Consider the following 56765-nt stretch of genomic DNA (forward strand, 5'->3'; position numbering starts at 1 on the left):
GGCCGTCGTCGGGCGCGATCGTGACCGTACGCGGCGCGGTCGCCGCCATCACCACGGCGGCCAGGCCGGCGGCCAGCACCGCCCCGGCGGCGCCGCGACGGCGCCGGATGCGCCGCACCCGCCGGTCGACGTCGGCCAGGGTGACGCCTGCGCCTCCCCCCGTGGACGCGTCCCGGGCGAGCAGATCGCGCAGCTCGTTGTCGGTCATCGTCATGTCAGCCCTCCAGGCTCATCGCGGAGCGGGCGGCGGAATCGACGCGCAGCCTGGCCAGGGCCCTGCTCGCCTGGCTCCGCACGGTGGCGACCGAGCAGCCGAGGATCTCCGCGATCTGCGCGTCGCCCAGGTCGGCGAAGTACCGCAGCACGATCACGGCGCGCTGTTTCTGCGGCAGGCAGGTGAGGGCCTGCCGTACGGCGTCGCGGGCGCCGAGCAGGTCGGCGGGGTCGCCGACGGCCGGTTCCGGCAGCACATCGGTCGGCCGCTCGCCCCGCCAGCGCCTGCGCCACCAGGAGGCGTGGGTGTTGGCCAGGATGCGGTAGACGTACGGGTCGGGGTTCTCGCCGACCCTGCGCCAGGCCAGCCACGCCTTGGCCAGCGCCGTCTGCAGCAGGTCCTCGGCGGTGGCCCAGTCGCGGCAGAGCAGGTAGGCCGTCCGCAGCAGTCGGTCCGAGCGCTGCTCGACGTAGCGCTCGAAGTCGGCCCGGTCGCGCATGTGCGGCCCCCAGGTTCTCGGTGATCCCTTGGTGAACGGTCACCGATGACTACGCCCTGGGAGCGCCCCTCCGTTGCCTCGTACGGCCCGCCTGTTCGGGCGAGCCGGATCAGTGCAGGCCGCGGTGGCGGCGGTCGGGGACCTCGTATCCGCCGTAGCCCGGGCGCTGACGGCGCTCCTGCCACCACTCGCTCCAGGCAAACCAGCCGCGCTTGATCGGCTCGGCCCGGGAGTCACCGATGATCTTCACGTCGCCCATCAGCACGTAGGCCGTGACCTTGACGACGGGGGCGAACTGGCCGCGGGGCGCCTCGACCACCTGGACCTTCTTGTCCCCCATGATCGTGACGCCGGAGAGCTCGACGTCGACGCCGTCCGGCACGATGATCTTCACATCGCCCATCACGCACGTGGCGACGATGTCCACCTCACGCCCGCGTACCTCGGCCTGGCGCAGGTCGAGGACCACGTCGCCCATCACGCAGACCGCGCCGATGCCGTCGTCGATCCGCCAGGTGCCGGTCCTCTTGGCGTCGCCCATCACCGCCACGACCCACTTGCGCATCCTGCCCTGTGGGGTGGCCGGCACGGCAGGCGCGGGAGCGGGAGCGCCGCCCGGCAGGTCGGCGGTGATCTGCGCGAGCTCGCCGTGGGTCTGCGCCAGATAGGCGGCCTCGGTGCGCTCGGTCAGCTCCGCGAGGGTCAGCCGCCCCTCCGCGGACGCCACGCGCAGCCGTTCCACCACGGACTCGCGTTCGGCGTCGGACGCCCGCATACCACCCGGATCGTTCACGCCCTTCACCGTATCCTGCGCGGCCTCGCTCTCCCTCCTCCCTGGGAACGATCCTGCGAGCGATCCGGGGAGACGATCCCGGGAGACGATCCCTGCGGACGAGGCCCGGTAGAGGCTGTGTGAGCATGGAATCGTGACCCGCAGCAGGTTGCTGGAGGCGATAGCGGGAGGGGACGTCGCGCGGGTGGCGGCGATGCTGCACCCGGACACCGCCGTGAACCCCGCTCAGGGGACGACGCCGCTCTACCGGGCGGCCGTCGGCGGTCACCACGACATCGTCAGGCTGCTCCTGGAGTACGGCGCCGACCCGGACCAGCCGAGCGGGGGGCACGAAGAGGGCCTTCCGCTCTGCGCGGCGGCGTGCTGGGACCACGCCGAGACCGTGCAGGCGCTGCTCGACGGCGGCGCCGACCCCGACGCGGCGGAGGAGGGCGGCTGGACGGCCCTGCTGTGGGCCGCGGCCAACGGCAACCTGGAGTCGGCCGACATCCTGCTCGACGCCGGGGCCGATCCCGGCCGGGCCGACGACGACGGCGACACCCCGCTGACGCTGGCCGCGATCTTCGGGGCGTACGGGATCGTCTGGTCCCTGCTGGAACACGGCGCCGACCCGTCCGCGCCCGGCTGGGACGGCGCGGTCCCGCTGGAGATCGCCGCGCGGCTGGCGACGGTGGATCTCGAAGCCGTGTTGCGCGAGGAGGTCTCCGCGAGGGTGGAGGGCGACCACACGGTGCTGGTGGTCCACGCCTCCGCTCCGGACGGCACCCGGCGGGTCACGGTCGAGGCGCGCGGCGCCGACGGCGGCTACTCGATCACGCGCCAGCACGGGCACGCCGCCGTCGCGACGATCCTGGAGGCGGCTCTCGGCCTGCGGCCGCCCGCGGACGTGCTGCTCAGGCGCGCGCTGCCCTACCGCGACCTGGACGAGGACGACGAGACGTGGTGGGCGGCCGTCCACGCGCTCCAGGCCCGCCACGACGAGGAGACGTTCCTGGCGTTAGCTCGGCTGTGCGAGAGCGACGACCCGGTGGAGCGGGAGTTCGGCGTCGACGTGCTCGCCGAATTCGGCCAGGAGCCGGGCTTCGGCAAGGAGACGGGGGCCGGCGAGCCGGGGTTCGGCCGGAGCGCGGGGCACGACCCCTACCGGGACCGCACCCTGGAGATCCTGCGCGACATGGCCCGGCACGAGACCGAGCCCGCGGTCGTCGAGGCGCTGCTCCACGCGTTCGGCCACCAGGCCGACGAACGGGCGCTCCCCGAGGTGCTGCAGATCGTCAACAGCCCGGGCCGGGAGCCCACGGTCCACGACCCCATCGCGCTCGCCGCGGTCCTGCCCCCCGACGACGAGGACGGGCTGACCACGCTGATCCGGCTGAGCCGGTGCGCCGACGACGAGGTGCGCGACTGGGCCACGATGGGCATCGCGGGGCTGCCCGCCGACACCGCCCTCATCAGGGACGCCCTGGCCACCCGGCTGACCGACCGCGATCTGACGACGGTGGCCGAGGCCGCGCGGGGCCTGGCCGGGCGCGGGGACCGGCGCGCGATCGAGGGCGTCCACCGGGTGCTGTGCGAGGCGGGCGCCGACCAGGACTACGCCCGCGACCTCGCCCTGGAGGCGGCCCAGGAGCTCGGCCTGGAGATCTCCGGCGCCTGACCGTTCGCCGCCCGGTGTTTGTCCCGGCCCTTCGAGGTGTTGAGATGGAGTCCCGGCATGTTGGACGTCCCGGTAGGGACGAGTCCCGGCATCGACCACAGGAGGACCCAGTGACCCACGACGTGACCAACCAGGTGCCCCCGCTGACCGGCCACGACGTCTCGGCCGACCCGGCGCTGCTGGAGGGGCTCGCCAGGGAGGGGGCGGACTGGGCGACCGGGGAACTGCGCCAGCTCGGCCTGCTGGCCGGTTCGGCGAAGGCGCAGGAGTGGGGGCGGCTGGCCAACGAGCACCCGCCCGTCCTGCGCACCCACGATCGGTACGGCAACAGGATCGACGAGGTCGAGTTCCACCCGGCCTGGCACGAGCTGATGACGGTCGCGGTCGAGAGCGGCGCGCACGCCGCGCCCTGGACGTCGGCCAGGCCGGGTGCGCACGTCGCCAGGGCCGCCAAGTTCTTCACCTGGTCGCAGGTCGAGGCCGGGCACGGCTGCCCGATCTCCATGACGTACGCCGCCGTGGCCGCGCTGCGGCACTCGCCGGCGCTGCGGGCGGAGTGGGAGCCGCTGCTGGCCTCCCGCACGTACGACTTCGGGCTGCGCCCGCCGCGGGACAAGCGCGGCGTGCTGGCCGGGATGGCCATGACCGAGAAGCAGGGCGGCTCCGACGTGCGGGCCAACACCACCAGGGCCGAGCCGCTGAGCGACGGAAGCTTCGCGCTGACCGGCCACAAGTGGTTCAACTCCGCCCCGATGTGCGACGTGTTCCTGGTGCTCGCCCAGGCTCCGGGCGGGCTGTCGTGCTTCCTGCTCCCCCGCGTGCTGCCCGACGGCACCCGCAACGCGATGCGCCTGATGCGGCTGAAGGACAAGCTCGGCAACCGGTCGAACGCCTCGGCCGAGGTCGAGTACGAGGGTGCCGTCGCCTACCTCGTCGGCGAGGAGGGCCGGGGCGTCCGGACGATCATCGAGATGGTGAACATGACCAGGCTCGACTGCGTGATCGGCTCGGCCGCCGGCATGCGGTACGGCCTGACGCAGGCGCTCCACCACACCCGTCACCGCAAGGCGTTCGGCCGGACGCTCGCCGAGCAGCCGCTGATGCGCTCGGTGCTCGCCGACCTGGCGCTGGAGTCGGAGGCGGCGACCACGCTCATGATGCGCCTGGCCGGGGCGACCGACCGGGCCATCGAGGGCGACGCGGCCGAGGGCCTGTTCCGGCGGGCCGCCCTCGCCGCCGGCAAATACTGGGTGTGCAAGCGGGCGCCGGTCCACGCGGCCGAGGCGCTGGAGTGCCTCGGCGGCAACGGGTACGTCGAGGAGTCGCAGATGCCCCGGCTGTTCCGGGAGTCGCCGCTGAACGGCATCTGGGAGGGCTCGGGCAACGTGGCCGCCCTCGATCTGATGCGCGTGATGGCCAGGGAGCCCGAGGCGGTCGAGGCGTTCTTCGCCGAGGTGGCGCTGGCCCAGGACAGGAGGGTCGCCGACGCGGCCGAGCGGGTGCTGAAGAGGCTCGCCTCGGCGGGAGAGGCCGACGCGCGCCGGGTGGCCGAGGAGATGACGCTGGTCCTGCAGGCGTCCCTGCTCGTACGGCACGCCCCCGCCGCGGTGGCCGACGCGTTCTGCGCCTCGCGCCTGTCCGGCGACTGGGGGCGCGCCTTCGGCACGCTGCCCTCCGGCCTCGATCTCGAGGCGATCCTGGACCGGGCGGCGCCGGCGTGAGCCGGCCGGCCATGCCGGTGAGTCCATCGCGTCGGCGGCGGCGTTAAGGTCGCTGCTGACGGATTAAGACTCGCTAGTGAAGGGAAGTCGCCATGGCGACCACTCGTACCGCGACGACGCAGTGGAAGGGCGCGCTGCTCGACGGTTCGGGCACCGTTTCGCTCGACTCCTCCGGGGTCGGCACCTTCGACGTCTCCTGGCCCTCGCGGGCTGAGGAGGCCAACGGCAAGACGAGCCCGGAGGAGCTGATCGCCGCCGCCCACTCCTCGTGCTTCTCGATGGCCCTGTCCAACGGCCTGGCCAAGGCGGGCACGCCGCCGCAGTCGCTGGAGACCCGGGCGGACGTGACCTTCCAGCCAGGTGAGGGCATCACCGGCATCGTGATCTCCGTCCGCGGGCAGGTGCCCGGCATCTCGGCCGAGGACTTCCAGCAGGCCGCCGAGACGGCCAAGGCGAACTGCCCGGTGAGCAAGGCGCTCGCCGGCACGACGATCACCCTGAACGCCGAACTCGTCGGCTGAGCACCAGCGGGAGCCCCCGCCGGACCCGATCCGGCGGGGGCTCCCGCGTTCCCGTGCGAGAGCAGGGGTCGTCACGGGTGCACGATTCGCCCGGGCAGTGGAGAATGAGGTTACATGCGCGAGGTTTGGCCTGGAGAGCCCTACCCGCTCGGCGCCACCTGGGATGGTGTGGGCACCAACTTCTCGGTGTTCTCGGAGGCGGCCGAGCGGGTCGAGCTGTGCCTGTACGACGACAGGGGCGGAGAGACCCGCGTCGACCTGCCCGAGGTCGACGGGTTCGTCTGGCACGGCTACGTGCCGGGAATCATGCCCGGCCAGCGGTACGGCTTCCGGGTGCACGGGCCTTACCGGCCCGACCACGGGCACCGGTGCAACCCGTCCAAGCTGCTGCTCGACCCGTACGCCAAGGCGATCGAGGGCTCGGTGCGGTGGAACGAGTCGCTGTTCTCCTACCACTTCTCCGACCCCGCGCGGCTCAACACCGAGGACTCCGCGCCGTACATGCCGAAGAACGTGGTCGTGAACCCGTTCTTCGAGTGGGGCAACGACCGGCCGCCCCGCACGCCCTACCACGAGACGGTGATCTACGAGGCGCACGTGCGCGGCCTGACCATGCGCCATCCCGCCGTCCCCGAGGAGCAGCGGGGCACCTACGCGGGGCTCTCGCACCCGGCCGTGCTCGACCACCTCCAGTCGATCGGCGTGACGGCGGTCGAGCTCATGCCCGTCCACCAGTTCGTGCCGGAGCACTTCCTGGTCGCCCGGGGGCTGACCAACTACTGGGGCTACAACACGATCGCCTACATGGCGCCGCACAACACGTACGCCAGCTCGGGGCAGCGCGGCGAGCAGGTCCAGGAGTTCAAGGCGATGGTGCGCGCCCTGCACGAGGCGGGCATCGAGGTGATCCTCGACGTGGTCTACAACCACACCGCCGAGGGCGACCACATGGGCCCCACGCTGGGCTTCAGGGGCATCGACAACGTCGCCTACTACCGTCTGCGCGAGGAGGACCGCCGCTACTACCTCGACTACACCGGGTGCGGCAACTCGCTGAACGTCCGCTCGCCCCACGCGCTTCAGCTGATCATGGACTCGCTGCGCTACTGGGTCCTCGACATGCACGTGGACGGCTTCCGCTTCGACCTCGCCGCCGCGCTGGCGCGGGAGCTGCACGACGTCGACCGGCTGAGCGCGTTCTTCGACCTCATCCAGCAGGACCCGGTGATCTCGCAGGTCAAGCTGATCGCCGAGCCGTGGGACGTCGGCCCCGGCGGCTACCAGGTCGGGAACTTCCCGCCGTTGTGGACCGAGTGGAACGGCAAGTACCGCGACTCCGTGCGGGACTTCTGGCGCGGGGCCTCCCAGACGCTGCCCGAGTTCGCCTCGCGCCTGGCCGGGTCGAGCGACCTGTACGCCAGCAGCGGCCGCCGCCCTGTCGCCTCGATCAACTTCGTGACCGCCCACGACGGGTTCACCCTCACCGATCTCGTGTCGTACGACCACAAGCACAACGAGGCCAACGGCGAGGGCAACCGCGACGGCACGGACGACAACCGCTCCTGGAACTGCGGCGCCGAGGGCCCGGTGGAGGATCCCGGCATCGTACGGTTGCGCCACCGGCAGCGGCGCAACCTCCTCACCACGCTGTTCGTGTCCCAGGGCGTGCCGATGCTGCTGGCGGGCGACGAGTTCGGCCGCACCCAGCACGGCAACAACAACGCCTACTGCCAGGACAACGACACCTCCTGGATCGACTGGTCGCTGGTCCGGCAGGAGGGCGACCTGCTCGACTTCGTCCGCCGCCTGGCCGCGTTACGGCGGGCGCATCCCGTCTTCCGGCGGCGCCGGTTCTTCCAGGGCCGCACGGTCGGGGACGGCAGCAGGGACATCATCTGGCTCACGCCGTCCGGCACCGAGATGACCGACGGCGACTGGCACACCGGCTACGCGAAGTCGCTGGCGGTGTACGTCAACGGCGACGCGATCAGCGAGCCCGGCCCGCGCGGCGAGCGGATCAGCGACGAGACGTTCCTGCTGCTGATCAACGCGCACCACGAGAACCTGACGTTCGCCCTCCCCGGCCCGGAGCTGGGGGCCGCCTGGCGTCCCGTCCTCGACACCGCCGACGAGGACGTCCGCGACGACCCGTACGCCGAGAAGACCCTGCCCGCCGGGGCCAAGGTCTGCCTCGCCGACCGGTCCATGCGGGTCCTGGTCTCCGCCGACGGCTGAGCGTCCCCGCTGCCGCCCCCGGGCCCGCCGGGAGGCCGGGTCGCGGCCGGGCGGGCCTGCTTTTCACAGGGATCGGTGGCGAGAACTGTCGATCTCGCCGCGCGGCGTGGCCGCTTACCCCCATAGGGGACATACCTGCACACTTCGTTACTCTCGGGCGGGTGACCACGACACCAGTGCAGGCCGGCCTGCCGCCGAAGCCCCGGGCGGCGGTCGTGCGGGACGCCCTCGGGGTCGGCACGGCCGTCGGCCTGTCGGGCTTCGCGTTCGGCGTCACCTCGGCGGGTGCGGGGATGACCATCGTCCAGACCTGCGTGCTGTCGCTGTTCGTCTTCACCGGGGCGTCCCAGTTCGCGCTGGTGGGCGCGCTCGGCACCGGCGGGAACCCGCTCGCCGCCGCGGCCGGGGCGCTGCTGCTCGGCGTCCGGAACGCCTTCTACGGGCTGCGGCTTTCGCAGTTGCTCGGCCTCCCCAAAACGGTCCGCCCACTGGCCGCGCAGTGGGTGATCGACGAGACCTCCGCCGTGGCCCTGGCTCAGCCCGACCGGCGCCTCGCCCGGCTCGGGTTCACGGTCACCGGGGTCAGCCTGTACGCCGGATGGAACATCACCACGTTCCTGGGCGCGCTGGGCGCATCCGCACTCGGCGACCCGGCGGCCTGGGGGCTCGACGCCGCCGGCCCGGCCGTCTTCCTCGCGCTGCTCCTCCCCATGCTCCGGGCCCGTTCCTCCTCCGCGCCTGACACCGCTCCCCCTGCCGCTCCTGCCGCTCCTGCCGCTCCTGCCGCTCCTGCGGCTTCTGCGGCTTCTGCGGAACCGGCCGACGACGCGTCCGGCCCGCAGGCGGCGCCGCCCGGCACACCGCCGGCCCGGGCCCCGCTCGTCCGGGCGCACGTCCGGGCGCTCATCCGGCGCGAGGAGGCGGCGGTCGCGCTGCTGGCCGTCGTGCTCGCCCTCGCCTGCGTGCCGTTCGTGCCCGCGGGCGTGCCGGTGCTGGTGGCCGTGCTCGCCGCGCCCGCCGTGCTGGCCGCCTCACGGCTCCTGTCCCGCCGCGCGCCCCGAGGAGTACGCCGATGATCTGGGTCGCGATCGTCGTCACGGCGGCCGGGTGCTACGCCGTGAAACTGCTCGGCCTTTCCGTGCCGGCGGCGGTTCTGGAGCGGCCGCTCGTCCGCAGGCTGGCCGCCCTGGTGCCGATCGCGGCGCTGGCCGCGCTGATCGCCCTGCAGACCTTCGCCGACGGCCGCACGCTCGTCGTCGACGCCCGGGCCGCGGGGCTCGCCGCGGCGGCCGTCGCGCTGCTGCTGCGCGCGCCGTTCCTGGTGATCGTCGCGGTCGCGGTCGTCGTCACCGCCGCCGTCCGCGCGCTGGCCGGCTGACGATCTGGCCGGCTGACGGTCGGGCCGGTCAGCGGGCGAGGATCTTGTCGAGGTCGTAGCTCACCGGACGTTCGAGCTGTTCGTAGGTGCAGGACTCCGGGGTGCGGTCCGGGCGCCAGCGGCGGAACTGGGCGGTGTGGCGGAACCGGTCGCCCTCCATGTGGTCGTAGGCCACCTCGATCACCCGCTCCGGCCGCAGCGGGATGAACGACAGGTCCTTCTTGGCGTTCCACCGCGACACGGCGCCGGGCAGGCGCTGGCCCTCGGCGCCGCCCGCCGCGACCTCGGCCCAGTGTCCCCACGGATGCTCGCTCAGGTCCTCCACCCGGTAGGGCGCGAGCTCCTCGACGAGTTCCTCACGCCGCTTCATCGGGAACGACGCCGCGACGCCCACGTGGTGCAGGCGGCCGTCCGGCGAGTAGAGCCCGAGCAGCAGCGAGCCGACGACCGGCCCCGACTTGTGCTCGCGGTAGCCCGCCACCACGCAGTCGGCCGTCCGCTCGTGCTTGACCTTGAACATCACCCGCCTGTCCGGCGTGTACGGCTGGTCGCCCGGCTTGACGACGATGCCGTCCAGACCGGCGCCCTCGAACGCGTCGAACCACTCGGCGGCCCGGCCCTCGTCCTGGGTGACCGGCGTGAGCCGTACGGACCGGCCCGCGCCCGCCAGCATCTCCTCCAGCCGGGCCCTCCGCTCCGAGAACGGCGCCTCCATGAGGTCCTCCGTCCCGGTGGCGAGCAGGTCGAATGCGACGAACGACGCGGGCGTGTTCTCGGCCAGCAGCCGCACCCGGGACTGCGCCGGATGGATGCGCTGCTGCAGCGCGTCGAAGTCGAGCGACTGTCCCCTGATCAGCACGATCTCGCCGTCCACGACGCACTTGGGCGGCAGCTCCCGCCTGACGGCCTCGACCAGCTCGGGGAAGTAGCGCGTGAAGGGCCGCTCGTTCCTGCTGCCCAGGAAGACCTCGTCGCCGTCGCGGAAGACGATGCAGCGGAAGCCGTCCCACTTCGGCTCGTAGTAGAGCGTGCCGTCCTGCTTCGGGAGCCCCTTGACCGCCTTGGCGAGCATCGGCGCGACCGGCGGCACGACCGGCAGGTCCAGGTCGGGGATCTGCGGCTCAACCGGAAGCTTCATCCTGCGCCTCCCTGATGTATCGGCAGAAGAGGAAGCCGTCCTCTTCGAGCACCTGGGCGAGGGTCAGCGGCGTGTGCGACGCGACGCCGTCCAGTATGCGCGCCGCGTCGCCGCCGGCCAGCAGCGGGCTCACGGTCAGCGCCAGCTCGTCGACCAGGCCGGCGGCGGCCAGCTGCGCGTTCACCCGGGGACCGCCCTCGCACAGGACGCGGCCGAGCCCCCGGTCGCGCAGCTCGCTCACGGCCGTCGCGAGATCGACCCGCTCGTCGCCCGCGACGATCAGGTCGGCCCTCGCGGCCGCCTCCTCGCGGCGGTCCTTCGGCGCCGACTCCGTGGTGATCACGATCGTCCTGGCGTACGGCTCCGCCTCGGTGAACAGCGAACTACCGAGGTCGAGGTCGAGGCGGCGGGTGACGACGGCGATGGGCGGCGCCGGGGGCCTGCCCTCCCGCAGGGCCCGCCACGACTCGCGCGGGCGGGCCGGGCGGTATCCCTCGGTGCGGACGGTGGCGGCCCCGGCCAGCACCACGTCGGCCAGGCCGCGCAGCAGTCCGAAGATCCGCTTGTCGGCCCGGCCTGACAGGCCCTCCGAGTGGCCCTCGACCCAGGCCGCGCCGTCGGCGCTGGCCACCATGTTGAGGCGCAGCCAGTGGTCGCGCGGGTAGGCGTAGGCGGCGGGGATGTCCGGCTCGTCCTCGGCGTAGGGGTGGATGCGGCGCACGGTTCCTACAGTGGCACACCGCACCGACAACGCCGCCGCGACGCCCCCGCGGCGTCTTCACGGCGTCCCGGTACCGCCGCCACTGCTCTCCGCCGCCACGGCCACGCCGGACCGCCTCATGGCCGACACGGCGCCAAATCCAGCCCCCGGCGGCTTCGCCGTTCTAATCTTTCCGCCGGTCGGAACAGGCCACGGAATCCGGTGACATTCGGGGGGCGGATATATGCGCGGGCCGAGCAGGCGGGAACTGCTGGCATCGGCGGTGTGGGGCACGGCGGCGATCGCGTTCGGGGTGCGCGGGACGGCGGCGCACGCGGACCCGGCCCGGCCGCCGGCCCGCAGGCGGGTCGGCGACATGACCAAGGAGCAGTGGGAGGCGTTCGTCCGGGCGGTGCGCGCGCTGAAGGCACGAGGAACCTACGACGCGCTGGTCAAGACCTACGCGGACGACTTCGCGGCCACCCACGCCAACGGCTTCTTCCTGCCGTGGCAGCGCAGGTATCTCCTGCACTTCGAGCGGGAGCTCCAGCGCGTCGATCCGGCCGTGTCCGTGCCGTACTGGGACTGGCCCCTCGACAGCCGGGCGCCGGAACGCTCGACGGTGCTGTCTAAGGCGTATTTCGGGGGAAACGGCAGCGCGAAGCACGATCAGGCCGTGCTCGACGGCGCGTTCGCCGGGTGGACCGCCAAAGTCCCACGGGTTCATCCGCTCCGGCGTTCGTACGCCGACGGCGGGAAGATCCCCGCGTGGGCCTCGTCCGATCTCATCGCCAACATGCTGAAAAATCCGGACTTCCAGGTGTTCAACATGCAGCTGGAAATCCACATCGGCGCGGTGCAGATGGGCATCGGAGGGGACCTGTCCCAGCCCGCCGCCCCGAACGACCCCCTGTACTGGGTCGTCGCCTGCTTCGGCGACCTGCTGTGGCACATGTGGCGATCCCGCCACCCCGACGCTCCGGTCCGGTCGGCCTACGGGGACGTCACCGAGGAGAGCCGCCTGCCCCGGTACGGCGACCCGGTCACGAATGTCCTGGACGTCGAGAAGCTGGGCTACCGCTACGACGGCGTGTGGCCGCGTACGCGCTGACACCGGGCCCGTGGCCTACGGGCCGGGGATGAGGGTCCAGTACTCGTCGGGCAGCTGAACGGTCACATCGAAGAACTCCTTGGTCGTGACGGCCTCGCGCAGCGTGGCGAACACGGCGGCGGCGTGCTCCCTCGCCTGGTCGACGGGGACGCCCTCACGCTCCGCCACCCGGCGCAGGAACTCCTCCAGCGGCATCCGCTTGGCCGTACCGGTACGGTCGGCCGCACCCCGCCTCAGCGGCGGGTGCAGCCGGACCGGCAGTTCGCGGATGAGGTCTCGCACCTCTCCTGCGGCGATGCGCTCGGCCAGCGTCTCCAGCACGGCCTCGGTGGCGCGTGCGGCGCCCCCGGCGTCGAGCCCGGTCCGCCGCGCGACCCTGGTCAGGAACTCCGAAGCCGGCATGACCCGCACCTGCCGCCGCTGCGCCTCCGCCACCAGAGGATCGAAGTCCTCCGGCAGGTCGGCCGCGAGGTCTGCCACCTCCTTGGCGTCCAGGGCGGCGCCCAGGGCCCAGAAGACGGCTCGTGCGTGCCGTTCCGCCTCCTCGATGTCCTCCACCTGTTCCCGCTCGGCCACGCGCCGAAGGAACTCGTCGACGTCGAAGGCCTCGGAGCCCGCCTCCGTGTAGATCCACGGCTTCAGCTCAGCGGGCAACTGCCGGAGGAGATCGCGCCTCTCGCCCTTCGACAACCGTCGAGCGAGCGTCTCCAGCGTCGCCCGGATGGCGCGCTGGGCGCCCTCGGCGTCCAGGCCCGTCTGCCGGCTCACGATTTCGAGGAACTCTTCGTATTCCACGGGCGCGCTCCTCGCGTCGACACCGCATGCTTTCGCCTCTCGTGGTCAGCTACCCGTCAACCGGGCCGGCCATCCGTCGCCGGCGGCGGCTCCTGTCCCTGCTCAGCGGGCGCCCGGCCAGCCGCCGACAGAGGTTTTCCCAAAAATGGGCCTTCCGTAGCCGTGGACTGCTTGGCGGGGGTAGGAACCGCAGTCGGCCGAGCCGGTTGCGGGAGGACCTCATGACCACGCACGCACGCAGAGCATCGGTGCCGCGGCACATACCCGCCGGGGCCTCCGTGAGCGGAGACGGCATCGTCGTGGGCGCGGGCCCGGTGACGATCGACGTCTACGTCGATTTCCTGTGCCCGTTCTGCCGGCGGTTCGAGGAGACCGCGGGACCGACGCTGCACGCCATGGTGGACGACGGGCTCGCCACCGTCGTCTACCACCCGATGGCCTTCCTCGACGAACTGTCGGCCAACGCCTACTCCTCGCGCGCGTCCGCTTCGTCCGGCTGCGCCTCGGACGGAGGGATGTTCGTGGAGTACGCCGAGGCGTTGTTCGCCAACCAGCCGCCGGAGGGCGGGCCGGGCTTGACGGACGACGAGCTCACCGAGATCGGCCGGCTGGTGGGGCTCGACGGCCCCGCCTTCGGCGGGTGCGTGCACGCCCACACCTACCTCGACTGGGCCGCGTACGTCACGGCGATGGCGATGGAGCGGGGGGTCAGCGGCACGCCGACCGTCCTCGTCGAGAACGTCCCGGTGCCGGCGAACCTCCGGACCATCACCGCCGCCGTGGCCGCCGCGGCGCGCTGACCTCGTCCGGGGCGGCCGGCGAGCAGGCGGCGCGCTCAGTCCCCGTCACGGTGGAGCAGGTCGCTCTCCACGGCCTCGATCACCTGCTGAAGGTGCAGGCCGCGGGCCGCGTCCAGCTCGTGCCGCCGGCGGTGCTCGGCGGTGTCCGTGAACTCGCGGTACATGGTGTCGACGGCCTCCCGGCCAACGGCGGCCACGCCGTCGACGTCCGCCACGCCGCCGGAACCGAACACCTCGATCTCGGCGCGCTCCCTGACGGGCTCGGGCGAGGTGTACATGGAGACCTCGCTGTAGGTCCCACCCTCGTGCTCGAACATCATCCCGAACCAGCCGGTCGGCCGGCCGTGCGCGTGAACGCCGATCACACGGCCGAGCGCGGCGTCGAGGAGATCCAGGAGATCGGGGCCGAGGTCCCCGCGCAGCACGCTCAATCCTCTGCGCCATGGGCGCGGGTCGGGCGGGGCGGTCGTGACGACCAGACCGCTGGCCCCCTTCGGAAAGGTCTTCGGCACCGCGCCGGTCAGGAAGCGGCGGACTGTCGCCGAGTAACGCCAGAGCAGCGCGAGCTGCGAGACCGTGCGTTCGGCGGCCTCGGCCAGACGCTCCGCGCCGGCCAGATCGCCCGCGACGGGCCGTTCCAGGAGCAGTGCCTTGTCCTGGCGCGCCGCGACCTCCGCCAGGCCGGGCTGGATGGGAGGCGGCACGGCGAACACCACCGCCTCGCAGTGGTCGAGCAGGTCCTCGAAGCGGCCGGACGCCGGCACGCCGTACCGCGCCGCGAGGGCCTGCGTGGCGCCCGGTGATCGCGCCCACACGCCCGCGAAGCGCGCTTCTGGACACGCCGCGATGGCCGGTGCGTGCACCTCCGCTGCCCGGCGGCCCGCACCGGCGAGGCCGATGGCGATGGCCATACCGTCCACTCTAGGCGCCGCCTCCCGGCCCGGGGTGCGTAGGCTGGCTGGTAGTCGGCCTGGGAGGTCGCCGTGCGTACGACCAAGCTTCCGTCCGGCGAGGAGGTCCCGGTCCTCGGCCAGGGAACCTGGCGGATGGCCGAGGACCGGTCGCTGCGGGAAACGGAGATCAGGGCGTTACGGCTGGGCGTGGAGCTCGGCATGACGCTGATCGACACCGCCGAGATGTACGCCGACGGCCGGGCGGAACGCCTGGTCGGCGAGGCGATCGCCGGCCACCGCGACGAGGTGTTCCTGGTCGGCAAGGTCCTGCCGCAGAACGCGACCCGCACGGGCGCCGTCGCCGCCTGCGAGGGCAGCCTGCGCCGTCTCGGGACCGACCGGCTGGATCTCTACCTGCTCCACTGGCGGGGCCCGGTCCCGCTGGAGGAGACCCTCGCCGCCTTCGAGCACCTTGTCGCCGCGGGGCTGGTCAGGCACTGGGGAGTCAGCAACTTCGACGTCTCCGACATGGAGGAGGTCGTCGCGCTCCCCGGAGGCGCGGCCGTGCAGACCGACCAGATCCTGTACAACCTCGTGAGGCGCGGACCCGAGTACGAGCTGATCCCCTGGTGCCGCGAGCGGGGCCTGCCGATCATGGCGTACTCGCCGATCGAGCAGGGCCGGATGCTGGACCATCCGGCGCTCTTCGACGTGGCCGACCGGCACGAGGCCACCCCGGCGCAGGTCGCCCTGGCATGGGTGCTCAGGAACGACGGCGTGATCGCGATACCGAAGGCGGGCGACCCCGCCCACGTCCGGCACAATGCGGCGGCCCTGGGCGTCCACCTGACCCACGACGATCTCCTGCTGCTCGACGCGGCATTCCCGCCGCCGCTCTCGCGGCGGCCGCTCGAAACGCTCTGAGCCTCGCCGCGCGTACGGACCGAGGCGCGCGGGAACGGCAGATCGGGGGACCCGCCATGGCGGTGAAGCTGAACCAGCGGGCGTTCGACCACGCCAAGAGCCTGATCAGGCAGAAGCGGGTCGCGCTGGACTCGATGGACGACTGGAGCGAGCACCAGCCCTCCGCGGCCCGGGAGAACGCGTTCATCAAGCAGCACGGATTCGGCGAGTACGGGAAGTGGTATCTGGGTGTGGACGACGACCAGGACGAGGACAACAAGGGGCACTACAAGTTCCCCTTCGGGGACTTCGAGAAGGTGCACCGATGCGGCGTCATCGCGGCGGAAGTACGGGCCGCGCGGTTGAAGTACACCGACATCGAGGTCGCTGCGGCCCACCTGCACGGGATGCTGGACGAGCTGATGTGACGGCCGCCGAGTCGCTCGGGGTTGACGGGACGAGGCGTGCGGAGCACACCGAAAGGGAAGGGTCAGGGGAAGCCAAGCGGAAGACGGAGGTGGAGCCCCGTGAGCGTTCCGATGCGACGCGAGTCCAGGAGCATGGTTCCCGATCTGTTCGACCTGCTGGAGGCGCCGTTCGCCGCGCTCCGGCCGATGGCCGGGCCACAGATCCGGTTCGAGGACTACATCAAGGACGGCAGGTACGTACTGCGCGCCGAACTGCCCGGGATCGACCCGGAGAAGGACGTGGAGATCACGGTCTCGAACGGCATCCTCACCATTCGTGCCGAGCGGCGACAGGAAGAACGGGAGGGGCAGCGCACCGAGTTCCGGTACGGCACGTTCGTCCGGTCGATCGTGCTGCCACCGAACGCCGACGAGAGCGACGTCCGGGCGACGTACGACAAGGGGATCTTGGAGGTCAGCGTGCGGCTCGCCGGAAAGGAGGAGCGCGTCAAGCGCATTCCGGTCGAGCGGCCGCAGCGCTAGCCGCGCCCTCGGACGCGGGCCCTTCTTCCGTCGATACGGTCGCCGGCGCTCGTGAGGGCGGATCGGCGTCTGGGGGTGTGGCGTTCCCGTCGAGGACGCGATCCTGCCTGGCGTTCATCCGAGAGTTCCGTCCGCCGGGTCGCGGGTAGACAGGACATATGTGCCGCTGGCTGGCCTATACCGGTTCGCCGATCGCCATGGAGAAGCTGATCTACGAGCCGGAGCACTCACTGATCGACCAGAGCCTCCACGCCAGGTACGGCGCTGAGACGGTGAACGGCGACGGGTTCGGCGTCGGCTATTACGGTGACGACGGCGTGTTGCCCGCGGTGTTCAAGGACACCAAGCCCGCCTGGGGCGACCGCAACCTTCGCGAACTCGCCCGCCATGTCCGGTCACCGCTGTTCATGGCGCATGTGCGCGCGTCTTCTGGGACGGCGATACAGCAGACGAACTGCCACCCGTTCCGCTACGGCACCTGGATGTGGATGCACAACGGCGTGATCTCCGAGTTCGGCCGCCTCAAACGGGACCTCGTCATGGCCATCGCCCCGGAGCTGTACCCGTCGATCGAGGGGTCCACCGACTCGGAGGTGATGTTCTTCCTGGCGCTCACGCTGGGGCTGCAGGAGGACCCGCCGGGAGCGGTGGAGCGGATGGCGGGTCTCGTGGAGCGGACGGGCTGGAGACACGATGTGGAACACCCGCTCCAGATGTCCCTGGCGTCATCCGACGGCGAGCGGCTGTGGTCCTTCCGTTACTCCACCGAGCGCCACTCGCGGTCGCTCTTTCACAGCACCAACACGCAGAGCCTCCGGAAGCTGCATCCGGAGGTGTTCGAACCCCTCGAGATCTCCGACGAGGCACGGGTCGTCGTCTCCGAACCCCTGCGCGACCTGCCCGGACTGTGGGTGGAGGTGCCGGAGTCGACGTACACCGTCGTCAAACCCGGCATGTTCGAAATGCACCCTTTCACCCCAAAACCGCCTAAATGACAGAAGTGCCCATACTGCGTCTTTAGTCGCCTTCTGTCCGGCCTGTAGCCGCCGCCTGCCAGACTCACTCAGGGGACCGGCCGAGGGGAGCGTGGACGGGGTGACGTCACAGGAGAACAGGCGGGCCGAGCAGCGACCCGTATGGGTCAATCCGCTGTTCGGGGTGACCGACCCCGCCTCCGGAATCACCGCGGTGCCGCCGCGGCACCGGCTTCCCGAGGGGCCCATGGCGCCCTCCGCCGTGTCACGGCTCATCCGTGACGAGCTGATGCTGGACGGGAACCCGCGACTGAACCTGGCCACCTTCGTCAGCACCTGGATGGAGCCGGAGGCGCACGCGCTGATGGGCGACACCGCCGACAGGAACCTCGTCGACAGGGACGAGTATCCCGCGACGGCCGAGCTGGAGCAGCGCTGCATCCCGATGCTCCGCCACCTGTGGAACGCCCCCGACCCCGACGCGTCACTCGGGACCTCCACCGTCGGATCCAGCGAGGCGTGCATGCTCGGCGGGATGGCGCTCAAACGCCGCTGGGTGCACCGCAACGCCGACCGCTACGCCTCCGGGGCGCGTCCCAACCTGGTGATGGGCGTCAACATCCAGGTGTGCTGGAAGAAGTTCTGCAATTACTGGGAAGTGGAGCCCCGCCTGGTCCCGATGGAGGGCGACCGGTTCCACCTGGGTGCAGAAGAGGCCGCTGGGCAGTGCGACGAGAACACCATCGGCGTCGTCACCGTCCTGGGCTCCACGATGGACGGAAGCTACGAGCCGGTCGCCGACATCTGCGCGGCACTCGACGCTCTCGAGGAACGCACGGGACGGTCCGTGCCCGTGCACGTGGACGCCGCGTCGGGAGGGATGATCGCCCCGTTCCTCGAGCCGGACCTGGTGTGGGACTTCCGCCTTCCGAGGGTCGCCTCCATCAACGTTTCCGGTCACAAGTACGGGATGGTCTACCCGGGACTCGGATGGGTCCTCTGGCGGGATCGGGAGGCGCTCCCCGGGGATCTGGTGGAGCACGTGAACTATCTCGGCGGTGACGTGGCGACGTTCACGCTCAACTTCTCCCGGCCCGGATCGCAGGTCGTAGCCCAGTACTACAACTTCCTGCGGCTCGGCCATGAGGGCTTCCGCCAGGTGCAGGGCGCCCTGCGGGAGGTGGCGACGCACCTCGCCCGGCAGATCGAGGGGCTCGGCTGCTTCCGGCTCCTCACACGTGGCGACCAACTGCCGGTGTTCGCCTTCACCACCACCGACGACGTCACCCGGTTCAACGTCTACGACGTCTCGCGACGGCTCCGGGAGTGGGGCTGGCTGGTGCCGGCCTACACCTTCCCGCCCAACCGGCAGGATCTGCAGGTGCTGCGGGTGGTGTGCCGCAACGGGTTCTCGCTGGACCTGGCCGACCGGCTGGTCGACGACCTCCGGGACCTGTTGCCGTGGCTGCGCAAGCAGCCAGGGCCCATGTTCGGCCCAGAGGAGGGGACGAGCTTCCACCACTGACCGCACCGCCCCGGCCGTACGGCTTACTCCGCGGCCTGCTGGAACTCGGCCGGCAGCTGCGATATGGCATGGTCGAAGGTCTCGTCCGGAACAGCGTCCCGCAGCGTCAGCAGGACGGCCCGGATCCCTCCCCTCGTCTCCTCCGCGGTCAGCCCTGTGCGTTTGCTGATCCGCGAGACGAACTCGCGGAAACCGAACCGCTGGATCGGATCACCGACGTGGATCGACTCCCGGAGAGGCTCCGGAAGTTCGAGCGCGAGATGCTGAGCCTCCGTGGCACTGAGCCGGTCTCCCAGGATCTCCAGTGTCGCGCGGCTCAGATCCGCCGCCTCCTCACGCGACAGGCCGCTGCGCTCGGCCACCCTGCCGAAGAAGTCCCTGTGCTCCACACTGGCTCCATTCCCCTCCGGCGTCCGCCCGACACGGAGCCGGCGGACGCCCAGAAGCTTGGAGCGATGCATACCGAGGTCCCGGCACCCCTGGCTTTTGAGCGGGAATGACACCGAGGTCGGCCGTTCACAAGGGCGACGCGGGGAGGGACAGATGGCACACGAGGCACTGTCGCTGGCTGACGCGATAGACGTGATCCGAGGTGAGATCGGCAAGGCCCGCATCAGGGCTGAGGTCCTGGGCGAGGAGATACGGTTCAGCGTCGGCACGGTCGAGGTGGAGATCCTGGTCCAGATCACCCGTAACAGCAAGGACGGCGAACCGGTGCTCGAAGTGGTCGAGGCAGGCGGTTCGAAGGGCGGCGACACCCACCGCATCACCTTCCCGATGACCCCCGTCTTCGAGCCTCACGGCTGAGAGCCCGGCCGGCGGGGAGGGAGAAGCGCCAGGCCGGCGCGGGCGGGAGCGCAAAGTGCGGTCCCACCCTCCAGGAAGAGGGCGGGACCGCCGCAGGACGCACATTACGCCCTGGTAGTCGTGGTGCGGCTCCGGCCGCCCGTCGCCGTACCGACGGTCTCCCTCTCCCGCTCCTGCCTCTCCTGCTGGCGAGCGGTCCTGGAGATGTCCTCCAGCTCGTGCGCGGTCTCCTCGAACTCCTGCGCGGCCTCCCGGCTCATCCTGCTCACGATCCTGCGGCCGCGGACGGCCATGTCCTCGTACACCTCGCCGGCCTTGGCGAGCGCGTACGGGCCGACGCCCGCGAGGGCGCAGAACGGCTTGGACATCGTGATCCTCTTGACCGGTGTCGTCACTTGGTCACTCTCCATACATATCGGTCTAGCGGCGGCTTCCAGCTGTTCCAGCCAGGGGAGAACGGCCCGGCGTCAGGAAGGCGGCGTGCCAAGGGCTTCCGTCCCGGACCTGATGTTGTCGGCGGCCTGCTCCGGGCTGATGTCCGCAGCCCTGGAGGCCTTCCGCAGATCCGTCCAGGTGATGTGGTCGGGATTCCCGTGGTCGTCGTCAGGCTCGCCGCAGCCGCAGCTCAGGCACATCCGGGTGTCTCCCCCCGCTCGGTCTTGTGCACAACGGCCCCGCCCTCGGCAGCGGTGCGAGGGCGAGGCTCTTCGGGTGTTCCAGGTTCGTCCGTGTGCGGTCTTGCCCGGGGACGAGCGCCCGCTCCCCCGTCGGCGAGCGCTCGCCAGGACCATCCCCGCACCCGTCTCCAGGGACACCGGGCGGAAATGCAAGAGCCGATCAAGAGCGGAGACGGGCGGACAAAATCGTCACCCGGCGGGTCACGATCAGCTGGACGGCCTCGCCTTGCCGGGCTGCACGCGCCTGGGCTCGCCGGGCGTCTTCGGGTGGATGCCTACAGCCAGAGCGCCGTGCCGACGTCGGGAAAGGCAGGTCACCTCTCAGCGGAAATCGCCGGGTCATCCGGCGAGTACCACTCCCGTCTCCGAGAGGATCACCCCGATGGCCGCCCCCGCACACCACCGCCGTTGCGCGGCTCGTGGCGGTCAGCGGTAGCAGGTTGCTCGTCGCAGTGGTCACAGAAATTCACTGCGGTAGGTCGCGGCGAGCTCTGCCGCGCGGCGGCGGCGTTCCGCGAGGTCGTCCGGCGACAGCTGCGGCGACGGCGCGTCCACGCCCGCCACGGCGTGCCGGCCGGTCCGCTGGACCGGCCGGCACCCGGTCAGTTCGCGCTCGCGTCGAGGGTGGGGTAGTCGGTGTAGCCGCGATGGTCGCCGCCGTAGAACGTGGCCGGCTCCGGCTCGTTCAGCGGGGCGCCGGTCCGCAGGCGCGCCGGCAGGTCGGGGTTGGCCAGCGCCATGGTGCCGACCGTGATCACGTCGGCGACGCCGGTGTCGAGGTCGGCGACCCGGTCGGTCAGCGGAGCGCCGGCGCGGTTGAGCAGCAGGGCGGTGGGCCACGCCGTGCGCAGGTCCCGGAGCAGCTCCTCGTCGCCGCCGTGGATCAGGTGCAGGTAGGCGAGGTCGAGCGGGGCCAGGGCGGCGACCAGCGCCGGATAGAGCGTGTGGACGTCGTTCTCGACGATGTCGTTGTACTGGCTGCCGGGCGACAGGCGCAGGCCGGTGCGCTCGGCGCCGATCTCGCCGGCGATCGCCGAGGCGACATCGACGGCGAAGCGGATGCGGTTGTCGACCGATCCGCCGTACTGGTCGATGCGCTCGTTGGCGTTGCTGGACAGGAACTGGTGGACGAGGTAGCCGTTGGCTCCGTGGATCTCGACGCCGTCGAAGCCGGCGGCGACGGCGGCCGAGGCCGCGCGGCGGAACTCCTCGACCACGCCGGCGACCTCCTCGGTCGTCAGCGCCCGTGGGGTGGGCATGTCCTGCAGGCCGGACGCGGTGAACATCGCGCCTTTGGGCTGGACGGCCGACGGCGCGACGGGCTGCCGACCGTGCGGCGTGTTGTCCGGGTGGGAGATGCGGCCGGTGTGCATGAGCTGGACGACGATGCGACCACCGGCGGCGTGCACCGCGTTGGTCACTTCCTGCCAGCCCGCGATGTGCGCCTCGGTGTAGATGCCCGGGGTCAGCAGGTAGCCCTGCCCGTCGGCGGACGGCTGGGTGCCCTCGGTGATGATCAGGGCCATCGAGGCGCGCTGACGGTAGTACTCGCGGTTGAGGTCGGTGGGGACGCCGTCGGCCCTGGATCGGTCGCGGGTCATCGGCGCCATGGCGAGACGGTGCGGGAGCTCGATGGATCCGACAGTGGTGGGAGTCCAGAGAGTCTTCATGAAAGCCTCGGTTCTACAGTGACGCGAGAACGCGGATGCGGTCGGCGGTAGCGCGTTGAGCGACGTCGGCCTTGAAGGCGATCGAGTCGAACTCGTGCGGGGCTCCGGGGTGCAGGTGAAACTCGACCGGGACGCCCGCGCGGCTGAGTTTGGCCGCGCACGCGAGGTCCTCGTCGCGGAAGACGTCGAGCTGGCCCACCTCGATGTAGGCAGGCGGAAGGCCGGTGGCGTCTTCGAGCCGGGCCGGAGCGTGGTCGGTCATCGTGACATCGGCCGGAATGGGCTGGGCGTTGCTCGCGGCACCGATGATCGGTTCCCACAGGGCACGACGCCCCTCGATGTCGCCCACTCCCGGTGGTGTGGCCTCGGCCATCGCATCGGCCATCGGGGCCAGTGCCTCGGCGATCTCGGGATCCAAGGACAAAGACATGACTGCTTCTCCTGGCGAGCGTGTCAGGCCGTGGGCGCGAGGACGACGGTCTTGCCCGGTAGCTCGCCCGCGCCGGCCTGGGCGTGGAGTGCGGGCAGGTCGGCCAGCGCCACCCGCTGGGCGACGTCAACGCGCAACTCGCCGGTGCTGACACGAGCGGCCAGGTCGGCGAGTTGGTCGGCGTCGCTGCGGACGAACAGGTCGATGCCGCGCACACTGCGCTCCTCGTCGGAAGGGGCGGGCATCCAGACGGTGGTGTTGACGAGGGTGCCGCCGTTACGGACCAGCGTGACCAGTGCGGCCAGATGTTCCGGGGCGACCGGCGCGAGGTTGAGTACGAGGTCGACCGGCTCGGTCACCGCCGCGGTCACGTCGGTGGTGGTGTGGTCGATCACCTCGTCGGCGCCGGCGGCCTTGACACGCTCGGCGCTACGCGGGCTGGCCGTGGCGATCACGTGGGCACGGACCTCCTTGGCCAACTGCACCGCGTATCCGCCGACCGCTCCGCCGGCGCCGTTGATCAGCACCCGCTGACCGGCGGTCAGCTTGCCGTGGTCGAACAGCGCCTGCCACGCGGTCAGACCCACCAGCGGCAACGCCGCCGAGTCGGCCAACGGGATGTTCTTGGGCGCCCCCGTCAAGATCTCCGCCGGCGCGATCACATACTCCGCGGCCGCCCCGGGTCCCGTCATCGGCAGGAGGCCGACGACCCGGTCGCCGACCGCGACGTCGTCCACGTCGTCACCGAGCGCGTCGACCGTGCCGGCGACGTCGATGCCGGGAGTGTGGGGAAGCTCGACCGGGATCGGGCCCTGCATATAGCCCGCGCGGATGTTGCCGTCGACGCCGTTGAACGACGTCGCGGCGACGCGAATCCGGACCTGACCGACTCCGGGGGTGGGCTGCGCCACGTCCTCGTAACGCAGGACCTCAGGACCGCCGAACTTGTGAAAACGCACTGCCTTCATTGCAGAACCTGCCTCTGTGAGTGCCGCCAAGTGCTTCGAACTTGAAGCGATTGCGACGCAGAGGTGACCCTGCGGCCTGCTTCGAGTTGCGAAGGCGTCCAGCCCCGCGTCACCAAAGCCGCCCGGAGGCAGCCACTGGATCCGCGGTTGCTGGAGACGTCACTCAACTTCGCAGGATCCGGCGCGGTTAGCCTGGGCCAGGCTGGCCCACCTTGATGATGGCCGGTTCCCCGCCGACGCCGACGATCTCAGCCAGACGCGCCGCATCGGCCGAGCCCGGCGCCGCGGTGAGCATCAGAGCCGCCAAATCGTCGCCCGGGATGGCGAGCAGGCTGCCGACGAGCGTAACGGAGCCGCCGTCCGGATGAATGAACGCGGCACTGCTCTCGTAGGCCGCCACCGGTCGCGGCGTGCGCCACAAGGTGTCGAACAGGCGGCTTCGGCTCCGCATCTCGTCCACCAGCGCGGCAAGCGACGCGTCGGCGGGGTAGCGCAACACCGCGCTCGTCAGGCGGGCGACCAGGACCGCCTGGTGATCGGTTGCGTCATCCGCAGACTGCTTGAAACCACTGAACGGGTCGCAGAACGTACGCCAGGCGATGTTCCACTCCCACGGGTCCCCGGTGAGATCCCAATGCCCCAGGGCCATGAACGCACTGTTCACGGCGACGAGATTCATCGCCGCATCGGAGACGAACATCGGAGTGTCCGTGAACCGCTCCAGCAGCCGCATCGCACCCGGACCGACTTCGTTCGGCACCTGCCCGTCCGCAGCGGCGTACCCGGCCAGCGCGCAGAGCCGCTCGTACTCCGCCCGTCCGATCCGTAACGCACGGGCGATGGCGTTCACCACCCCGGCCGACGGATGGCTGCGCCCCTGCTCCAGCCGGCGTACGTAGTCCGCAGACATCCCCGCGAGCTCGCCGAGCTCCTCCCGCCGCAACCCTTGCACCCGCCGACGGCCGATCGGTAGCCCGACAGCCGCAGGCGCCGTACTCTCCCGCAACTGGCGCACCGCGGCACCGAACTCGTGACGTTCCACAGCCCAATTGTGCCCGGACAGTCCAGGCAGCAGGCAGTGGGCGGCCTTGGCGTTCAGTGCCACGGCCGGCGGACCGGTGTTGCCGGTGGCACGAATCCGCCCCGGATTCGTGCCGGCGCTAAGACGGCCTCGCCTTGCTGGGCTGCACGCGCCTCGGCTCGCCGGGCATCTTCGGGTAGTTCGGCGGGTACGGCATGTCGCCCCGGTCGTCGGCGTCGTACCACTCCAGCAGCGTGCCGATGTCGTGAGCCCGGTCGTCGATCGCCCGCTGCACGTCGCCCAGCTTGGCGAACCGCTCCGGCATCGTCCTGATGTCGAAGTCGCGCGGGTCGCAGCCGGCCAGCTCCTCCCAGGTCACGGGGGCGGAGACCCGGGCGTCTGGGCGGGCGCGGACCGAGTAGGCGGCCACCACCGTGCGGTCGCGGGCGTTCTGGTTGTAGTCGATGAAGACCTTCTCCCCCCGCTCCTCCTTCCACCAGGCGCTCGTCGCGAGGTCCGAGCGCCGCTCGACCTCGCGGGCGAGAGCGATCGCGGCGTACCGCACCTCGGTGAAGGTCCAGCGGGGCTCGATGCGCACGTTCACGTGGATGCCGCGGCTGCCCGAGGTCTTGGGGAAGCCCGTCATGCCCAGCTCGCCGAGGATCTCCTTGACCGTGAAGGCCACCGTACGGGCCTGCTCGAACGAGGTGCCGGGCTGCGGGTCGATGTCGATGCGCAGTTCGTCGGGGTGGTCGAGGTCGGCGCGGCGGGCGTGCCACGGGTGGAAGTCGATCGTGCCGAGGTTGGCGCACCAGGCGATGGCCGCCACCTCGGTCGGGCAGAACGCGTCGGCCGTACGCCCGCTGGGGAAGCGCACGGTGACGGTCTCGATCCAGTCGGGATGCCGGGGCATCCGCTTCTGGTAGATCGCGTCGGTGCCGACGCCGTCGGGGTGCCGCTTGAGGTAGGTCGGCCGCTCCCGCAGAGCGCGCAGCACGCCGTCCCCCACGCTCACGTAGTACTCCACCAGGTCGCGCTTGGTGGCGCCGATCTCCGGGAAGTAGACCTTGTCCGGATTGGTGACCTTGACCGTGCGGTCACCCACCTCTATCTCGATGTACGGCGAAGCCATGGAGGTGACCCTACCCGGACGAGGGGGTCCGTCCCGGGCTGCCGACGGCGGCCGGACCGGGCGCTCCCACGGCCGCGCCCTCCCGGCGCAGGCTCGTGGTCGCGTACGGCGCGCTCGCGTTCGGACGGCGCCGCACGCGACGGGACGGACCACGGCGGCCGCCCGCGGGCGGCCTCCTCTCACCGTCCGGCGGCGTCCAGCACGGGTCGGGTGCTTCGCCGCCCTGACGGCGGTGCGGGTGACCGCCCCCGCGCGGGTGACGGCGGTCAACCCCCTCGTCAGTGAAGACGCCGGAAGACCCGGGAAAGGATGCCTCGACCCGCGAACACGTGCGGGGAAGATCCCGGGCGTCCCTGGAGTTCCTAGGTTCGTAATCCCCGTGAGGGGCCGCAGAAGGCAGGGTGGTGAGCATGGAGAAGGTCATCAAGAGCGACGCCGAGTGGCGCGCGCAGCTTTCCCCCGAGGAGTACCGGGTCCTCCGGCAGGCGGGGACCGAGCGCCCGTTCAGCGGCGAGTACGTCGACACCAAGACCGTCGGCGTCTACTCCTGCCGCGCCTGCGGTGCGGAGCTGTTCCGGTCGGAGGCCAAGTTCGAGTCGCACTGCGGCTGGCCGTCGTTCTACGAGCCGTCCGAGTCGGACACCGTGACCCTGCACGAGGACGACTCGCTCGGCATGCGCCGGGTGGAGGTCCGCTGCGCCCGCTGCGACTCGCACCTCGGGCACGTGTTCCACGGCGAGGGCTACCCCACGCCGACCGACGACCGGTACTGCATCAACTCCGTCTGCCTGACCCTGCAGCCGGCCGAGTGAGGCCTACTTCGGCTTGGGGTAGGTGACCCGGCAGTCGTCGTCGTCAGGGCCGAGGACGTTGGCGAGGACGGGGTTGCCGTTCTCGCCGAACCTGGACTGGACGAACACCACGGGGTTCGCCTCCCCCCGCTCGGCCAGGTACTCCAAGCCGCGCTTGCACAGGGTGATCGCGGTCTTGGAGTTGTCGGCGTTCTCCGGGAGGTTCGTGTAGATGCGCAGGTAGCCGCCCTCGGTGCGGATGTCCTTGACCCGCTTGGCGGTCTTGTCCTTCCACCTGCTGCGGAAGTAGGCCTCCGCCTTGGTGTCGGTGTACTTCGACGGTCCCGACGCCTTCTCCTCGGCCGCCTTCTTATTCCGCTTAGTGGTCGCCTTCTTGCCGGTGTCGACGCTGGCGACGGTCAGCTCGCCGGCCGGGGAGGCCTGCGGCGTGGGCGCGGCGACCACGTGCCCGGGCGCCGCGTCGGAACGCGACAGCGGCCAGGCGATCGCGACGGCTCCGACGGCGAAGGCGGCCACCCCCAAGGACACCTCGACGACGTGCGAACGGGCCCGCCTCTTGCGGCGGCGCCCCCTGGAACGTGCCAGCCCGCTTGCCACTCTGCCTCACATAGACGTCGATCCTTCGTCACAGTATGGCAAAGACTTCGAGCCGCCAAGACCGTTTCCGACGCTTCGCGCAAGATCCGCCAGAATGTCCCTTCTGAACGGGTCCTTTCCTCCGTCGTTCACAGGGATGATGCGTGCCGGCCGTCATGTCCTGGCCCGTGTTCGGGCCGGCCTGCGTCCTGGTCGCGACCGGCGGGGCTGGGCGGCGCCGACCCGGTGGAGGCCGTGGTGGCGCTCGGTTTCACCCCGCTCTGGGCACGTGGACCTGGGCCCCCGCGCTGCTGACCGTGGGCGGCGTCCTGCTGCTGCTCGTGCCGGACGGCCGCCTGCCCGGGCGGGCCTGGCGCCTGCGACGCTGCCGCTGACGATGGCGCTCGGCCCGGCCGGCCCGCTGGTCGAGGCCCTGACCTGGGCCGTCCTGGAGTGGTCGATCGCTAGGGCAGCGCGGCGACGAGCTCGCTGACCGGCTTGCGGGTGCCGGTGTAGAAGGGGATCTCGATCCTGGTGTGCCGCCGCGCCTCGGCCCCGCGCAGGTGGCGCATCAGGTCGACGATGCGGTGCAGCTCGTCGGCTTCGAAGGCCAGCATCCACTCGTAGTCGTTGAGCGCGAAGCAGGCGACCGTGTTCGACCGCACGTCGGGGTAGTCGCGGGCCATCTTGCCGTGCTCGGCGAGCATCCTGCGCCGCTCGGAATCCTCCAGCAGGTACCAATCCAGGGACCGTATGAACGGGTAGACGCAGACGAAGCCCCTGGGCTCCTCCTCGGCGAGGAAGGCCGGGATGTGGGACTTGTTGAACTCGGCCGGGCGGTGCAGGGCCATGGCCGACCAGACCGGCTCGCTCGCGCGCCCGAGGGCGGTGCGGCGGAAGCGGGTGTAGGTCTCCTGCAGGTCCTCCGGCGAGGGGGCGTGCCACCAGAACATGAAGTCGGCGTCGGCGCGGAACCCGGCCACGTCGTAGCAGCCGCGGGTCGTCACGTCCTTGCCCGCCGCCTGCGCGAGCAGTTCCTCGACCTCGTCGGCCACGCCCTCGCGGGCGGCGGGAAGCTGGTCGCGCAGCCGGAAGACCGACCACATCGTGTAGCGGATGACCAGGTTGAGATCGCGTGCCTTGGGCCGCGGGGCAGGCTCCGTCATGCCTCCATTCTGCCGGTAGGGGGCGGTGGTCCGGCCGCCGGGTGCCGCCGATCAGGCGCACCGGCGGCCGGACCCACGCCGCCGGTCAGGCTTCGGAGGCCCGTGCGCCGTGGGCGTTACGCAGGTGCTCCAGGACGAGCTTGGCGGCGGTGCGGGCGGTCGCGACGCAGGCCGGGATGCCGACTCCCTCGTACGCGGCGCCGCAGACGGCGAGGCCGGGCTGCCCGGCGATCGCGGCGCGCACGCGGGCGATCCGGTCGAGGTGGCCCACGTCGTACTGCGGAAGAGCGCCGCCCCAGCGGGTCACCCGGGTGTCCAGCGGCAGGCCCCGCACGCCCATGATCTCGGCCATCTCGTTCATCGCCAGGGCCGTCAGCTCGGCGTCGTCGCGCTGGAGCACGAGTTCCTCGCCCAGGCGGCCGACCGAGCACCGTACGATCATGACGTTGCGGTCGGCCTCGGCCAGATGGGGCCATTTGACGCTGCTGAACGTCGCGGCCTTGACCGGCCTGCCCTCGACCGGCGGCACCAGGTAGCCACTGCCCTCGGGGGGCTCGGGGAAGGCCGACCTGGGGTAGGCGAGGGTGACGATCGCCATGCTGGCGTACTCGATCGCGGCCAGTTCCGCCGCCGCCTTCGGCACCTCCCGTCCGAGCAGGCGGGAGGCGGGCCGCGCGGGGACCGCCAGGACGACGGCGTCGGCGTCGATCGTCTCCTCGTCCCTGGTGGGACCGGTGACCAGCCGCCAGCCGTCCGGCGTGCGGATCAGGTCGCGCACGGTGACCCCGGTGCGGATCTGCGCGCCGGATTCCTTCGCCACCGCTTCGGGCAGCGCGCCCAGGCCGGTCCTGAGCGTGGTGAAGACCGGCCCGGCGTCCGCGGGGGCCTCCGCGGTGATGCTCCTGGCCGCCTGCAGCAGCGACCGCTCGGTGCGGGCGACGGCGGCGATCCGCGGCATGGTGGCGTCCAGCGACAGCATGTCGGCCCGGCCCGCGTACACGCCGCCGAGCAGCGGCTCGACCAGCCGGTCGACGACCTCGCTCCCCATCCGGGCCCGGATGTAGGCCGCCACGGAGACGTCTCCGGTCACGAGCGTGGGCGGCAGGAACTGGTCGAGGGGCACCCGGGCGAGCCCGGCCGGCGACAGGACGCCCGAGCGCGCGAGGGCGACCACGTCCGAGGGAACGCCCATCACCTGCTGCCTGGGCAGCGGGCGCAGCGATCCGCGCGACAGGACGGAGGCCCGGGTCGTGCCGGGGTCCACCAGATCGTCGCCGAGGCCGGCCAGCCGGGCCAGCTCCTTGCCCTCGGGCCGCCGCGCCAGCATCGACTCGGCGCCCGCGTCGACCTCCACCCCGGCCACCTGCGAGGCGTGCAGCTTGCCGCCGACTTTCGGCGCCGCCTCCAGCACCGTGACCCGCAGGCCGGCGTCGGCCCGGTTCAGGTGCAGCGCCGCGGCCAGACCCGCGATGCCCCCGCCGACGACGACCACATGACGTCCCGCAATCCCGTCCATGGGGAAAAGCTACCGGCCCGTACGCCCGGGTCCCGCACCGGCGCGGGGCGTGTCCGCCGCGAAGCGGGAACTTCGCGGCCACCGAGAGAGCACGGATAGTCACGCACCGGAACGTAGTCTGACAAAGCTGTCAGGAACGCAAGATTCTCAGAAACTTTTCACCTACAGGGTAAAAAGTAAGGGTTCGCTGTAATAAAGTTGTTGTAGTCAGAGCAGAAGTACAGTCACTTCTGGCACGCACCCGATTCCCCGACCCGAAGAGCGGCGTGAAGCGAATGACGGCTCGCCCCGAGAACCCGCACCAGGCGCGGATCCTGCGCCTCCTGCGTCAGGACGGCGCGCGTTCACGCGCCGAACTCGGCGAGGTGGCCCGTCTGTCACCGTCGAAGCTCGCACTCGAACTCGACCGGCTCACCAAGCTGAACCTCCTCGAATCCGGCGGGCTCGCGGCCTCGCGGGGCGGCCGGCGGTCGGGAATCGTACGGATCGCCTCACACCTGCGTTTCGTCGGCATCGACATCGGCGCCACGTCCATCGACGTCGGGGTGACCAACGGCGAGCTGGAGGTGCTCGGCCATCTGTCGAAGCCCGCGGACGTGCGGGACGGACCCGAGGCCGTGCTGGAGCAGGCCCTCGAGCTCGTCGGCAAGCTGCGGACCGGCGAGACGACCGAGATCCACGGCGTCGGTATCGGCGTCCCCGGCCCGGTGAGCTTCCTCGACAGGACCCCGGTCTCGCCCCCGATCATGCCGGGCTGGGACCGCTTCCCCGTGCGGGAGACGCTGAGCCGCGAGTTCGGCTGCCCGGTGCTCGTGGACAACGACGTGAACATCATGGCACTCGGCGAGCTGCACGCGGGCCTCGCCAGGGCCGTCGGCGACTTCCTGCTCGTGAAGATCGGCACCGGCGTCGGCTGCGGCATCGTCGTCGACGGCGAGATCTACCGCGGGGTGACCGGCAGCGCCGGCGACATCGGCCACATCCGGGTCTCCGACGACGGCCCGCTGTGCACGTGCGGCAACACGGGCTGCCTCGAGGCGTACTTCGGCGGCGCGGCGCTGGCCCGCGACGCCCAGGCCGCCGCGGAGTCGGGCGACTCCCCCTTCCTCGCGGAACGGCTCGCGCACGAGGAGACGCTGACGGCGGAGGACGTCGCCGCGGCGGCCGCCTCCGGTGACGCCGCCGCCGTACGGATGATCCGCGAGGGCGGCCGGCACGTGGGCATGGTGCTGGCGTCGCTCGTGAGCTTCTTCAACCCCGGCCTGGTCATCATCGGGGGCGGGGTGGCCGGCCTGGGCCACGCGCTGCTCGCGGAGATCCGCAGCGTCGTCTACCAGCGCTCGCTGCCGCTGGCGACCGGCAACCTGCCCATCGTCTTGTCCGAGCTCGGCGACACGGCCGGGATCATCGGCGCGACCCGGCTGATCAGCGACCACGTCTTCTCCGTCGAGTGAGCGCGCGGCCTTCGGACGCGGAACGGCCGCCGCCCCCCGGGGGGACGGCGGCCGTCTTCACAGGCTCAGCCCTTCAGTAGCTGCGTGAGCAGGCCCTTGACCTCGGTCGCGGCGTAGGCGTCCTTGTCGAAGGGGCCGAGCAGCACCGGCCCGTCCGCCGCCGCGTCGGGCAGGCGGCCGTGGCTGCCGCGCACCGGCTCCGGGTCGAGCGGCACCACCGACATCTTGTAGCGCATGCCCAGCTTCTTGCGGGCCAGCGCCGTGCCCGCGCGCAGCTTCACGAGCGGGTCGTCCGGGTCCATGAACAGCTCCGCCGGGTCGTATCCGGGCTTGCGGTGGATCTCCACGAGCTTCGCGAAGTCGGGCGCCCGGTCGTCGGACAGCCAGTAGTAGTAGGTGAACCACGCGTCCGGCTCCGCCACGGCGACGAGGTCGCCGGCCCGCTCGTGGTCGAGGCCGTACTTCGCCTTGCCCTCCTGGCCCAGCACCTCGTCCACGCCCGGCAGCTCGGCCACGATGTCCCGTACGCGGGGCAGGTCGGCGGTGTCGTTCACGTAGACGTGGGCGACCTGGTGGTCGGCGACCGCGAAGGCCCGCGAGGCCCAGGGGTCGAGATACTCCATGCCGTCCTGGGTGTAGACCTCCAGCAGCCCGGCCCGGCGCAGTGCGCGGTTGACGTCGACGGGGCGGGACGCGTTGGTGATGCCGTACTCGGACAGCACGACGACGGTGGCGTCCTCCCGCAGCAGCGGTGCGAGCGCGGCGTCGACCTCCCGGGCCGCCGCGACGGCCTGGGGCGCGTCGGGCCCGAAGCGCTGCAGGTCGTAGTCGAGGTGCGGGATGTAGACCATGAGCAGGTCGGGCCGCTCCTTCGCGAGGATCCTGCGGGCGGCCGCGATGATCCACTTGGACGAGGTGATGCTCGCCGTCGGCCCCCAGTAGGTGAACAGCGGGAACTCGCCCAGCTCGGCGACCAGGTCGTCGTGCAGCGACGGCGGCCTGGTGTAGCAGTCGGGCTCCTTGCGCCCGTCGGCGTAGTAGATCGGGCGCGGGGTGACGATGAAGTCGCTGGAGCCGCCCATGGCGTACCACCAGCAGACGTTGGCGGTGCGGATCCCGGGCACCGCGTCCCACAGCTGCTCGCCCTGGATCAGCCGGTTGTGCTGCCGCCACAGGAAGATCTCACCCAGGTCGCGGAAGTACCAGCCGTTGCCGACGATGCCGTGGTCACGCGGCATCGATCCGGTCAGCAGCGTGGCCTGGACGGAACAGGTCACGGCGGGCAGCACAGGCCGCAGCGACGCGGCGGCGCCGACCTTGGCCACGTTCGGCATGTGCGCCAGCAGGCGCGGGGTCAGGCCGACGACGTTCACGACGACGACGGGCGCCATCAGATCTCCTTAAGTCCGAGGGCGGCGAGCCGCCGCCGGGTCCAGTCGAGCTCGGCCGCGATGCCCTCGGCGACGTCCACCGGGCCGGGCAGCACGCTCCACGTGTAGGTCTCGACCTCCAGGTGCCGGGTAAGGGGCGCGTCCGGGGAGGCCATGAGGCGTTCCAGCAGGTCCTCCAGGTATGGAGCGGTCGTGGTGAGCGGGGGCGGGGGCGCGGCGTGCAGCGGCATGTGGAAGTGCGTGCGCCACGGCAGGTCCGCCGGGAGCCCGCCTGCCAGCGCCTCAGGCAGGTCGTCGGCGTACCCGGCCGCGCAGCGCGTCTGGTGGAGATACCGCTCCTCCTCGTACGCCGCCAGGGCCCGCTGGCCGCCCGGCGGCGCCTCGACCGCGGACGAGACCTGGAGCTTGACGATCGGCAGCCCCAGACCTGCCGCGTCGGCGGCCTCCTCGAAGCCGACGGCGAGATGGCAGGCGTCCAGGCAGACGCCGAGGTGCGCGGGGTCCGTGCCGGCCAGCAGCTCGACCGCCTGGGGGGTGGTCTCCACGATGCAGCCCGGCTCGGGCTCGAACCCGACGCGGATCGTCTTGCCGGTGCGCTCCGCCAGCGCCCGCAGGCCCCGGGTGAGCGCGTCCAGGTTGGCGGCGACGGCCGCGGCCTTGTCCGGCGTCCAGCCGGCGCGCCAGGCGAGGGGCAGCGTCGAGATCGAGCCCTCGCTCACGTCGTCCGGCAGCAGCGCGGTGAGGATCTCGGCCAGGTCGAGGGTGTAGGCGAGCCGCTGCGGCTCCGCCCAGTCGGGCCGGTACACCCGGAGTTTCACGACCTGGTCGTGGAAGCCCTGGTAGGGGAAGCCGTTGAGGGTGACGACCTCCAGCCCCAGCTCGTCGAGCCGGGCGCGCAGCCGCGTCAGCTCGCCGGGGTCGGCCCGCAGCGCCCGCGCCGCGCCGGACGACAGCCACAGCCCGAGGCCGAGCACCGGCGCGCCGGTCAGCGCCCGCACCCGGGCGGCGACGCCGGACAGCTGCTCGTGGATCCCGGCGAGGTCCTCGGCGGGGTGGACGTTGGTGCAGTAGGCCAGATGGACGACGGCACCGGAGGGATGGAGCAGGCGCATGGTCAGCGCGTCCCGCGCAGGATCGTGTTGCCCTCGTAGTCGCCGCCCGACTCGACGTCGTCCAGCGACAGGCGCCCGCTCTGGCCGTAGAACGCGACGGGGTTGCGCCACAGCACCCGGTCCACGTCGTCGTCGGTGAACCCGGCGGCCAGCATGGCCTCGCCGACCTCGCGGGTCTTGAGCACGTCGCTGCGCCCCCAGTCGGCGGCGGAGTTCACGATCATCCGCTCGGTACCGTACTCCTTGAGGATCGCCACCATCCGCTGGGGGTCCATCTTGGTGTCCGGGTAGATCGAGAAGCCCATCCAGCAGCCGGCCTCGTGGACCATGCCGACGGTCAGCTCGTTGAGGTGGTCGACCAGCACCGTGCCGGGGTCCATGCCCTTGACCACGTCGAGCGTGCGCCGGGTGCCTGCCGCCTTGTCGCGGTGCGGCGTGTGCACGAGTACCGGCAGGCCGTGCTCCTCGGCGAGCGCGAGCTGGGCCTCGAAGACGCGGTCCTCCTCCGGCGTCATCGAGTCGTAGCCCACCTCGCCGACCGCGACCACCGAGTCCTTCAGCAGGTAGCGGGGCAGCTCGTCGAGCACGCCCGCGCAGCGCGGGTCGTTGGCCTCCTTCGGATTGAGCGCGAGCGTGCAGTGGTGGCGGATGCCGTACTGCGCGGCGCGGTAGGGCTCCCACCCCAGCAGCGCGTCGAAGTAGTCGAGGAAGCTGCCGACGTTCGTGCGCGGCTGACCGAGCCAGAAGGCGGGCTCCACGACGGCACGGACCCCGGCGGCGTACATGCGCTCGTAGTCGTCCGTCGTACGGGACGTCATGTGGACGTGGGGGTCGAAGATCCTCATCGGAATCAGAGCCTCTCGAGAACGTCGGGGGGAACGGGGCGCCCGGCAGCGCGGCGCTCGGCGGCGAAGTCGGCGAGCATGCGCCGCAGCTCCTCGTCGAACCGCCGGCCGAGGCCCTCGACCGACGCGAGCGGGACGGACATGAAGACGCACTTGAGCACGCCCTGCCGGAAGGCGTGGTCGTCCAGCCAGGCCGAGCCGTACGGGCCGAGCGCGGCGGCGACCAGCCGGGTGTCGTTGGTCCGCAGGGCGTCGTGGACGAGCGGGAGAGCGGCCGGACCGAGGTCGAGCTGCGGAAGCGACTCCAGGATCTCCAGCCGCTCCCCCGCGTCGCCCTGCCAGTAGAGCTTCATGACGGCCGCCGCCGGGTCCGGCAGCGCCTTCGCGAGCGCCGTCAGCAGCTCGGCGCGGGCGCCGGGGCCCCCCTCCCGCGCGGCCCGCGGGAACAGCGCGTAGACGGTCTCGGGGTCGCGCTCAACGTCGGCTACGGCCTGCGCCAGCCAGGTCATGTGCCCTCCTCAGGAATTCGATCGACCTTCCGGCCACGTCGGGCGCCGCGTGGCTGTGCCTGGCCAGTTCGACGGCGACCAGCCCGCCGAAGCCGTCGAGGGCGGCGAGCACGGGCGGGAAGTCGATCTCGCCCTCGCCGAACTCGAGATGCTCGTGGACGCCCCGCCGCATGTCCTCGATCTGCACGTGCACCAGGTGCGGCAGCGCCCGCTCGACGCACTCGGGCACGTCGTACGGCTCCAGGCAGCGGCAGTGCCCGATGTCGAGGGTGAGGCCGAACCTCGGGTGCCCGCCGAGCAGGTCGCGCAGCCGTTCGTATCCGGCGAGGTCCGCCACGAGCATGCCCGGCTCGGGCTCGAACCCGAGCGTGACGCCCACCTCGTCCGCTTCGGAGAGCAGGCGCTCGCACTGCCGTACGAGCCGGTCCCACGCCTCGCCCTCGGGCACCTCGGGCGGCCGGATGCCGCTCCACAGGTGCACCACGGGGGCGCCGAGGTCGGCCGCGATCCGCATCGCCTCGCGGATGAAGTCCACCCGCGCCTCGGCCTCGTCGTGCAGCAGCGTCGGGAAGTGCTTGCGCCGAGGGTCGAGCGTGTACCTGCCGCCCGTCTCCACGGCGAGGGCCAGGCCGAGCCGCCGCGCCAGCGCCGCGATCCGCCCGACCTCCGCCGGGGAGGCGCCGGGCATGAGGTGCCCGTGGTCGAGGGTGACCGCCGCGCCGGTGTAGCCGAGGTCGGCGAGCACCTCCAGCGTCTGGTCGAGCGGATGGTCGCGGAAGCCGTTGGTGCAGTAGGCCCAGATCACGATGTGGCCACCTTCGCCGACAGCCACCGGCCGGCCGGCAGCGCGGCGAGCAGCGCCGCCGCCTGGGCGAGCCTGCCCCGCCCGGCCACCGCGGCCGCCTGGAGCGGGATCAGGCCGAGGATGCTCATCCGCACCGCCTGCCGCACCTGCTCGGGGTCGGGGTCGGCGCGCAGCGCCGCCTGGGCCCTTCCGGCGGTGGCGAGGTAGCCGGCGATCATCGCGGCGGCGCCCAGCCGCCCGGTGGTTTCGCCGCCGCGGCAGGCGACGGCGGCCAGCGCCGCGGACGCGCCGGTCGCGGCCAGCGCCTGGGTGACGGTCGCGGGGGTGGCGCCGTCCACCTCGGCGCGGCCGAGCAGGGTGATCCCGTAGGTGTGGGCGCCGACGGCCAGCGCCATGGGGGCGGCCGCCCGCGTGTGCGGGCCCGCCCCGAGCAGGACGTCGAGCACGCGGCAGGCCGCCATCGCGGCCGGGCCCGCCGCCGTGTGCTTGAGGCGCAGGTCGTAGGCCCAGGCGGCGCCGGCGAGCAGGCCCGCGAGCGCGAGCCCGCGCCGTCCGCCGAAGACCGCGGCGGTGGCCACCCCGGCGCCGGTCAGTGCGGCGGCGAGGCCGAGCGCCCCTTCCGGGCTGATCCGGCCGGAGGGGATGGGCCGTTCCGGCCGCTCCTTCGCGTCGATCTTCCGGTCGGACCAGTCGTTGAGCGCCATTCCGGCCCAGTAGAGCAGCACCGACGCGGCGGCGAGGCCGGGCCGGGCCGATCGCCCGGCCGCCGCCGCGCCGGCGAGCGTGTCCCCGGGAACCGACAGCGCGGCGGGCGCGCGGACCAGCTCCAGCCAGGCCCTCACGGCCGCCCCTCCGACAGGGCCTGCGCGAACGCCACCAGCCGGGCGTACTGGGTGGGCAGGTCGTGCCCCACACCGCCCAGCGGGTCCTTGAAGAAGTAACCGAGCTCGGGGAGCACGCCGCCGTGCCCGATCTCGTGGGCCCGCGCGACGAGCCGGACGAGGTCGAGGACGAGCGGGGCGGCGAGCGCCGAGTCGCAGCCCTGCCAGGTGAACTGCATGGTCATCCGGACGCCGAGGAATCCTTCGAATGTGATGTGGTCCCAGGCGGTCTTCCACTCGCCGAGGTCGGCCACGTAGTCGATGTGCGTCAGGCCCTCGACGTCCTCGCCCACGATCGCGGGGACGGCCCGCGCCTTGCTCGCCGACTTGCTCTCCCGGGCCGCCGGGTCGGCCAGCGTGGCGCCGTCGCCGCCGCCGAGCAGGTTGAGGCCCGACCACGAGCGGACCCGCAGGGCGCGGCCGGCGAACATCGGCGCGAGCGCGCTCTTGACCAGCGTCTCCCCGGTCTTGCCGTCGCGTCCCGCGTACGGCAGGCCGCTCCGCCGCGCCAGCTCGTCCAGTGCGGGCGGCGTCGGACCGGCGGAGGGGGTGAACGCCACGTAGCCGCAGCCGGCCGTGAAGGCCGCGTAGGCGTACAGGGAGCTGGCGGGCAGCACGTCACGGCCGGACGCGAGCGCCTCCTCCAGCTCGGCGAGCGTGGCGTACGGCACCTCGGCGGGGGGCTCGGTCGACGACACGTCCACCACGACGACGCGGGACAGGCCGTGCCGCTCCCGGAAGTCCGCGATGTCGCCGGCCAGCCGCCGCGCGGCCTCCGCCTGGCTCTCCTCGCCGGGAACGTAGCCGTGCCGGATCTCGGCCTCCGCGGCGTCGAGGTCCGCGGCGAGCAGAGTCGCCAGGACGGGAGGGAGCACGCCCGCCTGGGCGAGCAGCTCGGCTCTCTTGCGCAGCGGGGTGGCGACCACGTCGTGACCGCCGAACACCAGGTCGCCCAGGGGAGCGAAGTCCCCGGGGAAGCCCGCGGCCTCGATGACGCAGCCGGTGGGCGGGGCCGCTCCCGCGCGAACCGCTGCCGCCCCGACCACCGCTGTGGTCGCGACGGACCCCCGGGCGCCGACCAGCCAGACACCGATGGGCACTGTAACTCTCCCGTCAACTCGGGTATGAAGGATGACCCCGGAACATTCGGATAGTAAGAGGCATCTTTCGTCACTGACAAGAAAAAGTTTCCTGCGGGCTACAGAAAGTTCACCCACCCGCTCGGTAACAGTGCACCCGGCCCTCGACCACCCGCTTCGGCCGACCCGAGGATGCGGCAGTCATGGCCCGCGGCCCTCCCTCTCCGCCTTCACGCATCCTCGGACTTTGTCCTCTCAAGGTACAAAGTTCAAATGATCATGAAAAAACTTCTTCCCCGTTAGGCAAAAGTCGCGTAGCTTGCTCGCCAAGTGCTCCGCACAGTCACAAGGGGTCGGAGTGAGGCGAAGAGCGGAGTCACCAGCGGCGCGGCCGCGTCATCGGGGGATCAAGGTTCTTCACGCAGATGGAGTTAGCAAGACGATGAGCGCGTACGAAGAAGAGATGGAGACGGCCGGCAACCTCGGACGCAGGCTGGGGCTGAACCGCCGCCAGTTCCTCGCGGCCACGACCGGCATGGCGGCGGTCGCCGCCGTGGCCGCGGCCGGTCCGCTGAAGTCGGCCGCGCAGGCGGCGACCGCAGGCGGCAACGGCGTGCTCGTGCCGCCCGGCAAGCGCGGCATCATCCTGTACACGGTCCGCGACGCCATCACCCGCGACCCGCTGTCCAGCAACCTCGCTTCCGGCTTCCGCCCGGTGCTCCAGGAGCTCAGCCGCATCGGCTACAAGCAGGTGGAGTTCGCCGGCTACGCCCAGCACCGCAACGCCGAGGGCGGAGCCAGCCTGGAGAGCGTCGAGGGTGCCCGCCTGCTGCGCACCTGGTTGGACGACAACGGCCTGGAGGCCGAGGGCAACCACGGCTTCATCCCCGGCTCCTGGCCGCTGAACCAGGCCGACCTCGACCGCTTCAAGCTCCACCTGGAGATCGCCAACATCCTCGGCATGAGCCACGTGGGCACCGGCAGCGACCCGACCGGCAGCGCCTACAAGGCCGACTGGGACGTGGCCGCCGAGAAGTGGAACACGCTCGGCGAGCTCGCGACCGCGGCCGGCCTCAAGCTGTACACCCACAACCACGACGTGGCCTACAGCTTCCTGCTCGACAGCGGCCCGCTCGACGCCCAGGGCCGGCCCACCCGCTCCTCCGGCATCCGCCGCCTCGAGTACTTCCTCTCGCAGACCGACCCGGCCAACGTCTGGCTGGAGATGGACATCTTCTGGGCGCACGTGGCCCAGTACAAGTACAAGACCTACACCGCGCCCGACGGCTCCACCCAGACGCAGGTCTTCAACCCGCTCGGCGTCGTGCAGGCCCAGACGATGCGGTTCCCGCTGTTCCACGCCAAGGACGGCAAGATCAACACCGCTACCTCCAACGGGTACGACATGGTTCCGTTCGGCACCGGCGACATCGACTACAAGAGCTTCTTCTCCGAGATGGGCGCCAAGGGCTACCACAACCCGATGTACGAGCAGGACAACGCCCCCGGCAACGCGTCGAACCCGGGCCAGTCCCTGCAGTACGCGGAGCTGAGCTACAACAACATCGCCAAGCTCCGCGGCTGAGGCCCGCCTGAGCAGTTCGGCTGGTCACCCGAGTATGGCGGACCGCCACGCGTTCGACCCGTTCCACCGGCACGCGGCGGCCCGCCTTTCCATGCCACCCCCTGAAAGAAGAGGCGCAGCAGATTTGAAGCGTACTCGCATACTGGTCGGCGGTCTCGCCGCCGCGTTGACGCTCCCCTTCACCGCGGCGCTCACCGCCGCACCGGCCCAGGCGCACGACGACGCGCTGCACTGGGAGAACTACGAGAAGGTCACCCTCACCAAGGACGTCGGCGAGCCGATCGACATGGCGATCCTGCCGGACAGCCGGGTGCTGCACACCGCCCGCAACGGCGACATCCGGATGACCGACCCCGCCACCGGCGTCACCAAGGTCGTCAACACGATCGACGTCTACAACAACTCCGAAGACGGCCTGCAGACGATCGGGCTCGACCCCGACTTCGAGCACAACAAGTGGGTCTACGTCTACTACGCGCCCAGGAAGCTGACCGGGTCGTCGTACCCGGCGGAGACCCCGGCCGGATCGGCGCCCAACTCCCTGCCGGCGGGCGCGGACGTGTCCTACTGGAACCAGTGGAAGGGCTACAACCAGCTCTCCCGGTTCAAGTGGGACGGCGACAAGCTCGACCTGTCCACCGAGCAGGTCATCATCAAGATCGAGACCAACCGCGGGCAGTGCTGCCACGTCGCGGGCGACTTCGACTGGGACGACGAGGGCAACCTCTACCTGGCCACCGGCGACAACACCCCGGCCAGCACGCCCGGTGCCAACGGCTTCGCCCCCAACAACGACGCCCCCGGCATGAACCCGGGCTTCGACGACCGCCGCGGCGCGGGCAACACCAACGACCTGCGCGGCAAGATCCTGCGGATCAAGGTGCAGGACGACGGCTCCTACACCGTCCCCGACGGCAACCTGTTCCCCAAGGGCACCGCCAAGACCAGGCCCGAGATCTTCGTGATGGGCGTGCGGAACCCGTTCCGCATGGACGTCGACGGGAAGACCGGCACGCTGTCGTGGGGCGACTACGGACCGGACGCCGGCGCCCCGGACCCCCAGCGCGGCCCGATGGGGTACGTCGAGTGGAACGTCACCCCGCTGAACAAGCCGATGAACGGCGGCTGGCCGTACTGCACCGGCGACAACTTCAACTACAACCACTGGGACTACGCGAACTCCAAGCCGCGTGAGTTCTTCGACTGCGCGGGCGGCCCGACCAACGACTCCGTGTGGAACACCGGCCTGTCGAAGCTGCCGCCCGCGACGCCCGCCGACCTGTACTACGGCGACCGCGCGAGCGACCAGCCGGCCGAGTGGTCCGGGCTGACCGAGTTCGACCCGGTGCAGAACGGCCAGGCCCCGATGGGCGGCCCGGTCTACCACTACGACGCGGACAACCCCTCGACGACGAAGTTCCCCGCATACTGGGACAACAAGTTCTTCTTCGGCGAGTTCTCCCAGGACTACCTGGCGGCGTTCACCGTGTCCGGCGCCGACGGCCCGGTGTCGAAGATCGAGCAGTTCCTGCCGAACGCCGAGCTGACCAAGATGGCGATGCCCATCACGGACAACCCGATGGACCTCGAGTTCGGCCCCGACGGGGCGCTGTACGTGCTCGAGTACGGCGACGGCTTCTTCCGCGCCAACCCCGACTCGGGCCTCTACCGCATCGACTACTCGCCCGGCAACAAGGCCCCGCAGGCGAAGATCACCGCCGACAGGACGTCGGGCAGCAACGCGCCGCTCACCGTCCAGTTCAGCGGCGCCAAGTCCACCGACGCCGAGGCGGGCGACCTCACCTACGAGTGGGACTTCGACGGCAACGGCTCCTTCGACGCCAAGGGCGTGACGGCGAGCCACACCTACGACAAGCTCGGGCAGTACACCGCCAGGCTCCGCGTCACCGACGCGGGCGGCAGGTTCGGCCTCGCCACGATCGAGATCACCGTCGGCAACACCGCACCCACGGTCAGCATCGAGACCCCCGGCGACGGCGGCTTCATCGACTGGGGCAACGCGGTTCCGTTCAAGGTCAAAGTGACCGACCAGGAGGACGGCGACAACCCGACCTGCAGCAGGGTCGCGTGGACCTTCGGCCTCGGCCACGACACGCACGCGCACCCGATCACGACGGGCACCGGCTGCACCGTCACCTGGGCGACCCCGGCCGACGCGCCCGAGCACGGCGTGACCGAGAACATCTTCGGCGTCGTCGTGGTCAGCTACCGCGACAACGGCGCCAACGGCATCCCCGGCGCGAGCAGCGACGCCACGCTGATCCTCAACCCGAAGCTCATGCAGGCCGAGCACGGGGACGACAGCAAGGGCGTCACCAAGACCCAGGACGAGACGGCGTCCGGCCTCAACAAGGTCACCTCGTTCGACGCCGGCGACTACATCGGCTACGACCCGGTGAACCTCAGCGGCATCACGTCGGTGAAGACCGTGGCCACCGGCGCGGGCACCCTGTCGCTGCGCTGGAACTCGCCGACCGCGGCCCCGTTCGCGACCGTCGCGATCCCGGCCGGCTCCGGCTGGCAGACGGTGACCACCGACCTGAAGAACGCCCCCACGGGCAGCGGCAAGCTGTACGTCACCTCGACCGGCGGCGTGGACGTGGACGCGTTCACCTTCGTGGGCGACGGCGTCGCCGACAAGACCCCGCCGACCGTGACGGCCACCCTCAACCCGGCCCAGCCGAACGGTGAGAACGGCTGGTACACCGGCAACGTCACGCTGACGGTCACCGCGACCGACAACGGCACGGTGTCGAGCCGGCAGTACTCGGTCAACGGCGGCGCCACCTGGTCGAACGCCAACAACCCGGTGACGCTGAGCACCGAGGGCGCCACGGAGGTCCGCTACCGCGCGACCGACAGCGGCGGCAACGTCTCCCAGATCGGCACCGTCACGGTGAAGATCGACAAGACCGCGCCGGCGTTGACCGTGAGCGGCGTCGAGTCCGGCGACCACGGCGACTCCACCTCCATCACGCCCGTCTTCTCCGCCACGGACGCCGCGTCCGGCGTGGCGAGCGTGACGGCGGCCATCGGCGACCTGCAGGTCAAGTCGGGCGAGGCGCTCCCCCTGTGGAAGCTGCCGCTCGGCGCGAACGAGCTGGTCGTGACCGCCAAGGACAAGGCCGGGCAGACCACGAAGAAGTCCGTGACCTTCACCGTCACGACCTCCTTCGAGGACGTGAAGGCCCTCCTCACCGCCTTCCGGAGCGCCGGCACGGTGACCGAGGACGGCGATGTCCTGATCGCGCAGCTCGACCAGGCGGCCAACCAGGCCGGCATGGACAAGAAGGACAACGCGATCAAGGCCCTGGAGCGGTTCGTCGGCTTCGCCGGCGACGCCAAGCGGGTGACCGACAAGGCCGCGGGCGACGCGCTCATCCGCGACGCGAAGGCGCTCATCGAGCGGCTGCGCGGCTAGCCAGACGTCCCGTGGGTCCGGCCCGGCCCGGCCGGATCCACGGGGCCCACACCCCCCACAGCCCTCTCACCCCCCGAAACAGAGGCGCCGGCGACCATGGTGGCATCGTGATGCCATCGTGATCGCCGGCGCCGAACTGTCCCTATCGGTGAACCGATGTAAAGAACATGAGGCGAATCCGGTACGGCGCGGCGGCCCTGGCGGCCGTCGCCTTTCTGTTGACGGGGTGCGGCGGCTCGGGCACATCCAGCAGCGACGCGGCCGGCAGCGTCGCCGGCACCGTGGCGCCTGCCGGGGCGGCCGCCACGGCCGGGGTCACGGATCAGAGCGCGGAACGGGCGCCGGCCACGGCCGGCGCGAGCGGCGGGCAGGAGAAGACCAGGCTCGACCCGGCCGACCGCGCGATCGTCTACCAGGCCGAGCTCACCGTCGAGGCCAAGGACGTCACGGCGGCGGCCGACCGCGCGAAGGCGATCGTGACGGGCGCGGGCGGCTACGTCGCCGAGGAGCGCAGCGAGTCCGTCTCGCGCGGCGTCCAGTCGATGATCGCGTTCAAGGTGCCCCCGGCGCGCTACGCCGACGTGCTGGCCCAGCTCGGACGTGACCTCGGGAAACGCACGTCGGTGCGGCAGAACGCGCAGGACGTCACCGAGGAGGTCGCCGACGTCGCCAGCCGGGTGAAGTCGGCCGAGGCCGCGCTCGGGCAGTTCCGCACGCTGCTGTCGAAGGCGAACAAGATCGGCGAAATCCTGGAGATCGAGCGGGAGATCTCCAGCCGCGAGGCCGATCTGGAGTCGCTGCAGGCCAGGCAGAAGGCCCTGGAGGCGCAGACCGGCATGGCCACCGTGACGCTCACCCTCGTGCCCCCGCCGGAGCCCTCGGCCCGCCCCGAGAAGAAGGAGGACGCCACCGGCTTCCTCGCCGGGCTGCGCGCCGGGTGGGACACCCTGACTTCGTCGACCGTGATGGCGCTGACCGTGCTGGGCGCGCTGCTGCCCTGGATCGTCGTGGCCGCGGTGGTGTGGCTGGCCGTCCGGGTCGTCATGCGCCGCATGCGCCGCCGTACCGCCCCGCCGGCCGGTCCCGTGCCCCCCGGCGCCGTCCCTCCTGGCTCCGTCCCTCCCGGGCACGGGCCCGGCTTCCCCGCGGGCCCCGCGCCCACGGGCGGCCCCGCCGGGCAGCCGCACCTCGGCTCACCGGAGCCGGCTCCCCGCGAGGACCGGGACGAGAACCAGGATCAGGGCCGGGAGTCCGAGCGCACGCCGGGGTAGCTCAGCGGGCCGACGACTCGTGGACGAAGTCGGTGAGCCGGGCGAGCTGGTCGGGGTCGGTCGAGGGAAGCACGCCGTGGCCGAGGTTGAACACGTGCCCCTCGGCCACCCGGCCGCGTTCGAGCACGTCCCTGGCCCGCCTCTCGACGACGTCCCAGGGCGCGAGCAGGATCGCGGGGTCGAGGTTGCCCTGCAGGGCCTTGCCCGCGCCCACGCGCAGCGCGGCCTCGTCCAGCGGCACCCGCCAGTCGACGCCCACCACGTCGGCGCCGGCCTCGCCCATGATGCCGAGCAGCTCGCCGGTGCCGACGCCGAAGTGGATGCGCGGCACGCCGAGGTCCGCCAGGCCGGCGAAGATCCTGCCGGTGTGCGGCAGCACGTAGGTGCGGTAGTCCTGCGGCGCGACCGCGCCCACCCACGAGTCGAAGAGCTGGACGGCCGAGGCCCCCGCCGCCACCTGCACGCGCAGGAAGGCGAGCGTGATCGCGCCGAGCCGCTCCATCAGCTCGTGCCACAGCTCGGGCTCGCCGTACATCATGGCCTTGGTGCGGTCGTGGTTCTTGGAGGGGCCGCCCTCGATCAGGTACGACGCGAGCGTGAACGGCCCTCCGGCGAAGCCGATCAGCGGGGTGCCGCCCAGCTCGCCGGTGAGCGCGCCGACCGCCTCCGTCACGTAGGGGACGTCGTCCGGCTCCAGGGGCCGCAGGACCTCCATGCCCGCCTTGTCGCGGATGGGGGTCCCGACGACCGGGCCGACGCCCGGCTTGATGTCGAGATCGACGCCGACGGCCTTGAGCGGGACCACGATGTCGCTGAAGAAGATCGCCGCGTCCGTGCCGTACCTGCGGACCGGCTGCATGGTGATCTCGACCACGAGGTCGGGCGTGGCGCAGGCGGTGAGCATCTCGACGCCGGCGCGCACCCTGCGGTATTCGGGCAGGGACCGCCCGGCCTGGCGCATGTACCACACCGGCGTGTACGGAACGGGCTCGCGCCGGCACGCGCGAATGAAAACGGAATCGGCGAGCTGGGGTTTCACGGCACCAGCCTGCCATGTCCCGGTGCCGCCCGATGCCCGGACCCATGACCTGGGACTCCAGAACGACGCGAGGACGGCCGTTGATCGCGTAAGGTGAACCCCATCCCCTCCTGTGAGTCATCTCACAGCTCGGCAATGTGTTCGCCAATCGGCCATCCGGCATCGATTCCAATACCACTTTCGAGACACGCCGAGTGCGATGCGGGGAAATGTCGCCGGGACGTGCCAACGTCGGATCAGTCCCGAGCGACCGCCACGACCGTGGATCCGACGAGAGGCCCCGGAGCGATGACTTCGATGTGGAGTTCCCCCGAACGCCGCACTGAGCACTGTGCCGGCAGCGACGCCGCGCGCCCCGCCCGCACGCGCGGACGCGCCCCGGCACGGACGGCCGACCGGGTGACAGTTCGACTGGCGGCGACGGTTTGACGACTTCCGATGCCCCCCACAGCCACCCCCCTGCTTCGCGCTCTCCCGAATCCGACCTACTCTTCCGTCATGACCCTCGGTGAACCGCCCGCGCCTCCCGCCGCCTTCCGGCGCGCGCTGGAGACGCTGCGCCCCGCCGAGGTACGGCCGGAGATCGAGCTGGAGGACATCCCCGCACCCCAGCGGCTCGCGCCGTATTCCGGTGCGGTCGGGGCCTCCGTGTACCGTGACGACGACGAACTCGCCGTCGGCCGCCTGATCATGCTGTTCGACCCCGAGGGTCAGCGCGGCTGGGAGGGGCCCTTCCGCCTCGTCGCCTACGTACGCGCCGACATGGAGCCGGAGATGACCACAGACCCGCTGCTGGGGCCGGTGGCCTGGAGCTGGCTGACCGAGGCGCTCGACGCCCACGGCGCGAGGTACGCCGCGGTGGGCGGCACGGTCACCCGTGCCGTGTCGGAGGGATTCGGCGGCAAGGCGGACGATCCCGTCACCACCGAGATCGAGCTGCGGGCCTCGTGGTCGCCGCTCGACGAGGACCTGTCGCCGCACGCGGCCGCCTGGTGCGACCTCATGTGCCTGGCCGCCGGCATCCCCCCGCTGCCGCCCGACGTCGCCACGCTGCATCCGCGCCCCGCCCGCCGAGATGATCCGAAAGTTCCTTAGCCCGTGACAGAACCCGTAGTCCAGCCTCTGTTGGAGCCGCGCGAGGGAATCCCGCCCGTCATCGAGGACTCCGCCGCGCTCGCGGCCGCCGTGGACGCCTTCGCCCGTGGGACGGGGCCGGTGGCCGTCGACGCCGAGCGTGCCTCCGGATACCGCTACAGCGGCCGTGCCTACCTGGTGCAGCTGCGCCGGGCCGGCGCGGGCACCGCGTTGATCGACCCGGTCAAGTGTCCCGACCTGTCCGCGCTGGACGAGGCCGTACGCGACGCCGAGATCGTCCTGCACGCCGCGAACCAGGACCTGCCGTGCCTGGCCGAGCTGGGCTTCCGCCCGCGGCGGCTGTTCGACACCGAGCTGGCCGGGCGGCTGCTCGGCTACGAGCGGGTCGGCCTGGGGACCATGGTCGAGCTCGTCCTCGGCCTGCGGCTGGAGAAGGGGCACTCCGCGGCCGACTGGTCGGCCCGCCCGCTGCCGGAGGACTGGCTGCGCTACGCGGCGCTCGACGTGGAGGTCCTGGTCGAGCTCCGCGACGTCCTGCACGACGAGCTGGCCGCCACCGGCAAGCTGGAGTGGGCGCTGGAGGAGTTCGCGTCGATCCTGGCCGCTCCCGCCCATCCCCCGCGTACCGACCCGTGGCGGCGCACCTCGGGCATCCACCGGGTGCGCACGCTGCGCGGGCTCGGCGTGGTGCGGGAGCTGTGGACGCTGCGCGACGAGATCGCGCGGGAGTCCGACCTCGCGCCGGGCCGCGTGCTGCCCGACTCGGCGATCGTGCAGGCCGCCCTCGACCAGCCGCGCACGACCAAGGCCCTCACCGAGATCACGCCGTTCGTCGGCCGCAGCGCCCGCCGCCACCTCAACGACTGGCTCGCGGCGGTGAACCGGGCCCGCACGATGCCGGAGGCGGCCCTCCCGCAGCCCGTGGGGCCCGGGGACGGCCCTCCCCCGGCCAACCGGTGGGCCGACCGCGACCCCGCCGCCGCCAAGCGGCTCGTGGCGGCACGGGCCGTCGTCGCCGCGCTCGCCGACGAGCACCGCATGCCGACGGAGAACCTGCTCCAGCCCGACGCCGTACGCAGGCTGACCTGGGAGCCGCCCGCGCCGATCAGCGAGGAGACCGTGGCGGCGCGGCTGCGCTCACTGGGCGCGCGGGAGTGGCAGATCGGCCTTACCGTCCACCCGCTGGCCAAGGCGCTCGAACGGCTGGAGATCAAAGGAGAGGTGTGACATGCGGGGCTACGGCCCGGACGTGGAGTCCGCCTTCGGCTATCGCCTGCACCACGTCCAGCTCGCCATTCCGCCCGGGGCGGAGGACGAGTGCCGCGCCTTCTACGTGGGCGTGCTCGGGATGACCGAGATCGGCAAGCCTCCCGTGCTCGCCGCGCGCGGGGGGCTGTGGGTGCGGGCCGCCGCCCTGGAGATCCATCTCGGTGTGGAGGAGGACTTCCGCCCCGCCCGCAAGGCGCACCCGGGCATCCTGGTGACCGGCCTCGACGACCTCGCCGCGCGCCTGGCGGCCGCCGGCGTCGAGGTCGACTGGGATCCGCACTTCCCCGGCCACCGCCGCTTCTACGCCCACGACAACGTCGGCAACCGCCTGGAATTCCTCTCCCCGGAGACCTGACCGGCGCGGCTCCGGTGACGGGACGAATGGAGCAGGCAGAAGCTCCCGGAGGTACGCGACCGGCAGCGGCCGACGTACGTCCAGGAGCTTCCTCTCCCCGGCAGGGGCGTCCCGGCCCCGCGGCCACAGGGGCCGCTCGTGGTCAGCTCGCGTCGTCGTCGGTCACGACGAGCCGGGTGAAGCCGCCGCCGATCGTCGCGTTGACCGGCACAGAGGCGACCACCTGGTAGGACTGCGGCGCGGACGCCACCGCGGTGTCGCCGTTCACCGGCACCTGGAAGGACGCCTCCAGGGACCTGGCCGGGATGACGACCTCCTGCGCCGCCGAGGCGATCACCGGGGCGGCCCCGGTCGCGATCGCCTGGATCTGGACCGTCACCGGCGTGGCGCTCCTGTCCGACAGCCGCACGGTCATCGTGGCCGTGCCGGGCCCGTCGCCCTCGTCCACCGTGGCGCCCTCCACCGACACCTGCGGCAGCCTGCCGGTGCTGGCCTCGCCCGCGGCCATCGTGGTGAACGCGAGATCGGCGAGGTAGACCGCACCCTTCCGGCTCGCACCCGAGATCCTGATCTCGCTGATCTGCTGCGGCTTGACGCCGGTGAGCGCGCTCAGCGGGACGCGGACCGTGCGCAGCCAGGTCTTGGGCAGCGGCGAGGCCGTGCCGGGGAACGCCGTGAGCGCGTCGCTCACCTCGGACACCCTGACCGTCCGGGACGCGCCCCGCTTGTCGACGATCTCAACCGCGAGGTCCAGGTCGCCGGTCGCCGTCTCGTCCCTCGCCGCGCGGAAGGTGAGCGCGTCGTAGCGGGAGACGTTCTGGTCCGGCTTGTCCAGCGGCACCGTCACCATGCCCGTGGGGTCACTCCAGGAGAAGCGCAGCACCGGGGTCGAGGCGACGTTGTTCGCGTACGTCGCGGGCGTCCAGGACGGCGCCTGCGAGGTGGTCAGCGTGGAGGCGCAGGACGGCAGGCCGCTCTGCGGCGAGCGGTCCAGCATCCCGGCGCAGACGACCGCGGTGGCCGGGCCGGAGACCCGCGTGGACGGTGCGAGCGACGTGAAGGAGGCCACGTCGAGGCGCTTGCCCGCCGGCGCCTGGGCGACGGCGTGCACGACGGCCCGCCCGGCGGAGGCGGTGGTGCCGCCGCTGCCGTCGAACAGCGGCAGCAGGCCCTGCTCGCCGCCCTGGACCAGGCGGAAGAACCCCGCGATGTACGCGGTGCCGACGGCGTACTGCTCGGCGGCGGTCAGCCGCGAGGGCGCGCTGCCGCCGCAGATCGGGTCGTTGCGGTTCGACCAGTCGTCGGACGCGGGCGCGTGCGCCACGCCCGGGGTCCACTCGGTGTTGAAGAAGTTGTGGTCCGCGCCCATGACCATCAGCGAGGAGCGGAAGGCCGGGTCGCCGTCCACGGCGTACCGGGAGTCGTCGTAGAAGTGCTGGCCCTGCTGGTTGGAGACGTCCCCGTCGCAGTACGGCAGGATGACGGCCATCGGCGTGCCGGGCAGCGTCGCCCGCGCGAAGTCCGTCGGCGCGAGCGGCAGCACCGCCCTGATCCCGTACGGCCTGGCCCGGCCCGCGTTCATCAGCGCGGCCTTGACGACGCCCTCGCCCCCGCGCGAGTGGCCCATCAGACCGACGTCGGACATGTCGAGACGGCCCTTGAACATGCTCACCAGCTTCGCGTCGCCCACGCCCTTGTCGGCGTCGGCGAGCAGGTCGAGGTGCCGCATGACGACCTCGCCCCGGGCCAGCGCGCCCCGGTCCTCGCTGTAGGGGTTGTCGGCGGCGTTGACGCCGTTGGCGCTGACCGACACGACGACGTACCCCTGGCTGGCGAGCACGTCGGCCGGGCCGTCGTAGCCCTGGTAGCTGGCGATGGGCTGCTGCCCCGCCGGACAGGGCCACTGGGTGTTGGACGTCGTCCAGGCCGTCGGGTTGTAACAGGCCGAGTGGCGGCCGTGCAGGAAGACCACCAGCGGGCGCTTGCCGCGGGCGCCTTCCGGCAGGTAGACCTTCGCCCGGATCTCGGCCTGACGGCCGCCGAGCCCCTCCAGGGTGATGGCGGTGTCGCCGAGGTCGTACTCGTCGTGGGTCACGGCGTACGGACCGGGCGCGGCGGGATCGACGGGCGCGGGAGCCGGCTTGCCGTGGGTCCTGGCGGGCGGCTCGGCGGGCGTGGGCGCGGCCCTGCCGGCGGCCGCCGCGGTGGCCTCGGGCACCTCGCCGTTCCAGGCCACGTCGACGGACGACGCCGTGGCGACGGCGGGGTCGGGGGTGACGACGGTCAGCGTCATGCCGTCGGGCGACTCCTCGGCCGGGCCGAGCGACCGGCCGTCCGCCGCGAGTTCGGGGACGGCGTCTCGGACCGGCAGTGGCTTCTCGAGGTGGAGCGTGACCCGGTGGCCGCCGCCGACGGGTTCGACGGTCCAGGTGCCGTCCCCGCCGGTCGAGCCGGGCGGCGCGGCGTACGCGGGTCCCACGAGGAGGGGGGTGGACAGGGTCGCGGCCGTGACGGCCGCGGCGAGCGCCTTGGCCCAGGCGCGCACAGGAGAGCGCATTGGTTCCTTTTCGAGTGCAATGCCCCAAGAATTCCGCCGACAGGAGTTAGAGGAGGGATTCTTGAGGTTTGAGGGGTTGCACCCCGAATGAGATCGCTACCGGCGACATGTACTGGTTCAGACCGGTTTCCGGCCGGTTAACGATCACTCACAGGCGCGGCGGACCCGCCGATCCCGGGACTGGTTACCGACCAGTAGCATAGGGAGCCGGAAGCTACCGACAAGTAGGAGCGAACCCGTGCCTGCGTCCCGTGAAGTCGTCTTCGTCGACGGCGTTCGGACGCCTTTCGGCAAGTCGGGCCCGAAGGGCCTGTACGCCGAGACGCGTGCCGACGACCTGGTAGTCCGCGTCATCCGCGAGCTGATGCGGCGCAACCCCGGCCTCCCGCCGGAGCGGGTGGACGAGGTGGCCATCGCGGCCACCACCCAGATCGGCGACCAGGGCCTGACCATCGGCAGGTCCGCGGCGGTGCTCGCCGGACTGCCGAAGTCGGTCCCCGGTTACGGCATCGACCGCATGTGCGCCGGCGCGATGACGGCCGTCACCACGGTGGCGGGCGGCATCTCCTTCGGCGCGTACGACGTGGCCATCGCCGGCGGCGTCGAGCACATGGGCCGCCACCCCATGGGCGAGGGGGTGGACCCCAACCCCCGGTTCCTGTCCGAGCAGCTCGTGGACGGCTCGGCGCTGGTCATGGGCATGACCGCGGAGAACCTGCACGACCGCTACCCGTCCATCACCAAGGAGCGCGCCGACGCCTTCGCCGTCGCCTCCCAGGAGAAGGTCGCCAAGGCGTACGCCGACGGCAAGATCCAGCGCGACCTGGTGCCGGTGGCCGCGCGCAAGGCCGCCGAGGGCTGGGGCCTGGCCACCGTGGACGAGGCGCCGCGCCCCGGCACGACGCTGGAGGGCCTGCGCACGCTCAAGACGCCGTTCCGCGCGCACGGGCGGGTCACCGCGGGCAACGCCTCCGGCATCAACGACGGCGCGACCGGCTGCATCGTGGCCGCCGAGGACGTGGCCGGGGAGCTGGGCCTGACCCCGCGCATGCGGCTCGTGTCCTACGCCTTCGCCGGCGTGGACCCCGAGGTGATGGGCATCGGCCCGATCCCCTCCACCGAGCGCGCGCTGCGCCTGGCCGGGCTGTCCATCGGCGACATCGGCCTGTTCGAGATCAACGAGGCGTTCGCGGTCCAGGTGCTGGCCTTCCTCGAACACTTCGGCATCGCCGACGACGACCCGCGCGTCAACCCGTACGGCGGCGCGATCGCGTTCGGCCACCCGCTCGCGTCGTCGGGCGTGCGACTGATGATCCAGCTTTCGCGCGCGTTCGCCGAGCGTCCCGACGTCCGCTACGGGATCACCACGATGTGCGTCGGCATGGGCATGGGCGGCACGGTCATCTGGGAGAACCTCGCATGAGCACGATCGAGACCTGGAAGGCCCTCCTGGAGGGCAAGAACGCCGACGAGGTCGTCACCAAGGCGCTCGTGCGCGACGTCGAGCTTCCGTACGGCGCGGGCACGATGGCCCTGATCACGCTCGACAACGGGCTCGACCACACCAAGCCCAGCACCTTCGGCCCGCACGGCCTGCTCGCGCTGAACGACGCGCTCGACGCGATCGCCGCGCGCTCCGACCTCGCGGCCGTCGGCGTCGTCGGCAAGCCGTTCATCTTCGCCGTCGGGGCCGACCTCAAGGGCGCGGCCGCGGTGTCCTCCCGCGAGGAGGCGCTGGCCATCGGACAGCTCGGGCACCACGTGTTCCGCCGCCTCGGCGAGCTGGACGTGCCGTCGTTCGCCTTCGTCAACGGCGCGGCGATGGGCGGCGGGCTGGAGATCGCCCTGCACTGCACCTACCGCACCGTGTCGTCCGGCGTCCCGGCCATCGCGCTGCCGGAGTGCTTCCTCGGCCTGGTGCCCGGATGGGGCGGCACCCAGCTCCTTCCCCGCCTGATCGGCCCGGAGAAGGCGCTCAAGCTGATCATCGAGAACCCGCTGTCGCAGAACCGCATGATCAAGGGCCGCGACGCGTACGCCCTCGGGATCGCCGACGCGATGTTCGAGCCGGCCGACTTCGTCGAGGAGTCGCTGCGCTGGGCGGCCCAGGTGCTGCGCGGCGAGGTGACCGTCGAGCGGGCCGACCACACCGCCGCGGACTGGGCGCCGGTGATCGACCAGGCCAGGACCCTCGTCGATCTCAAGCTGCGCGGGGCCTCCCCCGCGCCCTACCGGGCGCTCGATCTCATGACCCTGGCCCGTACGGCGTCGCGCGACGAGGGCTTCGCCGCGGAGGACGAGGCGCTGGCCGACCTGCTCATGAGCGACGAGCTGCGGGCCGGGCTGTACGCCTTCGACCTGGTGCAGCGCCGGGCCAAGCGACCGGCAGGCGCGCCGGACAGGTCGCTCGCCCGCCCGGTCACCAAGGTCGGCGTCGTGGGCGCCGGGCTGATGGCCTCGCAGCTCGCGCTGCTGTTCGCCCGCCGCCTGGAGGTGCCGGTCGTGCTGACCGACCTCGACCAGGCCCGGCTCGACAAGGGCGTCGGCTACGTGCACGCCGAGGTCGACAAGCTGCTCGGCAAGGGCCGGATCTCCGCCGACCAGGCCAACCGGCTGAAGGGCCTGGTGACGGGGTCGCTGACCAAGGACGCCTTCGCCGACGCCGACTTCGTGATCGAGGCGGTGTTCGAGGACCTCGGCGTGAAGCAGAAGGTCTTCGCCGAGGTGGAGGAGGTCGTCTCCGAGACCTGCGTGCTCGCCACCAACACCTCCTCGCTGTCGGTCACCGACATGGCCGCCGGCCTGCGGCACCCGGAGCGGGTGGTGGGCTTCCACTTCTTCAACCCGGTCGCCGTGCTGCCGCTGCTGGAGATCGTCCGGGGCGCCGCCACCGACGACGCGACGCTGGCCACGGCGTTCGCGGCCGGCAAGACGCTGAAGAAGTCGTGCGTGCTGGTCAAGGACGCGCCCGCGTTCGTCGTCAACCGGCTGCTGACGAGGTTCATGGGCGAGGTCACCGCGGCGGCCGACGAGGGCACCCCGCTGGAGGTCGCCGACCACGCGCTCGACTCGCTCGGCCTGCCGATGACGCCGTTCGCGCTGCTCCAGCTCGTCGGCCCGGCCGTCGCGCTGCACGTCGCCGAGACCATGCGCGCGGCGTTCCCCGACCGCTTCGGCGTCTCGGAGAACCTCGCCAAGCTGGTCGCCGCGGGCAAGCCGGGCCTCTACGGCCCGGACTTCCAGATCGACCCGGAGGTGCGGGCGCTGTTCGAGGGCGGCTCCTCCCCCTCGACGGCCGACGATGTGCGACTGCGCGCGCTGCGGGCCCTCGCCCAGGAGATCAGACTCATGCTCGACGAGGGCGTGGTCGCGGCCCCGCAGGACATCGACCTGTGCATGATCCTCGGCGCGGGCTGGCCGTTCCATACCGGCGGCATCACGCCGTACCTCGACAGGACGGGCATCTCCGAGGAGGTCACCGGCTCCCGCTTCCTGGAGCCCGGCGTCGCCTCCGTACCGGCCTGACACGCATGGCCCGCCCGGCCCGAGCCGACACGGCCCGCGCCGGGCGGCCCGCCTGAACCTTCCGCCACGGACCCGCGAACCACGAGACCGCGGACCCACCAGGCCCTCCATCCGCAGGGCCGCGCGGAACACCGGGGCCCCGCACCACAGGGCCCCGCCCCGAGCCGCCGCGCCGCTCCCGGCGCGGCGGCTCGCCGCTACAGTGCGACGGCACGTCAGCTCCTCACTGCTATCTACCTGATGTTGGCCGAGGAACCGCCCTGGTTTCTGGCGATGGAGTACACCGGCGATCGGGCTTTCGGGGCGCTTGAGCGGCTCTCCTCCGGCGGCGAGGCCATATGCCTGATAGGCAGCCGGATGCTTTATCGGGGCAGGTTGTACTACGCCCACGGCGGGCGCAGGCAGTGCGTGTTCGACTACGGCGGCGACATCTGGGGCGACACGGCCCCGATTGAGAAGCACCTCGACGGTCTGTTCAATTTGCACGAAAGATATGCCGACGTCGAGAGAGGTCTCGTGCCGGGGAGCAGACGATGGACGATTGGCGCATCCATGCCTTCGTCCTGATGGAGCGGATCACCGGGATCCGCCTGTCGTTCGAACTGCTACGGGAGAACGCGCTCTACCGCTTCGGGGGGTGGGGTGACCCACCCCTGGAGCCAGAAGCACCGGGCCGGAACACCGGGCCCCGAGGCTGAGCCGCCGCGCCACCCCGACGCGGCGGCTCGCCGTGCTTCCGCACGCGGTCAGGCCGCGTGTCGGTAGGCGGAATAGGTGAGGTAGCCGTCATCGCCGCCCTGATACCAGGTGGACTGGTCGTGCGGCGCGATGGGAAGCCCCTGGCGCAGCCGCTCCACGAGGTCGGGATTGGCGATGAAGGCGCGGCCGAAGCTGATCAGATCGGCGCCGAGCCCCAGCCAGTGATCGGCCGCCGCCTTGTCCGTCTGCCGTGGGCCCATCGGGAAGACCGGGTTGACGATGAGCGTGCCGGGCCAGGCCTTGCGCAGCTCGACGAGCACGTCCTCGTCGGTGGTGGCCTCGAGGTGGACGTACGCCAGGTTCAGGGGGGCCAGTTCGGCGAGCAGCGCGCCGTACAGGCCGGGGACGTCGGTCTCCTCCGCGCCCCAGATGCCCGCGCCGGGCGAGAGCCGGATGCCCGTCCGGTCGCCACCCACCGCCTCGACGGTCGCCGACACCGCCTCCACGGCGAAGCGGATCCGGTTGGCGATCGACCCGCCGTACGCGTCGGTGCGCAGGTTGGCGGTGCTCGACAGGAACTGGGCGATGAGATAGCCGTTCGCGCCGTGCAGTTCCACGCCGTCGAAGCCGGCGTCGACGGCCCGGAGCGCCGCTTGCGCGTAGGACAGGGCGTGCTCGGGCACCTCGGCGGTCTCCAGCGCCCTCGGCACGGGCGCCGGCTTGGGTCCCGACGGGGTGAACACCTCCCCGGGAGCGGCGACGGCCGAGGGGCCGACCGGCCGCATCCCCGTGGTGTCGGGGTGGGAGACGCGGCCCCCGTGCATGATCTGGGCGAAGATGCGGCCGCCGTTGGTGTGGACCGCGTCGGTGACCGGCCGCCACGACGCGACCTGCTCGTCGGTGTACAACCCCGGAGTGCCCGGGTTGGACTGCCCGACGAGGCTCGGCTGCGCCCCTTCGGTCACGATGAGCCCGGCCGTGGCGCGCTGGGCGTAGTAGGTCGCCATCGACGGTGTCGCCAGGCCGCCCGCGGCCGCGCGGACCCGGGTCATCGGGGCCATCACCACACGGTTGGGCAGGGTCAGCGCGCCGAGCTGGTAGCGGTCGAACAGGGTCGTCATTCCTGAGTGCCTTTCAGGGGTTCCTGTGGAAGGATGCGTCCGCCGGCTGGACACGCGACTACGCTAAGACCTGACACTGACGTCAGATGCAAGCATTAGGGCCAAGATTTTCCGACAGGAGGCGCGATGCGTATCGGGGAGTTGGCGTCGCAGGCGGGGGTGAGCGTCCGTTCGCTGCGCTACTACGAGGAGCAGGGCCTGCTCACCAGCACGCGCAGCCCCAGCGGCCAGCGCCGCTACACCGACGACGAGGTCGAGCGGGTGCGGTTCATCCAGCGCCTGTACACCGCCGGGCTCTCCAGCCGGACGATCGCCGAGGTGTTGCCGTGTGTCGACTCGCCGAGCGAGCAGAACTCCGACGAGGCGTTCGAGCGGCTGATCCAGGAGCGAGACCGGATCAGCCGGCACATCGATGAGCTCGCCCAGGCCCGCGACGCCCTCGACCTGCTCATCGACGCCAACCGCGCGCACCGCGCCCAGCTGACGCCTCGCTGAATCGGCCGGTTCGCCCCCGGGCGCCGCACAGCCCCGAGCCGCCGCGCCGAATCGGCGCGGCGGCTCGGGGTACAGCGCGTCACTCGCGAGGGTCAGCAGCAGCCGAGGCGCGGGTCACGGCTCGCGACGATCCCCTCACCGTGGTGGTGCGAAACGACGATTCCGGTCCCCGCGACCAGTCCCCCGCCGATCAATGCGGCGATCAGAAGGTGCTTCATGCGCTTTCTCATTTCTCTCCCCGTTTTGAACGACCTTCGGGGATATCGACGCCATACCGGACGGGGAAGTTCGGACTCATTGAAGATTTGATGGAAACGCCGGCGACGACAGCGGACCCGAAACGGTCAGCCCGGGCCGTGGATCTCGGCCTGCTCCCGGAGTGCACGTTCTTCGTCGTGCCGGTCGCCGCTCTCCCTGGCGATCCGCAGCGCCTCCGTGACGTGCCTCGACGCCTCGTCGAGATCGCCGAGCATCCGGGATGACCGGGCCAGCGCGACCAGGGCCTCCGAGCACTCCTGCGGCCCCTGGGCGCAGGCGTCGAAGCTGGCCAGCGAGTCCCGCAGATACGCGCGGGCGGTGGCGGCGTCCCCGGCCGCGAGGTAGGCCTCGCCGAGACGCCGGAGCGTCATCCCCTCGTGCATCGCGTCGCCCGCC

The 56765-nt window shown here is 71.7% G+C and carries 56 protein-coding genes (2 of these 56 cut by a window edge); 27 read left to right on the plus strand and 29 right to left on the minus strand.

The window, feature by feature from the left end; translation table 11 throughout:
* The 3 genes from FLW16_RS31900 to FLW16_RS31910 form a co-directional block, all read right to left on the minus strand.
* Positions 1-214 carry the start of a hypothetical protein gene (locus FLW16_RS31900; protein ID WP_142563835.1) on the minus strand. It extends 590 nt beyond the left edge of the window, so the window shows 214 of its 804 coding nt (coding positions 1-214); it begins with the start codon at positions 212-214; its stop codon lies beyond the left edge, outside the window.
* A gap of 1 nt (position 215) precedes the next feature.
* The gene (locus FLW16_RS31905; RefSeq protein WP_142563836.1) at positions 216-713 is read right to left on the minus strand and encodes a SigE family RNA polymerase sigma factor; all 498 of its coding nucleotides are present in this window, start codon (positions 711-713) and stop codon (positions 216-218) included.
* Between the two features lie 109 nt (positions 714-822).
* A complete protein-coding gene (locus tag FLW16_RS31910) occupies positions 823-1506 on the minus strand; it encodes a DUF1707 domain-containing protein (RefSeq protein ID WP_142563837.1) in 684 nt (227 codons plus the stop codon).
* Between the two features lie 133 nt (positions 1507-1639).
* On the opposite strand from FLW16_RS31910, the gene FLW16_RS31915 reads away from it, so the two are divergent.
* The 6 genes from FLW16_RS31915 to FLW16_RS31940 all read left to right on the plus strand — a co-directional run bounded on the left by FLW16_RS31915 (position 1640) and on the right by FLW16_RS31940 (position 9018).
* Positions 1640-3163, plus strand: a complete 1524-nt coding sequence (locus FLW16_RS31915) for an ankyrin repeat domain-containing protein (protein ID WP_260615799.1) — start codon at positions 1640-1642, stop codon at positions 3161-3163.
* Between the two features lie 110 nt (positions 3164-3273).
* On the plus strand, positions 3274-4884 hold the full coding sequence (locus FLW16_RS31920; protein ID WP_260615800.1) for an isovaleryl-CoA dehydrogenase: 1611 nt from the start codon (positions 3274-3276) through the stop codon (positions 4882-4884).
* A 92-nt stretch (positions 4885-4976) separates the two neighbouring features.
* Positions 4977-5405, plus strand: coding sequence for an OsmC family protein (locus FLW16_RS31925; RefSeq protein WP_079314144.1), 429 nt, complete (start codon positions 4977-4979; stop codon positions 5403-5405).
* Positions 5406-5519: 114 nt separating this feature from the next.
* The gene (gene glgX / locus FLW16_RS31930; RefSeq protein ID WP_142563839.1) at positions 5520-7640 is read left to right on the plus strand and encodes a glycogen debranching protein GlgX; all 2121 of its coding nucleotides are present in this window, start codon (positions 5520-5522) and stop codon (positions 7638-7640) included.
* 161 nt (positions 7641-7801) lie between these two features.
* A complete protein-coding gene (locus FLW16_RS31935) occupies positions 7802-8716 on the plus strand; it encodes an AzlC family ABC transporter permease (protein WP_142563840.1) in 915 nt (304 codons plus the stop codon).
* Positions 8713-9018 (plus strand): AzlD domain-containing protein, encoded by a 306-nt coding sequence (locus FLW16_RS31940; protein WP_142563841.1) that lies wholly within the window; start codon positions 8713-8715, stop codon positions 9016-9018. The genes FLW16_RS31935 and FLW16_RS31940 overlap by 4 nt, the downstream gene beginning before the upstream one ends.
* Before the next feature lie 28 nt (positions 9019-9046).
* Here the strand turns inward: FLW16_RS31940 and FLW16_RS31945 are convergent, their stop codons facing one another.
* Positions 9047-10123 carry an ATP-dependent DNA ligase gene (locus FLW16_RS31945; protein ID WP_142563904.1) on the minus strand — a complete coding sequence of 359 codons (1077 nt, stop codon included), beginning with the start codon at positions 10121-10123 and terminating at the stop codon, positions 9047-9049.
* Positions 10124-10139: 16 nt separating this feature from the next.
* Positions 10140-10877: a pyrimidine reductase family protein gene (locus tag FLW16_RS31950; protein ID WP_142563842.1), complete on the minus strand. Its 738-nt coding sequence runs from the start codon at positions 10875-10877 to the stop codon at positions 10140-10142.
* A 223-nt stretch (positions 10878-11100) separates the two neighbouring features.
* Between FLW16_RS31950 and FLW16_RS31955 the strand changes: the two genes are divergently transcribed.
* Positions 11101-11967 carry a tyrosinase family protein gene (locus tag FLW16_RS31955; RefSeq protein ID WP_142563843.1) on the plus strand — a complete coding sequence of 289 codons (867 nt, stop codon included), beginning with the start codon at positions 11101-11103 and terminating at the stop codon, positions 11965-11967.
* A 15-nt stretch (positions 11968-11982) separates the two neighbouring features.
* Here the strand turns inward: FLW16_RS31955 and FLW16_RS31960 are convergent, their stop codons facing one another.
* Positions 11983-12762 (minus strand): DUF2267 domain-containing protein, encoded by a 780-nt coding sequence (locus FLW16_RS31960; protein WP_142563844.1) that lies wholly within the window; start codon positions 12760-12762, stop codon positions 11983-11985.
* 221 nt (positions 12763-12983) lie between these two features.
* Here FLW16_RS31960 and FLW16_RS31965 point away from each other — a divergent pair, with 221 nt between their 5' ends.
* Positions 12984-13562: a thioredoxin domain-containing protein gene (locus FLW16_RS31965; protein ID WP_142563845.1), complete on the plus strand. Its 579-nt coding sequence runs from the start codon at positions 12984-12986 to the stop codon at positions 13560-13562.
* Positions 13563-13597: 35 nt separating this feature from the next.
* Here FLW16_RS31965 and FLW16_RS31970 read toward each other — a convergent pair whose 3' ends face one another.
* Complete coding sequence (locus tag FLW16_RS31970) at positions 13598-14473, minus strand: Gfo/Idh/MocA family protein (RefSeq protein ID WP_142563846.1); 876 nt, start codon at positions 14471-14473, stop codon at positions 13598-13600.
* A 72-nt stretch (positions 14474-14545) separates the two neighbouring features.
* Between FLW16_RS31970 and FLW16_RS31975 the strand changes: the two genes are divergently transcribed.
* The 5 genes from FLW16_RS31975 (at position 14546) to FLW16_RS31995 (ending at position 18807) form a co-directional block, all read left to right on the plus strand.
* On the plus strand, positions 14546-15379 hold the full coding sequence (locus FLW16_RS31975) for an aldo/keto reductase (RefSeq protein WP_142563847.1): 834 nt from the start codon (positions 14546-14548) through the stop codon (positions 15377-15379).
* Between the two features lie 56 nt (positions 15380-15435).
* On the plus strand, positions 15436-15786 hold the full coding sequence (locus FLW16_RS31980; RefSeq protein WP_142563848.1) for a hypothetical protein: 351 nt from the start codon (positions 15436-15438) through the stop codon (positions 15784-15786).
* 99 nt (positions 15787-15885) lie between these two features.
* Complete coding sequence (locus FLW16_RS31985) at positions 15886-16308, plus strand: Hsp20/alpha crystallin family protein (RefSeq protein ID WP_260615802.1); 423 nt, start codon at positions 15886-15888, stop codon at positions 16306-16308.
* A gap of 158 nt (positions 16309-16466) precedes the next feature.
* Positions 16467-17303 carry a class II glutamine amidotransferase gene (locus FLW16_RS31990; protein WP_142563849.1) on the plus strand — a complete coding sequence of 279 codons (837 nt, stop codon included), beginning with the start codon at positions 16467-16469 and terminating at the stop codon, positions 17301-17303.
* Positions 17304-17403: 100 nt separating this feature from the next.
* Entirely contained in the window at positions 17404-18807 is a 1404-nt protein-coding gene (locus tag FLW16_RS31995; protein ID WP_142563850.1) for a glutamate decarboxylase, read from the plus strand.
* 23 nt (positions 18808-18830) lie between these two features.
* Here FLW16_RS31995 and FLW16_RS32000 read toward each other — a convergent pair whose 3' ends face one another.
* A complete protein-coding gene (locus FLW16_RS32000; RefSeq protein ID WP_185949683.1) occupies positions 18831-19196 on the minus strand; it encodes a DUF2267 domain-containing protein in 366 nt (121 codons plus the stop codon).
* Positions 19197-19350: 154 nt separating this feature from the next.
* Between FLW16_RS32000 and FLW16_RS32005 the strand changes: the two genes are divergently transcribed.
* Positions 19351-19614, plus strand: a complete 264-nt coding sequence (locus tag FLW16_RS32005; protein WP_142563852.1) for a trypco2 family protein — start codon at positions 19351-19353, stop codon at positions 19612-19614.
* 104 nt (positions 19615-19718) lie between these two features.
* On the opposite strand, the gene FLW16_RS32010 is transcribed toward FLW16_RS32005, so the two are convergent.
* The 6 genes from FLW16_RS32010 to ligD all read right to left on the minus strand — a co-directional run bounded on the left by FLW16_RS32010 (position 19719) and on the right by ligD (position 25512).
* Positions 19719-20009, minus strand: coding sequence for a hypothetical protein (locus FLW16_RS32010; protein WP_142563853.1), 291 nt, complete (start codon positions 20007-20009; stop codon positions 19719-19721).
* An 884-nt stretch (positions 20010-20893) separates the two neighbouring features.
* Positions 20894-21961, minus strand: a complete 1068-nt coding sequence (locus FLW16_RS32015; RefSeq protein ID WP_142563854.1) for an alkene reductase — start codon at positions 21959-21961, stop codon at positions 20894-20896.
* A gap of 13 nt (positions 21962-21974) precedes the next feature.
* Complete coding sequence (locus FLW16_RS32020; protein WP_142563855.1) at positions 21975-22391, minus strand: alpha/beta hydrolase fold domain-containing protein; 417 nt, start codon at positions 22389-22391, stop codon at positions 21975-21977.
* Positions 22392-22414: 23 nt separating this feature from the next.
* Positions 22415-23359 (minus strand): NADP-dependent oxidoreductase, encoded by a 945-nt coding sequence (locus FLW16_RS32025; protein WP_142563856.1) that lies wholly within the window; start codon positions 23357-23359, stop codon positions 22415-22417.
* Positions 23360-23546: 187 nt separating this feature from the next.
* Complete coding sequence (locus tag FLW16_RS32030) at positions 23547-24401, minus strand: helix-turn-helix domain-containing protein (protein ID WP_142563857.1); 855 nt, start codon at positions 24399-24401, stop codon at positions 23547-23549.
* 118 nt (positions 24402-24519) lie between these two features.
* Entirely contained in the window at positions 24520-25512 is a 993-nt protein-coding gene (gene ligD / locus FLW16_RS32035) for a non-homologous end-joining DNA ligase (protein ID WP_142563858.1), read from the minus strand.
* 410 nt (positions 25513-25922) lie between these two features.
* On the opposite strand from ligD, the gene msrB reads away from it, so the two are divergent.
* The gene (msrB, locus tag FLW16_RS32040; protein WP_142563859.1) at positions 25923-26324 is read left to right on the plus strand and encodes a peptide-methionine (R)-S-oxide reductase MsrB; all 402 of its coding nucleotides are present in this window, start codon (positions 25923-25925) and stop codon (positions 26322-26324) included.
* Between the two features lie 3 nt (positions 26325-26327).
* Here the strand turns inward: msrB and FLW16_RS32045 are convergent, their stop codons facing one another.
* Complete coding sequence (locus FLW16_RS32045; protein WP_142563860.1) at positions 26328-26840, minus strand: hypothetical protein; 513 nt, start codon at positions 26838-26840, stop codon at positions 26328-26330.
* A 224-nt stretch (positions 26841-27064) separates the two neighbouring features.
* On the opposite strand from FLW16_RS32045, the gene FLW16_RS32050 reads away from it, so the two are divergent.
* On the plus strand, positions 27065-27295 hold the full coding sequence (locus tag FLW16_RS32050; RefSeq protein WP_142563861.1) for a hypothetical protein: 231 nt from the start codon (positions 27065-27067) through the stop codon (positions 27293-27295).
* Positions 27296-27364: 69 nt separating this feature from the next.
* Here the strand turns inward: FLW16_RS32050 and hemQ are convergent, their stop codons facing one another.
* Both hemQ and hemG read right to left on the minus strand, forming a co-directional pair.
* Positions 27365-28066, minus strand: coding sequence for a hydrogen peroxide-dependent heme synthase (gene hemQ, locus FLW16_RS32055; protein ID WP_142563862.1), 702 nt, complete (start codon positions 28064-28066; stop codon positions 27365-27367).
* A gap of 85 nt (positions 28067-28151) precedes the next feature.
* Entirely contained in the window at positions 28152-29582 is a 1431-nt protein-coding gene (hemG, locus tag FLW16_RS32060; protein WP_142563863.1) for a protoporphyrinogen oxidase, read from the minus strand.
* 275 nt (positions 29583-29857) lie between these two features.
* Between hemG and FLW16_RS32065 the strand changes: the two genes are divergently transcribed.
* Positions 29858-31036 (plus strand): ROK family transcriptional regulator, encoded by a 1179-nt coding sequence (locus FLW16_RS32065; RefSeq protein ID WP_142563864.1) that lies wholly within the window; start codon positions 29858-29860, stop codon positions 31034-31036.
* A 65-nt stretch (positions 31037-31101) separates the two neighbouring features.
* On the opposite strand, the gene FLW16_RS32070 is transcribed toward FLW16_RS32065, so the two are convergent.
* Genes FLW16_RS32070 through FLW16_RS32095 form a run of 7 tightly spaced genes read right to left on the minus strand, consistent with a single transcriptional unit; the run spans position 31102 to position 37679 of the window.
* The gene (locus FLW16_RS32070; RefSeq protein ID WP_142563865.1) at positions 31102-32427 is read right to left on the minus strand and encodes an alkaline phosphatase family protein; all 1326 of its coding nucleotides are present in this window, start codon (positions 32425-32427) and stop codon (positions 31102-31104) included.
* Positions 32427-33539: a metabolite traffic protein EboE gene (eboE, locus tag FLW16_RS32075; protein ID WP_142563866.1), complete on the minus strand. Its 1113-nt coding sequence runs from the start codon at positions 33537-33539 to the stop codon at positions 32427-32429. The genes FLW16_RS32070 and eboE overlap by 1 nt, the downstream gene beginning before the upstream one ends.
* 2 nt (positions 33540-33541) lie before the next feature.
* Positions 33542-34384 carry a TatD family hydrolase gene (locus FLW16_RS32080; protein WP_142563867.1) on the minus strand — a complete coding sequence of 281 codons (843 nt, stop codon included), beginning with the start codon at positions 34382-34384 and terminating at the stop codon, positions 33542-33544.
* Between the two features lie 5 nt (positions 34385-34389).
* Positions 34390-34893 (minus strand): EboA domain-containing protein, encoded by a 504-nt coding sequence (locus FLW16_RS44020; protein ID WP_185949684.1) that lies wholly within the window; start codon positions 34891-34893, stop codon positions 34390-34392.
* A complete protein-coding gene (locus FLW16_RS44025; RefSeq protein WP_185949685.1) occupies positions 34859-35698 on the minus strand; it encodes a sugar phosphate isomerase/epimerase in 840 nt (279 codons plus the stop codon). The genes FLW16_RS44020 and FLW16_RS44025 overlap by 35 nt, the downstream gene beginning before the upstream one ends.
* Positions 35695-36540 (minus strand): SCO3242 family prenyltransferase, encoded by an 846-nt coding sequence (locus FLW16_RS32090; RefSeq protein ID WP_142563868.1) that lies wholly within the window; start codon positions 36538-36540, stop codon positions 35695-35697. The genes FLW16_RS44025 and FLW16_RS32090 overlap by 4 nt, the downstream gene beginning before the upstream one ends.
* Positions 36537-37679, minus strand: a complete 1143-nt coding sequence (locus tag FLW16_RS32095; protein WP_142563869.1) for an inositol-3-phosphate synthase — start codon at positions 37677-37679, stop codon at positions 36537-36539. The genes FLW16_RS32090 and FLW16_RS32095 overlap by 4 nt, the downstream gene beginning before the upstream one ends.
* A gap of 421 nt (positions 37680-38100) precedes the next feature.
* Here FLW16_RS32095 and FLW16_RS32100 point away from each other — a divergent pair, with 421 nt between their 5' ends.
* The 3 genes from FLW16_RS32100 (at position 38101) to FLW16_RS32110 (ending at position 43956) form a co-directional block, all read left to right on the plus strand.
* The gene (locus tag FLW16_RS32100) at positions 38101-39243 is read left to right on the plus strand and encodes a sugar phosphate isomerase/epimerase (protein ID WP_142563870.1); all 1143 of its coding nucleotides are present in this window, start codon (positions 38101-38103) and stop codon (positions 39241-39243) included.
* Positions 39244-39367: 124 nt separating this feature from the next.
* Complete coding sequence (locus FLW16_RS32105; protein ID WP_221891389.1) at positions 39368-42685, plus strand: PQQ-dependent sugar dehydrogenase; 3318 nt, start codon at positions 39368-39370, stop codon at positions 42683-42685.
* A 167-nt stretch (positions 42686-42852) separates the two neighbouring features.
* On the plus strand, positions 42853-43956 hold the full coding sequence (locus tag FLW16_RS32110) for a DUF4349 domain-containing protein (protein ID WP_142563871.1): 1104 nt from the start codon (positions 42853-42855) through the stop codon (positions 43954-43956).
* A 1-nt stretch (position 43957) separates the two neighbouring features.
* On the opposite strand, the gene hemE is transcribed toward FLW16_RS32110, so the two are convergent.
* Positions 43958-44995, minus strand: coding sequence for a uroporphyrinogen decarboxylase (hemE, locus tag FLW16_RS32115; protein WP_142563872.1), 1038 nt, complete (start codon positions 44993-44995; stop codon positions 43958-43960).
* 498 nt (positions 44996-45493) lie between these two features.
* On the opposite strand from hemE, the gene FLW16_RS32120 reads away from it, so the two are divergent.
* From FLW16_RS32120 to FLW16_RS32130, 3 genes are read left to right on the plus strand one after another with little or no spacing between them, the layout of a single operon-like run.
* Positions 45494-46090, plus strand: coding sequence for a DUF3000 domain-containing protein (locus tag FLW16_RS32120; protein WP_142563873.1), 597 nt, complete (start codon positions 45494-45496; stop codon positions 46088-46090).
* A gap of 3 nt (positions 46091-46093) precedes the next feature.
* Entirely contained in the window at positions 46094-47317 is a 1224-nt protein-coding gene (locus tag FLW16_RS32125; RefSeq protein WP_142563874.1) for a ribonuclease D, read from the plus strand.
* Between the two features lies 1 nt (position 47318).
* The gene (locus tag FLW16_RS32130) at positions 47319-47714 is read left to right on the plus strand and encodes a VOC family protein (RefSeq protein WP_142563875.1); all 396 of its coding nucleotides are present in this window, start codon (positions 47319-47321) and stop codon (positions 47712-47714) included.
* Positions 47715-47856: 142 nt separating this feature from the next.
* On the opposite strand, the gene FLW16_RS32135 is transcribed toward FLW16_RS32130, so the two are convergent.
* On the minus strand, positions 47857-50271 hold the full coding sequence (locus tag FLW16_RS32135; RefSeq protein WP_142563876.1) for a hypothetical protein: 2415 nt from the start codon (positions 50269-50271) through the stop codon (positions 47857-47859).
* 238 nt (positions 50272-50509) lie between these two features.
* Here FLW16_RS32135 and FLW16_RS32140 point away from each other — a divergent pair, with 238 nt between their 5' ends.
* The 3 genes from FLW16_RS32140 to FLW16_RS32150 all read left to right on the plus strand — a co-directional run bounded on the left by FLW16_RS32140 (position 50510) and on the right by FLW16_RS32150 (position 54363).
* Positions 50510-51694, plus strand: coding sequence for a thiolase family protein (locus tag FLW16_RS32140; protein ID WP_142563877.1), 1185 nt, complete (start codon positions 50510-50512; stop codon positions 51692-51694).
* A complete protein-coding gene (locus FLW16_RS32145; RefSeq protein ID WP_142563878.1) occupies positions 51691-53796 on the plus strand; it encodes a 3-hydroxyacyl-CoA dehydrogenase NAD-binding domain-containing protein in 2106 nt (701 codons plus the stop codon). Before FLW16_RS32140 ends, FLW16_RS32145 begins: the two co-directional genes overlap by 4 nt.
* A 240-nt stretch (positions 53797-54036) precedes the next feature.
* Positions 54037-54363 carry a hypothetical protein gene (locus FLW16_RS32150; RefSeq protein WP_142563879.1) on the plus strand — a complete coding sequence of 109 codons (327 nt, stop codon included), beginning with the start codon at positions 54037-54039 and terminating at the stop codon, positions 54361-54363.
* A gap of 179 nt (positions 54364-54542) precedes the next feature.
* On the opposite strand, the gene FLW16_RS32155 is transcribed toward FLW16_RS32150, so the two are convergent.
* The gene (locus tag FLW16_RS32155; protein ID WP_142563880.1) at positions 54543-55616 is read right to left on the minus strand and encodes an alkene reductase; all 1074 of its coding nucleotides are present in this window, start codon (positions 55614-55616) and stop codon (positions 54543-54545) included.
* A 126-nt stretch (positions 55617-55742) separates the two neighbouring features.
* On the opposite strand from FLW16_RS32155, the gene FLW16_RS32160 reads away from it, so the two are divergent.
* Complete coding sequence (locus FLW16_RS32160) at positions 55743-56111, plus strand: MerR family transcriptional regulator (protein WP_142563881.1); 369 nt, start codon at positions 55743-55745, stop codon at positions 56109-56111.
* Positions 56112-56203: 92 nt separating this feature from the next.
* Here the strand turns inward: FLW16_RS32160 and FLW16_RS45550 are convergent, their stop codons facing one another.
* Both FLW16_RS45550 and FLW16_RS32165 read right to left on the minus strand, forming a co-directional pair.
* Complete coding sequence (locus FLW16_RS45550; protein ID WP_260615804.1) at positions 56204-56329, minus strand: hypothetical protein; 126 nt, start codon at positions 56327-56329, stop codon at positions 56204-56206.
* A gap of 126 nt (positions 56330-56455) precedes the next feature.
* Positions 56456-56765: the 3' portion of a BTAD domain-containing putative transcriptional regulator gene (locus FLW16_RS32165; protein ID WP_142563882.1), read on the minus strand. It continues 2534 nt past the right edge of the window; only the last 310 of its 2844 coding nucleotides appear in the window; the start codon falls outside the window, past its right edge; its stop codon occupies positions 56456-56458.

This window comes from Microbispora sp. KK1-11, assembly GCF_006874435.1.
GTDB lineage: Bacteria > Actinomycetota > Actinomycetes > Streptosporangiales > Streptosporangiaceae > Microbispora > Microbispora catharanthi.

Bases quoted from the DNA above. Each gene is read 5' to 3' on its own strand.
- FLW16_RS32120 (WP_142563873.1), top strand. From the start codon at position 45,494: ATGACCCTCGGTGAACCGCCCGCGCCTCCCGCCGCCTTCCGGCGCGCG.
- glgX (WP_142563839.1), top strand. From the start codon at position 5,520: ATGCGCGAGGTTTGGCCTGGAGAGCCCTACCCGCTCGGCGCCACCTGG.
- FLW16_RS32080 (WP_142563867.1), bottom strand. From the start codon at position 34,384: ATGAGGATCTTCGACCCCCACGTCCACATGACGTCCCGTACGACGGAC.
- FLW16_RS32130 (WP_142563875.1), top strand. From the start codon at position 47,319: ATGCGGGGCTACGGCCCGGACGTGGAGTCCGCCTTCGGCTATCGCCTG.
- FLW16_RS32145 (WP_142563878.1), top strand. From the start codon at position 51,691: ATGAGCACGATCGAGACCTGGAAGGCCCTCCTGGAGGGCAAGAACGCC.
- FLW16_RS31965 (WP_142563845.1), top strand. From the start codon at position 12,984: ATGACCACGCACGCACGCAGAGCATCGGTGCCGCGGCACATACCCGCC.
- FLW16_RS31905 (WP_142563836.1), bottom strand. From the start codon at position 713: ATGCGCGACCGGGCCGACTTCGAGCGCTACGTCGAGCAGCGCTCGGAC.
- FLW16_RS45550 (WP_260615804.1), bottom strand. From the start codon at position 56,329: ATGAAGCACCTTCTGATCGCCGCATTGATCGGCGGGGGACTGGTCGCG.
- FLW16_RS31980 (WP_142563848.1), top strand. From the start codon at position 15,436: ATGGCGGTGAAGCTGAACCAGCGGGCGTTCGACCACGCCAAGAGCCTG.
- FLW16_RS31955 (WP_142563843.1), top strand. From the start codon at position 11,101: ATGCGCGGGCCGAGCAGGCGGGAACTGCTGGCATCGGCGGTGTGGGGC.
- ligD (WP_142563858.1), bottom strand. From the start codon at position 25,512: ATGGCTTCGCCGTACATCGAGATAGAGGTGGGTGACCGCACGGTCAAG.
- FLW16_RS32025 (WP_142563856.1), bottom strand. From the start codon at position 23,359: ATGAAGGCAGTGCGTTTTCACAAGTTCGGCGGTCCTGAGGTCCTGCGT.
- FLW16_RS31925 (WP_079314144.1), top strand. From the start codon at position 4,977: ATGGCGACCACTCGTACCGCGACGACGCAGTGGAAGGGCGCGCTGCTC.
- FLW16_RS31970 (WP_142563846.1), bottom strand. From the start codon at position 14,473: ATGGCCATCGCCATCGGCCTCGCCGGTGCGGGCCGCCGGGCAGCGGAG.
- hemG (WP_142563863.1), bottom strand. From the start codon at position 29,582: ATGGACGGGATTGCGGGACGTCATGTGGTCGTCGTCGGCGGGGGCATC.
- FLW16_RS32100 (WP_142563870.1), top strand. From the start codon at position 38,101: ATGAGCGCGTACGAAGAAGAGATGGAGACGGCCGGCAACCTCGGACGC.
- FLW16_RS32070 (WP_142563865.1), bottom strand. From the start codon at position 32,427: ATGGCGCCCGTCGTCGTCGTGAACGTCGTCGGCCTGACCCCGCGCCTG.
- FLW16_RS31990 (WP_142563849.1), top strand. From the start codon at position 16,467: ATGTGCCGCTGGCTGGCCTATACCGGTTCGCCGATCGCCATGGAGAAG.
- FLW16_RS32135 (WP_142563876.1), bottom strand. From the start codon at position 50,271: ATGCGCTCTCCTGTGCGCGCCTGGGCCAAGGCGCTCGCCGCGGCCGTC.
- FLW16_RS32110 (WP_142563871.1), top strand. From the start codon at position 42,853: ATGAGGCGAATCCGGTACGGCGCGGCGGCCCTGGCGGCCGTCGCCTTT.
- FLW16_RS32150 (WP_142563879.1), top strand. From the start codon at position 54,037: ATGTTGGCCGAGGAACCGCCCTGGTTTCTGGCGATGGAGTACACCGGC.
- FLW16_RS32020 (WP_142563855.1), bottom strand. From the start codon at position 22,391: ATGTCTTTGTCCTTGGATCCCGAGATCGCCGAGGCACTGGCCCCGATG.
- FLW16_RS32065 (WP_142563864.1), top strand. From the start codon at position 29,858: ATGACGGCTCGCCCCGAGAACCCGCACCAGGCGCGGATCCTGCGCCTC.
- hemQ (WP_142563862.1), bottom strand. From the start codon at position 28,066: ATGACGGAGCCTGCCCCGCGGCCCAAGGCACGCGATCTCAACCTGGTC.
- FLW16_RS32015 (WP_142563854.1), bottom strand. From the start codon at position 21,961: ATGAAGACTCTCTGGACTCCCACCACTGTCGGATCCATCGAGCTCCCG.
- FLW16_RS31940 (WP_142563841.1), top strand. From the start codon at position 8,713: ATGATCTGGGTCGCGATCGTCGTCACGGCGGCCGGGTGCTACGCCGTG.
- FLW16_RS32155 (WP_142563880.1), bottom strand. From the start codon at position 55,616: ATGACGACCCTGTTCGACCGCTACCAGCTCGGCGCGCTGACCCTGCCC.
- eboE (WP_142563866.1), bottom strand. From the start codon at position 33,539: ATGCGCCTGCTCCATCCCTCCGGTGCCGTCGTCCATCTGGCCTACTGC.
- FLW16_RS44020 (WP_185949684.1), bottom strand. From the start codon at position 34,893: ATGACCTGGCTGGCGCAGGCCGTAGCCGACGTTGAGCGCGACCCCGAG.
- FLW16_RS32005 (WP_142563852.1), top strand. From the start codon at position 19,351: ATGGCACACGAGGCACTGTCGCTGGCTGACGCGATAGACGTGATCCGA.
- msrB (WP_142563859.1), top strand. From the start codon at position 25,923: ATGGAGAAGGTCATCAAGAGCGACGCCGAGTGGCGCGCGCAGCTTTCC.
- FLW16_RS32160 (WP_142563881.1), top strand. From the start codon at position 55,743: ATGCGTATCGGGGAGTTGGCGTCGCAGGCGGGGGTGAGCGTCCGTTCG.